The sequence below is a fragment of the Nocardia elegans NBRC 108235 genome (assembly GCF_001612845.1).
Taxonomy (GTDB): Bacteria; Actinomycetota; Actinomycetes; order Mycobacteriales; family Mycobacteriaceae; genus Nocardia; species Nocardia nova.
Window position 1 is genome coordinate 1 of sequence record NZ_BDBF01000052.1, and the last position, 56,835, is coordinate 56,835.

General features: G+C 67.9%; 51 protein-coding genes, 1 tRNA gene and 1 pseudogene (1 of these 53 only partly in view). 30 read left to right on the forward strand and 23 right to left on the reverse strand.

The window, feature by feature from the left end; all coding sequences use genetic code 11:
• The first annotated feature begins 23 nt into the window (after positions 1-23).
• Complete coding sequence (locus NE2_RS28860; protein ID WP_233429904.1) at positions 24-9,269, forward strand: type I polyketide synthase; 9,246 nt, start codon at positions 24-26, stop codon at positions 9,267-9,269.
• A 45-nt stretch (positions 9,270-9,314) separates the two neighbouring features.
• On the opposite strand, the gene NE2_RS28865 is transcribed toward NE2_RS28860, so the two are convergent.
• On the reverse strand, positions 9,315-10,070 hold the full coding sequence (locus NE2_RS28865) for a thioesterase II family protein (RefSeq protein WP_063909509.1): 756 nt from the start codon (positions 10,068-10,070) through the stop codon (positions 9,315-9,317).
• Positions 10,071-10,149: 79 nt separating this feature from the next.
• Positions 10,150-10,410: a metal-sensitive transcriptional regulator gene (locus NE2_RS28870; RefSeq protein WP_063031252.1), complete on the reverse strand. Its 261-nt coding sequence runs from the start codon at positions 10,408-10,410 to the stop codon at positions 10,150-10,152.
• Positions 10,411-10,573: 163 nt separating this feature from the next.
• On the opposite strand from NE2_RS28870, the gene NE2_RS28875 reads away from it, so the two are divergent.
• The 3 genes from NE2_RS28875 to NE2_RS28880 all read left to right on the forward strand — a co-directional run bounded on the left by NE2_RS28875 (position 10,574) and on the right by NE2_RS28880 (position 11,318).
• The gene (locus NE2_RS28875) at positions 10,574-10,963 is read left to right on the forward strand and encodes a carboxymuconolactone decarboxylase family protein (protein WP_030517992.1); all 390 of its coding nucleotides are present in this window, start codon (positions 10,574-10,576) and stop codon (positions 10,961-10,963) included.
• 24 nt (positions 10,964-10,987) lie between these two features.
• Entirely contained in the window at positions 10,988-11,161 is a 174-nt protein-coding gene (locus NE2_RS37820; RefSeq protein ID WP_501039980.1) for a DUF8730 family Cys-rich protein, read from the forward strand.
• Positions 11,162-11,244: 83 nt separating this feature from the next.
• A tRNA-Met gene (locus NE2_RS28880) sits at positions 11,245-11,318 on the forward strand.
• Positions 11,319-11,408: 90 nt separating this feature from the next.
• On the opposite strand, the gene NE2_RS28885 is transcribed toward NE2_RS28880, so the two are convergent.
• Complete coding sequence (locus NE2_RS28885) at positions 11,409-12,974, reverse strand: FAD-dependent monooxygenase (RefSeq protein ID WP_063031187.1); 1,566 nt, start codon at positions 12,972-12,974, stop codon at positions 11,409-11,411.
• A 268-nt stretch (positions 12,975-13,242) separates the two neighbouring features.
• Here NE2_RS28885 and NE2_RS28890 point away from each other — a divergent pair, with 268 nt between their 5' ends.
• The 3 genes from NE2_RS28890 (at position 13,243) to NE2_RS28900 (ending at position 14,574) form a co-directional block, all read left to right on the forward strand.
• On the forward strand, positions 13,243-13,821 hold the full coding sequence (locus tag NE2_RS28890) for a TetR/AcrR family transcriptional regulator (protein ID WP_063031189.1): 579 nt from the start codon (positions 13,243-13,245) through the stop codon (positions 13,819-13,821).
• A gap of 91 nt (positions 13,822-13,912) precedes the next feature.
• On the forward strand, positions 13,913-14,275 hold the full coding sequence (locus NE2_RS28895) for a DsrE family protein (RefSeq protein WP_174553994.1): 363 nt from the start codon (positions 13,913-13,915) through the stop codon (positions 14,273-14,275).
• A complete protein-coding gene (locus tag NE2_RS28900) occupies positions 14,230-14,574 on the forward strand; it encodes a tRNA-specific adenosine deaminase (protein WP_084494400.1) in 345 nt (114 codons plus the stop codon). Before NE2_RS28895 ends, NE2_RS28900 begins: the two co-directional genes overlap by 46 nt.
• On the opposite strand, the gene NE2_RS36035 is transcribed toward NE2_RS28900, so the two are convergent.
• Positions 14,534-14,701 (reverse strand): hypothetical protein, encoded by a 168-nt coding sequence (locus NE2_RS36035; RefSeq protein WP_157110976.1) that lies wholly within the window; start codon positions 14,699-14,701, stop codon positions 14,534-14,536. The genes NE2_RS28900 and NE2_RS36035 overlap by 41 nt on opposite strands.
• A 54-nt stretch (positions 14,702-14,755) precedes the next feature.
• On the opposite strand from NE2_RS36035, the gene NE2_RS28905 reads away from it, so the two are divergent.
• Complete coding sequence (locus NE2_RS28905; protein WP_063031193.1) at positions 14,756-15,601, forward strand: NAD(P)H-binding protein; 846 nt, start codon at positions 14,756-14,758, stop codon at positions 15,599-15,601.
• A gap of 35 nt (positions 15,602-15,636) precedes the next feature.
• On the opposite strand, the gene NE2_RS28910 is transcribed toward NE2_RS28905, so the two are convergent.
• On the reverse strand, positions 15,637-16,581 hold the full coding sequence (locus tag NE2_RS28910) for a LysR family transcriptional regulator (RefSeq protein ID WP_063031195.1): 945 nt from the start codon (positions 16,579-16,581) through the stop codon (positions 15,637-15,639).
• Positions 16,582-16,652: 71 nt separating this feature from the next.
• Here NE2_RS28910 and NE2_RS28915 point away from each other — a divergent pair, with 71 nt between their 5' ends.
• Positions 16,653-17,054, forward strand: coding sequence for a nuclear transport factor 2 family protein (locus tag NE2_RS28915; RefSeq protein ID WP_063031197.1), 402 nt, complete (start codon positions 16,653-16,655; stop codon positions 17,052-17,054).
• A 57-nt stretch (positions 17,055-17,111) separates the two neighbouring features.
• On the opposite strand, the gene NE2_RS37335 is transcribed toward NE2_RS28915, so the two are convergent.
• The 4 genes and pseudogenes from NE2_RS37335 to NE2_RS28930 form a co-directional block, all read right to left on the reverse strand.
• Positions 17,112-17,411: a cyclase family protein gene (locus NE2_RS37335; protein ID WP_233429905.1), complete on the reverse strand. Its 300-nt coding sequence runs from the start codon at positions 17,409-17,411 to the stop codon at positions 17,112-17,114.
• Positions 17,412-17,439: 28 nt separating this feature from the next.
• Positions 17,440-17,820, reverse strand: a pseudogene (locus tag NE2_RS37340) (cyclase family protein); the annotation flags it as partial.
• A gap of 103 nt (positions 17,821-17,923) precedes the next feature.
• The gene (locus NE2_RS28925; protein ID WP_063031198.1) at positions 17,924-19,141 is read right to left on the reverse strand and encodes a cytochrome P450 family protein; all 1,218 of its coding nucleotides are present in this window, start codon (positions 19,139-19,141) and stop codon (positions 17,924-17,926) included.
• A 10-nt stretch (positions 19,142-19,151) separates the two neighbouring features.
• Positions 19,152-20,360, reverse strand: coding sequence for a cytochrome P450 family protein (locus NE2_RS28930; protein ID WP_063031200.1), 1,209 nt, complete (start codon positions 20,358-20,360; stop codon positions 19,152-19,154).
• A gap of 387 nt (positions 20,361-20,747) precedes the next feature.
• Between NE2_RS28930 and NE2_RS28935 the strand changes: the two genes are divergently transcribed.
• The gene (locus NE2_RS28935; RefSeq protein ID WP_063031202.1) at positions 20,748-21,260 is read left to right on the forward strand and encodes a mycothiol transferase; all 513 of its coding nucleotides are present in this window, start codon (positions 20,748-20,750) and stop codon (positions 21,258-21,260) included.
• Here the strand turns inward: NE2_RS28935 and NE2_RS34570 are convergent.
• Positions 21,257-23,845, reverse strand: coding sequence for a cytochrome P450 (locus NE2_RS34570; RefSeq protein ID WP_233429906.1), 2,589 nt, complete (start codon positions 23,843-23,845; stop codon positions 21,257-21,259). The two genes, NE2_RS28935 and NE2_RS34570, sit on opposite strands and share 4 nt — an antisense overlap.
• An 89-nt stretch (positions 23,846-23,934) precedes the next feature.
• Here NE2_RS34570 and NE2_RS28945 point away from each other — a divergent pair, with 89 nt between their 5' ends.
• Both NE2_RS28945 and NE2_RS28950 read left to right on the forward strand, forming a co-directional pair.
• A complete protein-coding gene (locus tag NE2_RS28945) occupies positions 23,935-25,212 on the forward strand; it encodes a glycosyltransferase (RefSeq protein ID WP_063031204.1) in 1,278 nt (425 codons plus the stop codon).
• Positions 25,213-25,214: 2 nt separating this feature from the next.
• Positions 25,215-25,967 carry an ABC transporter permease gene (locus NE2_RS28950; RefSeq protein ID WP_063031206.1) on the forward strand — a complete coding sequence of 251 codons (753 nt, stop codon included), beginning with the start codon at positions 25,215-25,217 and terminating at the stop codon, positions 25,965-25,967.
• A gap of 81 nt (positions 25,968-26,048) precedes the next feature.
• Here NE2_RS28950 and NE2_RS28955 read toward each other — a convergent pair whose 3' ends face one another.
• Positions 26,049-26,603: a GNAT family N-acetyltransferase gene (locus NE2_RS28955; protein WP_063031208.1), complete on the reverse strand. Its 555-nt coding sequence runs from the start codon at positions 26,601-26,603 to the stop codon at positions 26,049-26,051.
• A 125-nt stretch (positions 26,604-26,728) separates the two neighbouring features.
• Positions 26,729-27,412: a hypothetical protein gene (locus tag NE2_RS28960; RefSeq protein WP_063031210.1), complete on the reverse strand. Its 684-nt coding sequence runs from the start codon at positions 27,410-27,412 to the stop codon at positions 26,729-26,731.
• Positions 27,413-27,651: 239 nt separating this feature from the next.
• On the opposite strand from NE2_RS28960, the gene NE2_RS28965 reads away from it, so the two are divergent.
• The 4 genes from NE2_RS28965 to NE2_RS28980 all read left to right on the forward strand — a co-directional run bounded on the left by NE2_RS28965 (position 27,652) and on the right by NE2_RS28980 (position 32,421).
• Positions 27,652-28,356 carry a response regulator transcription factor gene (locus NE2_RS28965; protein WP_106958563.1) on the forward strand — a complete coding sequence of 235 codons (705 nt, stop codon included), beginning with the start codon at positions 27,652-27,654 and terminating at the stop codon, positions 28,354-28,356.
• Complete coding sequence (locus tag NE2_RS28970) at positions 28,334-29,926, forward strand: sensor histidine kinase (RefSeq protein ID WP_063031214.1); 1,593 nt, start codon at positions 28,334-28,336, stop codon at positions 29,924-29,926. The genes NE2_RS28965 and NE2_RS28970 overlap by 23 nt, the downstream gene beginning before the upstream one ends.
• Before the next feature lie 10 nt (positions 29,927-29,936).
• The gene (locus tag NE2_RS28975; protein WP_063909510.1) at positions 29,937-31,949 is read left to right on the forward strand and encodes a mannosyltransferase YkcB-related protein; all 2,013 of its coding nucleotides are present in this window, start codon (positions 29,937-29,939) and stop codon (positions 31,947-31,949) included.
• Between the two features lie 166 nt (positions 31,950-32,115).
• The gene (locus NE2_RS28980; RefSeq protein WP_063031216.1) at positions 32,116-32,421 is read left to right on the forward strand and encodes a helix-turn-helix domain-containing protein; all 306 of its coding nucleotides are present in this window, start codon (positions 32,116-32,118) and stop codon (positions 32,419-32,421) included.
• Positions 32,422-32,572: 151 nt separating this feature from the next.
• Here NE2_RS28980 and NE2_RS28985 read toward each other — a convergent pair whose 3' ends face one another.
• Entirely contained in the window at positions 32,573-33,178 is a 606-nt protein-coding gene (locus NE2_RS28985) for an ESX secretion-associated protein EspG (protein WP_063031218.1), read from the reverse strand.
• Between the two features lie 415 nt (positions 33,179-33,593).
• On the opposite strand from NE2_RS28985, the gene NE2_RS28990 reads away from it, so the two are divergent.
• Positions 33,594-34,601 carry an Rpn family recombination-promoting nuclease/putative transposase gene (locus tag NE2_RS28990; protein WP_167356795.1) on the forward strand — a complete coding sequence of 336 codons (1,008 nt, stop codon included), beginning with the start codon at positions 33,594-33,596 and terminating at the stop codon, positions 34,599-34,601.
• Positions 34,602-34,748: 147 nt separating this feature from the next.
• On the opposite strand, the gene NE2_RS28995 is transcribed toward NE2_RS28990, so the two are convergent.
• From NE2_RS28995 to NE2_RS29010, 4 genes are all read right to left on the reverse strand, one after another.
• Positions 34,749-35,405, reverse strand: a complete 657-nt coding sequence (locus NE2_RS28995; RefSeq protein ID WP_063031222.1) for a uracil-DNA glycosylase family protein — start codon at positions 35,403-35,405, stop codon at positions 34,749-34,751.
• A gap of 266 nt (positions 35,406-35,671) precedes the next feature.
• Positions 35,672-35,884 carry a DUF6199 family natural product biosynthesis protein gene (locus NE2_RS29000; protein ID WP_063031224.1) on the reverse strand — a complete coding sequence of 71 codons (213 nt, stop codon included), beginning with the start codon at positions 35,882-35,884 and terminating at the stop codon, positions 35,672-35,674.
• Positions 35,885-35,888: 4 nt separating this feature from the next.
• Positions 35,889-36,350 carry a DUF4254 domain-containing protein gene (locus tag NE2_RS29005; RefSeq protein WP_063031226.1) on the reverse strand — a complete coding sequence of 154 codons (462 nt, stop codon included), beginning with the start codon at positions 36,348-36,350 and terminating at the stop codon, positions 35,889-35,891.
• Between the two features lie 115 nt (positions 36,351-36,465).
• The gene (locus tag NE2_RS29010) at positions 36,466-36,726 is read right to left on the reverse strand and encodes a hypothetical protein (RefSeq protein ID WP_233429907.1); all 261 of its coding nucleotides are present in this window, start codon (positions 36,724-36,726) and stop codon (positions 36,466-36,468) included.
• Positions 36,727-36,951: 225 nt separating this feature from the next.
• Between NE2_RS29010 and NE2_RS29015 the strand changes: the two genes are divergently transcribed.
• Positions 36,952-37,299 carry a type I restriction-modification enzyme R subunit C-terminal domain-containing protein gene (locus tag NE2_RS29015; RefSeq protein ID WP_063031228.1) on the forward strand — a complete coding sequence of 116 codons (348 nt, stop codon included), beginning with the start codon at positions 36,952-36,954 and terminating at the stop codon, positions 37,297-37,299.
• Between the two features lie 202 nt (positions 37,300-37,501).
• Positions 37,502-39,400, forward strand: a complete 1,899-nt coding sequence (locus NE2_RS29020; protein WP_063031230.1) for an ArnT family glycosyltransferase — start codon at positions 37,502-37,504, stop codon at positions 39,398-39,400.
• A gap of 91 nt (positions 39,401-39,491) precedes the next feature.
• Here the strand turns inward: NE2_RS29020 and NE2_RS29025 are convergent, their stop codons facing one another.
• The 3 genes from NE2_RS29025 to NE2_RS29035 all read right to left on the reverse strand — a co-directional run bounded on the left by NE2_RS29025 (position 39,492) and on the right by NE2_RS29035 (position 41,732).
• Complete coding sequence (locus NE2_RS29025) at positions 39,492-40,148, reverse strand: Uma2 family endonuclease (protein ID WP_063031260.1); 657 nt, start codon at positions 40,146-40,148, stop codon at positions 39,492-39,494.
• Positions 40,149-40,267: 119 nt separating this feature from the next.
• Positions 40,268-40,972: a DUF8020 domain-containing protein gene (locus NE2_RS29030; protein WP_063031232.1), complete on the reverse strand. Its 705-nt coding sequence runs from the start codon at positions 40,970-40,972 to the stop codon at positions 40,268-40,270.
• Positions 40,973-41,102: 130 nt separating this feature from the next.
• Complete coding sequence (locus NE2_RS29035) at positions 41,103-41,732, reverse strand: TetR/AcrR family transcriptional regulator (RefSeq protein ID WP_063031234.1); 630 nt, start codon at positions 41,730-41,732, stop codon at positions 41,103-41,105.
• Positions 41,733-41,882: 150 nt separating this feature from the next.
• Between NE2_RS29035 and NE2_RS29040 the strand changes: the two genes are divergently transcribed.
• The 3 genes from NE2_RS29040 to NE2_RS29050 are packed head-to-tail and all read left to right on the forward strand — an operon-like array spanning position 41,883 to position 44,997.
• A complete protein-coding gene (locus NE2_RS29040) occupies positions 41,883-43,259 on the forward strand; it encodes a flavin-containing monooxygenase (RefSeq protein ID WP_063031262.1) in 1,377 nt (458 codons plus the stop codon).
• The gene (locus NE2_RS29045; protein ID WP_063031236.1) at positions 43,256-44,197 is read left to right on the forward strand and encodes an alpha/beta hydrolase; all 942 of its coding nucleotides are present in this window, start codon (positions 43,256-43,258) and stop codon (positions 44,195-44,197) included. The genes NE2_RS29040 and NE2_RS29045 overlap by 4 nt, the downstream gene beginning before the upstream one ends.
• 56 nt (positions 44,198-44,253) lie before the next feature.
• Positions 44,254-44,997, forward strand: a complete 744-nt coding sequence (locus NE2_RS29050; protein WP_063031238.1) for an SDR family NAD(P)-dependent oxidoreductase — start codon at positions 44,254-44,256, stop codon at positions 44,995-44,997.
• Here NE2_RS29050 and NE2_RS29055 read toward each other — a convergent pair.
• The 3 genes from NE2_RS29055 to NE2_RS29065 all read right to left on the reverse strand — a co-directional run bounded on the left by NE2_RS29055 (position 44,994) and on the right by NE2_RS29065 (position 47,760).
• Complete coding sequence (locus NE2_RS29055) at positions 44,994-45,413, reverse strand: DUF6508 domain-containing protein (RefSeq protein WP_146165258.1); 420 nt, start codon at positions 45,411-45,413, stop codon at positions 44,994-44,996. The genes NE2_RS29050 and NE2_RS29055 overlap by 4 nt on opposite strands.
• An 83-nt stretch (positions 45,414-45,496) precedes the next feature.
• Positions 45,497-47,002 carry a bifunctional phosphatase PAP2/diacylglycerol kinase family protein gene (locus NE2_RS29060; protein ID WP_063031242.1) on the reverse strand — a complete coding sequence of 502 codons (1,506 nt, stop codon included), beginning with the start codon at positions 47,000-47,002 and terminating at the stop codon, positions 45,497-45,499.
• 50 nt (positions 47,003-47,052) lie between these two features.
• Positions 47,053-47,760 carry a MerR family transcriptional regulator gene (locus NE2_RS29065; RefSeq protein ID WP_030517942.1) on the reverse strand — a complete coding sequence of 236 codons (708 nt, stop codon included), beginning with the start codon at positions 47,758-47,760 and terminating at the stop codon, positions 47,053-47,055.
• Positions 47,761-48,042: 282 nt separating this feature from the next.
• On the opposite strand from NE2_RS29065, the gene NE2_RS29070 reads away from it, so the two are divergent.
• From NE2_RS29070 to NE2_RS29105, 8 genes are all read left to right on the forward strand, one after another.
• Positions 48,043-48,519: a hypothetical protein gene (locus NE2_RS29070; RefSeq protein ID WP_146100964.1), complete on the forward strand. Its 477-nt coding sequence runs from the start codon at positions 48,043-48,045 to the stop codon at positions 48,517-48,519.
• A 46-nt stretch (positions 48,520-48,565) separates the two neighbouring features.
• The gene (locus NE2_RS29075) at positions 48,566-49,459 is read left to right on the forward strand and encodes an ROK family protein (protein WP_063031244.1); all 894 of its coding nucleotides are present in this window, start codon (positions 48,566-48,568) and stop codon (positions 49,457-49,459) included.
• A 254-nt stretch (positions 49,460-49,713) separates the two neighbouring features.
• Positions 49,714-50,862, forward strand: coding sequence for a GAF domain-containing protein (locus NE2_RS29080; protein WP_084494402.1), 1,149 nt, complete (start codon positions 49,714-49,716; stop codon positions 50,860-50,862).
• Positions 50,863-50,981: 119 nt separating this feature from the next.
• Entirely contained in the window at positions 50,982-51,941 is a 960-nt protein-coding gene (locus NE2_RS29085) for a conjugal transfer protein (protein ID WP_063031246.1), read from the forward strand.
• A 17-nt stretch (positions 51,942-51,958) separates the two neighbouring features.
• The gene (locus NE2_RS29090; RefSeq protein ID WP_030517937.1) at positions 51,959-52,219 is read left to right on the forward strand and encodes a hypothetical protein; all 261 of its coding nucleotides are present in this window, start codon (positions 51,959-51,961) and stop codon (positions 52,217-52,219) included.
• On the forward strand, positions 52,216-52,734 hold the full coding sequence (locus NE2_RS29095; protein WP_106958561.1) for a hypothetical protein: 519 nt from the start codon (positions 52,216-52,218) through the stop codon (positions 52,732-52,734). The genes NE2_RS29090 and NE2_RS29095 overlap by 4 nt, the downstream gene beginning before the upstream one ends.
• On the forward strand, positions 52,735-55,257 hold the full coding sequence (locus tag NE2_RS29100; RefSeq protein ID WP_063010447.1) for an ATP-binding protein: 2,523 nt from the start codon (positions 52,735-52,737) through the stop codon (positions 55,255-55,257).
• Positions 55,254-56,835 carry the 5' portion of a hypothetical protein gene (locus NE2_RS29105; RefSeq protein WP_063031248.1) on the forward strand. 884 nt of this gene lie beyond the right edge of the window, so 1,582 of the gene's 2,466 nt are visible here — the first part of the coding sequence; the start codon lies at positions 55,254-55,256; its stop codon lies beyond the right edge, outside the window. Before NE2_RS29100 ends, NE2_RS29105 begins: the two co-directional genes overlap by 4 nt.

Below are 56,835 nucleotides of genomic sequence, written 5' to 3' on the forward strand. Positions count from 1 at the left end.
TCGGGCAATCGGTTTCGCTGTCGGTGGCGTTGGCGGACGAGGCGTTGGTCGATCGGACGGTGTTCGCGCAGGCGGGTTTGTTCGCGTTCGAGGTGGCGTTGTACAGGCTGCTGGAGTCGTGGGGGGTGCGGGCGGATGTGGTGGCGGGTCATTCGATCGGTGAGGTCGCTGCTGCGCATGTGGCGGGTGTGTTGTCGCTCGGGGATGCGTGTGTGTTGGTGGCGGCGCGTGGTCGTTTGATGCAGGCGTTGCCTGCGGGTGGGGCGATGGTCGCGGTGGGTGCGTCCGAAGCCGACGTGCTGGCCTTGCTCAGCGGTGAGGTCTCGATCGCGGCGGTGAACGGCCCGTCCTCGGTGGTGCTGTCCGGCGTGGAAGCCGCTGTGGTGGCTCTCGCGGGACGGTGTGCGGAAAAAGGTTGGCGCACACATCGTTTGCGGGTGTCGCATGCGTTCCATTCGGCGTTGATGGAGCCGATGCTGGACGAATTCGCGGCGGCGATAGCTGGTTTGGCGTTCGGTCGGCCGACTGTGCCGTTGGTGTCGACGGCGACCGGCGCGAAGGTGACCGATGAGATGTCGGTCCCGTCGTATTGGGTGCGCCAGGTTCGGGATTCGGTGCGGTTCGCCGATGCGGTGGCGGTGATGGCGGAGTTGGGGGTGTCTCGTTTCGCCGAGGTCGGACCGGATGCGGCGCTGGCCCCGATGGTCACCCAGACCCTCGACGCCGCGTCCCCGGTGGTGGTGGCGCCCGCCCGCCGGCGCCAAGCGGATGCGTCGACTCTGACGGCCGGACTGGCGACGCTGTTCGTCACAGGCGCCGACGTCGACTGGGGCGCTTTCTACGCGGGAACCGGCGCCCGGCGAATCGATCTGCCCACCTACGCTTTCCAGCGTCGACGGTATTGGATATCCGACGCGTCCACGACATCCGGCGGCGCGCGGGCGATGGGCTTGGTCGCCGCGGAACATCCGCTGATCTCGGCCGTGGTGTCCCAGCCGGACTCCGACGGTACGGATCTCACCGGCCGCCTCTCGCTGCGGACGCACCCGTGGCTGGCCGACCACGCGGTCATGGACACCGTCCTGTTCCCCGGCACGGGCCTGGTCGAACTCGCCCTCTACGCCGGCGAACAGGTCGGCTGTCATCACCTCGAGCAACTCGTCCTGCGAGCCCCGCTGACACTGCCGGAATCCTCCGGCACCGCGGTGCGCGTCGTGGTCGGCGCCGAGGACGAGGCCGGTCGTCGCCCGGTGCGGATCTACTCCCGCCTCGAGGACGAGGCCGATGCGCTGCCGTCCTGGACGGTCCACGCCGAAGGCGTTCTCGCGCCCGAAACCCCCGGCATCGCTGTCGAATTGCGGACCTGGCCGCCCACCGGCGCGGTCGCCGTGGATATCGACGGGGTGTACGACGCCCTCGACGCGCAGGGATACCACTACGGTCCCGCGTTCCAGGCGCTGCGCGCGGTCTGGCGAGCGAGCGGCGACGTCCTCTACGCCGAGGTGGAACTGCCCGAGACCGCCAGGCCCGACGCAAAGCGGTTCGCCGTCCATCCAGCGCTGCTGGACGCGGCGATGCATGCGCTGCGATTCGCCGACGCGCGGCCCGACGGACCGGCGTTGCCGTTCGAATGGTCCGGAGTCACCGTCTATGCGGCGGGGGCCGACGCGGTGCGGGTTCGGCTCACCCGCGTCGGGGAACGGGGCGTGGCGCTGGATCTGGCGGATAGCACCGGCGCTCCGGTGGCGACGGTCCGCCACCTCGCCTCCCGTCCCGTCGATCCCGCGCAGCTCGCCACCGGCGCGTCCGTGGGCGATGCCCTGTTCCGGATCGACTGGACCCCGATCGAGGTGGACGCGGCCGACATCGCCACGGCCGCATGGCCGGAACTCGGCGACGAGATACCGCCGGTTGTGGTGCTGGACTGCCCGGCGGGTAACGATCCCGCCGCGATCCGCGCCGCGACGCACCACGTTCTGGAGGTGTTGCAGTCCTGGACGGCGAGCCCGCGATTCACCGACTCGGTCCTCGTGGTCCGGACCGGTAATGCGGTGTCGGTGGCCGGAGAGGACATCACGAATCTGGCCGGCGCCGCCGTCGGCGGCCTGGTCCGCTCGGCACAAGCCGAGAACCCCGGCCGCTTCGTGCTGATCGACACCGATGCCGCGCTCGACGATCTGCTCGGCGGCATCCTGGCCGCGGCCGAACCGCAGGTGGCCGTGCGGGACGGGCGAGTGCACGCCGCACGCCTGGTCCGGACGGCTCCCGCCGCCCCCGAGGCGGTCGAGTTCGATCCGGACGAGACGGTGCTGATCACCGGTGCGAGCGGGTTGCTGGCCGGATTGTTCGCCCGGCACCTGGTCACCACCCGTGGCGTCCGCCGCCTGCTGATGCTGAGCCGACGCGGCGAATCCGCGTCCGGTGCAAACGAATTGCGAGACGAACTCGGCGGCCTCGGCGCCGAGGTGGAATTCGCCGCCTGCGATGTCGCCGACCGCGGCGCGCTGGCCGCGGTGCTGGCGGACATACCCGCCGCGCACCCGCTGACCGGCGTCTTCCACCTGGCCGGCGTGCTCGACGACGGTGCCGTGGCGTCGCTGACTCCGGCGCGGATGGATACGGTGATGGGGCCCAAGGTCGATGCCGCACTCCATCTGCACGAGCTGACCGCCGAACTGCCGTTGCGGACATTCGTGCTGTTCAGCTCGGTGGCCGGTGCGTTCGGCAACCCCGGACAGGGCAACTATGCCGCGGCCAACGCCTGCCTGGACGCGCTCGCCATCCACCGCGCCGCGACCGGCCGATGCGGTACGTCCCTGGTGTGGGGTCTGTGGGACGGAGGTATGGCCGGGCAGCTCAGCGACGTCGATCGGCACCGCATGTCCCGCTCGGGGCTGCTACCGCTCTCGGCCGATCAGGGACTGGCGTTGTTCGATGCCGCGACCGGTATCGACGTGCCGGCGCCGGTGCTCGCCCGGCTCGACACCGACAGCATCCGCCACGCCGGAACCGCCCCGCCCACACTGCTTTCCGACCTGGCGCCGACCCGCCGCAGCGCGGCCTCCGGCATGTTCACGGCGCTGCGCGCCCGGGTGGCGAGCACTCCCGACAGCGAACGCTTCGGCGTGCTGGTGGAGATCGTGCGCGGGCAGATCGCCGCGACTCTCGGCCACGAGAACGCGAATTCGATCGCCGCTGACCGCGCCTTCAACGAACTGGGCTTCGATTCGATCACCGCCATCGAATTCCGCAACGCCCTCAAAGCCGTCACGGGCCTGCCGCTGCCCGCCACCCTGGTGTTCGACTATCCGACACCCGAGGCACTGGCGAGACATCTCGCCGAGGAGTTCACCGGCACGGGCCGGGACACCGAGGTCACCGCGACCCGGGCCGTCGACGACGACCCGATCGCGGTGGTCGGAATGGCGTGCCGGTACCCCGGTGGTATCACCTCTCCCGAGGAACTCTGGGATCTGGTGCGCGACGGCGCCGATGCGATCACGACGCTGCCGGCCGACCGCGGCTGGGACATCGCCGGCATCTACGACCCGGAACCCGGTCGCGCGGGGAAGTCCTACACCCGGGAAGGCGGATTCCTGCACAGCGCCGCCGATTTCGACCCCGAGTTCTTCGGCATCGGCCCCAACGAGGCCACCATGATGGACCCCCAGCAGCGACAGTTGCTGGAGACGACATGGGAAGCGCTGGAGCGTGCCGGTGTCGACCCCACCGTGCTGCGGGGCAGCTCGACCGGTGTCTTCGCCGGCGTGATGTACCACGACTACGCCCAGGGCAGCGGCAACAGCGCGGGCGGCAGTCTGGTCTCCGGGCGTATCGCTTACACGTTGGGGTTGGAAGGTCCTGCGGTGTCGGTGGATACGGCGTGTTCGTCGTCGCTGGTGGCGATGCATCTGGCGGCGCAGTCGCTGCGGTCGGGGGAATGCGATCTGGCGCTGGCCGGTGGCGTGACGGTGATGGCGACACCGGAGACCTTCGTGGAATTCAGCCGCCAGCGCGGGCTGTCCCCCGACGGTCGATGCAAGTCGTTCGCCGATGCCGCCGACGGTGTGGGCTGGTCCGAGGGGGCGGGCATGCTGGTATTGGAGCGGCTTTCGGATGCGCGGCGCAATGGTCACGAGGTTCTTGCGGTGCTGGCGGGTTCGGCGGTGAATCAGGATGGTGCGTCGAATGGTCTGACGGCGCCGAATGGTCCGTCGCAGCGTCGGGTGATCCGGCAGGCGTTGGCCAATGCCGGTCTCTCGCCCGCGGATGTGGATGCGGTCGAGGCGCACGGTACGGGGACGACGTTGGGTGATCCGATCGAGGCCCAAGCGTTGCTTGCCACGTATGGGCAGGATCGTGCCCCGGATCGTCCGTTGTGGCTGGGGTCGTTGAAGTCGAATATCGGCCACGCCCAAGCCGCTGCGGGTGTGGGTGGTGTGATCAAGATGGTCATGGCCATGCGCCACGGGGAACTGCCACGGACACTGCACGTCGATGCGCCCAGTACCAAGGTCGACTGGTCCGAAGGTCAGGTGCGGTTGCTCACCGAGCCGGTGCCGTGGCCGGAGGTGGATCGTCCGCGCCGTGCGGGTGTGTCCTCGTTCGGTATCAGCGGCACCAACGCGCACGTCATCGTCGAGCAGGCCCCGGCAGCCGAAACCGCGCCGGCGGTGACAACCGTCCCGGCCGTCCTGCCGTGGACGCTGTCGGCGCGCGGCAACGACGCACTGACCGGACAAGCGGCCCGCCTGGCCTCGCATGTGGACGCCCACGATCCGGATGCCGTCGATGTCGGCTTCTCGCTGGCCTCCACGCGGGCGGTGTTCGAGCATCGGGCCGTGGTCGTGGGCCGGGATCGTGACGATCTGCTCGCGGGCGTCCGGGCGCTGGCAGCGGGCGACACCGTGCCCGGTGTCGTCTCCGGTCGGGTGCTACCCGGTTCGACGGGTGTGGTGTTCTCGGGGCAGGGCGCGCAGTGGGCCGGTATGGCGGCCGAACTCCGCACCGCGTATCCGGTGTTCGCCGAGCAATTCGATGCGATCGCCGGCAAGCTGAATCTGCTTCTGGCACAGCATGTTTCGCTGCACGACGCGTTGGCGGGCGATGACCTGGTCGATCGCACCGTGTTCGCGCAGGCGGGTTTGTTCGCGTTCGAGGTGGCGCTGTACAGGCTGCTCGAATCCTGGGGATTCGGCGCGGATGTGGTGGCCGGTCATTCGATCGGTGAGGTCGCCGCCGCACATGTGGCCGGGGTGTTGTCGCTCCAGGACGCGTGTGTGCTGGTGGCGGCGCGCGGGCGACTGATGCAGGCACTGCCCGCGGGTGGAGCGATGATCGCCGTCGAGGCATCCGAGGCCGACGTCTCGGCCCTGCTGACCGGCGACGTCGCGATCGCCGCGGTGAACGGCCCGTCCTCGGTGGTGCTGTCCGGTGTCGACGCCGATGTGACGGCTGTTGCCGGAAGGTGCACCGAAAGAGGCTGGCGCACACATCGTTTGCGGGTGTCGCATGCGTTCCACTCGGCGTCGATGGAGCCGATGCTGGCCGAATTCGCCTCGACGATCGAGGCTTTGACGTTCGGGCGTCCGAACGTGCCGTTGGTGTCCACCGCAACCGGCGCCAGGGTGACCGACGAGATGTCGGATCCGTCCTATTGGGTGCGGCAGGTTCGGGACGCGGTGCGATTCGCCGACGCGGTCCTCGCCATGGCGGAACTGGGCGTGACACGATTCGCCGAAGTCGGGCCCGATGCGGTGTTGACGCCCATGATCGCCCGAACCCACGACACGGCAACCGCGATCGCGCTCACCAAGCGCCACCACGCGGACCCCGCGACCGTGCTCACCGGGCTCGCCCGCCTGTACGTCGCGGGTGCGACGGTGGATTGGACCCGCTACTACGCCGGCACCGGGGGCAGGCGGATGGATCTGCCGACCTACCCCTTCCAGCACCGCCGCTTCTGGGCCACGGGCCGGCTGCATTCCGGAGAGCCGTCGGCGCTCGGCCTGCGGTCCACCGAACACCCCATGCTGGGCGCGCTGGTGGCGCAACCCGAAGGCGGCGGCGTCCGCCTCACCGGGCGACTGTCCACGGCCACGCATCCGTGGCTGGCCGATCACGACGTACTCGGCGTAGTCCTGCTGCCCGGAACCGGTTTCGTCGAGTTGGCCGTCCACGCCGGAGAGCAGGTCGGCTGTCCGGAACTCGCGGACCTCACACTGCGGGCACCGCTGACGTTCAGCGGACCCGGCGGCGTGCAGATCCAGGTGGTCGTGGGCGACGGCGACGAGGCCGGTCATCGGCCCGTCGACATCTACTCACGCCGGGACGAAGACGACCCGGCAGTCCCGTGGACCCATCACGCGCAGGGCCGGCTGAGCCCGAGCGGGGATACCGGCGAACCGGCGCACTGGGCCGATTTCGTGCAGTGGCCCCCGTCCGGCGCCACGGCGGTCGCGGTGGACGGCGCGTACGACGAACTCGCCGACCACGGCTACCACTACGGTCCGGCCTTCCGCGGTCTGCTGGCCGTGTGGCGGCGCGGTGACGAACTCTTCGCCGAGGTCGCGCTGCCGGAACAGACCACCGCACACGGTTACGGCATGCATCCGGCGCTGCTCGACGCGGCCCTGCACGCGCTCACCGTCGGTGCTCCGCGCGAGCGGGCCGAGCCGCAGACCCTGGTTCCGTTCACCTGGTCGTCGGTGCGTCTGTACGCCGACGGCGCCCGCCGGGTGCGGGTGCGGCTGACCGGACGGGACGAGGCGGTCACGGTGCAGATCGCCGATTCCGGTGGCGCGCCGCTGCTTTCGGTGCGATCGCTCGCCTTGCGGCCGATCTCACCCGACGTGCTCGCGGCCTCGTCTCGTCCCGCATACGACGCACTGTACGAACTCGCGTGGCGGCCCGGCCCGCAGCCGCCCCGCACGGCGGATATCTCCTGGGCCGAGTGGGGTACGGGGGAACCGGCTTCGGTCCTCGTCTACCGCCCTCCGGTCGAGGAGGTCGCGGTGCCGGCGCGGCTGCGCACGGCGCTGCACGCCACACTCGCCGTCGTTCAGCAGTTCCTGGCCGACGAACGCTGTGCCTCGAGCACTCTCGCGGTGATCACCGACTCGACCGGCGATCCGGCCGCTGCTGCCGTGTGGGGCCTGGTGCGCGCGGCGCAAGCGGAGAATCCTGGGCGAATCGTGCTCATCGAGGCCGACGAGGCCGTCGCGACGCACGACCTCGTGGCCGCCGCGGCGACGGGTGAGCCGGAACTGGCCGTCGACGGGGCCGGGACGCGGGTGCCGCGACTCGTCCGGGCCGCGTCTGCCGAGGCGACCCTGCCCACCGCGTGGGATCCCGAACGGACCGTCCTGATCACCGGAGGAACCGGTGGGATCGGCCGCCACCTCGCCCGGCATCTGGTGCGCGAGCACGGGGTGCGCCACCTGGTGCTGGCCGGTCGGCGCGGTCCGGACGCCGCCGCGGATCTGGTCGCCGAACTCGGCGCTCTCGGCGCTGGGGTCCGGGTCGCGGCCTGCGACGTCACCGACCGCGACGCGGTGCGGCAGCTGCTCGGATCGATCCCCGCCGAGCATCCGCTGGGCGCGATCGTGCACGCGGCCGGGGTCGCCGACAACGGCCTGGTCGATACCTTGACCCCGGATCGGATCGACCACTGCCTGAGCGCCAAGGCCGACGCCGCCTGGTATCTGCACGAGCTCACCCGCGAGGCCGGACTGTCCGCATTCGTCCTGATCTCCTCGGTGGCGGGGTCGATCCTGCCCGCCGGCCAGGCTGGGTACGCGGCGGCCAATCTGTTCCTCGACGCGCTCGCGACGCACCGCCACGCCGAAGGCTTGCCGGCGACGTCACTCGCCTACGGCATGTGGGATATCGACACCGGACTGTCGCAATGGCTCGGCGAGGCCGACCGGCAGCGGATGCGGCGCCAAGGCTTTTCACCGCTGCCCGCCGGCACCGCACTCGAATTGTTCGATGCGGCAGTGTCTTCCGGTCGTCCGGTGCAGGTGCCGGTCGCGATCGATCACGCCGTACTCCGTGCCCGCGAGTCGGTCCCGGCCCTCCTCGGTGATCTGGCCGCGACGACGGGACGCCGGCAGCGCGCCACGACGCCGGACGCCGCGGCACTGCGCAACCATCTGGCGCAACTGCCGGAGGCCGAACAGGAACGGTGGCTGCTGACGCACATCCTCGACCACGCTGCCCGGCTGCTCGGGCACGGCAGCACCGAGGCGCTCGACCCGGAGCGAGATTTCCTCGAATCGGGATTCGACTCGCTGGCCGCCATGGAGTTGCGCGGCGTCCTCAACGCATCCACCGGACTGACGCTGTCCACGGCGGCGATCTTCGACCACAAGACGCCCGCGGTACTGGCCCGGCATCTTCGCGAGGAACTCGGCGCCGCGCCACAACAGACCAACGGCCGAGCGGCCCAGGATGATTCGCTGTACGGGATGTTCCGCGTCGCGGTCACGAACGGTCAGGCCGGTAAGGGCTTCGCCCTGCTGCGAGCGGTGGCGGAACTGCGGGACCAGTTCACCGCGGACGAGCAACCGGAACGGTTGCCGGCGCCCGCGCGCCTGGCCGCGGGCTCGGCCCTGCCGCGGATCATCTGCCTCAATCCGCCGCTGGCCACCGGCGGTGCGCACCAGTACGCCCGGATCGCGTCGCAGCTGCGCACCGGCCGCGATGTCCTGGCACTGCCGCTGATCGGTTTCGGTGCGGGCGAGCCGCTACCGGCGACGCCGGCAGCCGCACTGGCGGCGCTGGCACGCGGCGTGCTCGAGGCCGCGCAGGGTGAGCCGTTCGTCCTGGTCGGGCACTCCTCGGGTGGTCTGCTGGCCTACCTCGTCACCGAGTATGTGGAGGCGACCGGCGGTCCGGCTCCCGCCGGCGTGGTCATGCTGGACACCTATCCGGCGCACGCGGGTGCGGAATGGCTGCTGCGAGAGATGGCCGAACACATGGTGTCCCACGAGGCCACGTTCGGTCGTTTCGATCAGGCTCGGCTCACCGGAATGGGCCGGTACGTGCAGTTGCTGCACGAGCTGGTGCCGGGTTCGGTCGACACACCGACGCTGTTCGTCCAGTGTGCGCGATCGTTCCTGGACGGCTCCTCGGAACGTGCGGACTGGCAGACCCGGCCGTGGGACGCGGCGCATTCCGTCGTGCCGGTGGCGGCCGATCACTTCACGATCCTCGAGGACGGCGCGGCGGAGGTCGCCGAGGCGATCGAGGACTGGCTCGCGCACTGAGGGCCGCGACCGGGTGGGCGGATACGCCCGCCCGGTCGTTCCCGGCTAACTCGACAGCGCCCGCGAACTGTGCTCGGAAATCAACCGCGCGACCGCATCGCCATTGGCGTCGAGAAAGAAATGGCCGCCGGGAAACGTTCGGGCGGAGAAACTTCCGGTGGTGTGCGAGCGCCAGACCTCGAGATCGGCGAGACTCGCATCGGCGTCGCGATCACCGGCCAGTGCGACGATGGGACATGCGACGGTCGCCCCCGGGGCGCAGGCGTAGGTTTCGATGGCCCGGTAGTCGTTTCTGGTGACGGTCAGGATCATGTCGCGCATTTCCGGATCCTCGAGCAGGGCCGCCGGGGTGCCGCCGTAGTTCAGGAGATGATCGGCCAGCTCACGATCGCTCAGCGTGTGCATCACCTCGGTGCCCTGTTGTGACGGAGCGCGGCGTCCCGAGGCGAACAGCACCGCCGGGCGCGCGTCGGTTTCGCGTTCGAGGCGCCGGCAGGTTTCGAATGCCACCGCGGATCCCATGCTGTGGCCGAACAGGGAAAAACTCGAGGCGTCGGCGAGTGTCTCGGTCAATTCGGTGAACAGCCCGTCGACGAGCCCGGAAATGGTGTCGACGAGCGGCTCGCGCCGTCGGTCCTGCCGCCCGGGGTACTGCACGGCGAGGACGTCGTATTCCGATCCCAGGCGTTTGGCCAGCGGCCCGTACGAGATGGCGGATCCGCCGGCATGAGGAAAGCAGACCACCGTATGCGATCCGTTCTCCGGAGCGGGGGACAGACGACGCAGCCAGCTATTACCCACGGGCCGAAAGCCTACACCGACTACTTCGCCCCCGAATTCACCGCGCTCGCAACGGATTCGCCGGGGAGGTGCCGTGACGTCACGCCAGCGAGAGGAACAGCTTCTCCATCTTCTTCAGGTCGGCGCCGTCCGGGCTGCCGTTGGTGAGGCAGTGCTGGAGACCGGTCGCCACCAAGGCGTAACCGCTGCGGCTCAGCGCCTTGTTGACCGCAGCGAGCTGAGTGAGCACATCCTCGCACTCCGCACCGTCTTCCATCATGCGGATGACGGTCGCCAGGTGGCCGTGTGCACGCTTCATGCGAGTGATCACGGCCTTCACCTCGTCCGGTTCGAATTGCATCTGTTCCTCCAGCGTCTCGTCCGGCCCGTCGCGGACCGTACCCATGAATCATATCCCCCCGGGGGGATGCTATTGTTGTCTCATATCCCCCCGGGGGGATAGCCCGTACGTGGTTCTCCCCGCACCACCCGCGACGGACCACAGCTGATGAAAGGAATGCCGGATGTCCGTACTCAGTGAGCGCCCGTCCCGCCACGGCGCCGCCGTGCTCCAAGAGCTCTCGCCGCAGCATCGCGCGTTACGTCACGCGATCCCCGAGGTGTACAAGGGTTTCGGCGAACTCAGCAAAGCCGCGTTCGCGCCGGGAGCCATCGATCGCAAGACGAAGGAACTCATCGCGCTCGCCATCGGCGTGGTCGAGGGCTGTGACGGTTGCATCGCCTCGCACGGGCAAGCGGCCGCGCGCGCCGGGGCCACGCGCCAGGAGGCCGCGGAGGCCATCGGCGTTACCTTCCTCATGCACGGCGGCCCGGCAACGATCTACGGTGCTCGCGCCTACGAAGCGTTCTGCGAGTTCGCCGATGCCGTCGATGCCGGCGACGGCCCGGCGTGATCACGAACGGAAAAGGTCCTCGGCATGTGTAGTCCCGTTCGATGCAGGGTGTGCGGCAAGACGACGTGGTCCGGTTGCGGTCGGCACGTCGCTCGGGTCCGGGCCGCCGTTCCGGCCGACCAATGGTGCGCCGGCCATCCGGCATCCGCCCAGGACGGCTCGTCGCGTCGGCTGTTTCGCAAGTGGGCAGGCCGCTGAAGTGGCTCACGCGTAGTTTCCGACCTCTGTCACCAGCCGTTTTGGTGTTTCCCGTGCGGTTGCGTAAGGTTGTCCCTACCCGACGCGGGGTGGAGCAGCTCGGTAGCTCGCTGGGCTCATAACCCAGAGGTCGCAGGTTCAAATCCTGTCCCCGCTACTAGGAAAAGCGGTCTCGGAACCTACTGGTTCCGGGGCCGCTTTTCGTCGATCCGGCGCCACATTCCGAGCGTTGTGGCCGCCGGCCGCACTAGCCGCCGACCGGAGTTTCCGACGGAACACCGGGCTGCACCGGTGCGCCGAACCAGAGCTGCAGCGCGGCGCGCAGGCCGGACTCCGCGGTGTCCGCGGGTTCGCCGACGGCCGCGGCCCAGGCTATGTGCGCATCCGGGCGGATGAGGAGGGCGTCGGCGGTCCGATCGGCGGTCTCGGCGGTGCGAATCTCGATGCGGTGTCCCCATTCTCGTGCCGCCGCGCGCAGCTCCGGCCGTCCGGCGAGATCGAGCAGGACGGGCCGCGCGTCGTGCAGCAGCGCCGCGACGTCGGTGCTGCCCTCGCTGGTGCGCAGGGCCAGGTTGGGTGCGAAGGTGCCGGTCGCGGCGTGGCCGTTCGGGTTCGGCAGCTCATAGCGGATATCGGCGCCGGCGATGAGGGCGCCCATGCGCCGCAGGGGCTGATCGTCGGTGAGGAGCTCCTGGAAGACCGCCCGCAGCGCCTCGGCCGCCGGGTCGTGCCCACGCCGCAGCGCCACCTGCGCACGGGTGTGCAGCATGGTGCGCGCCGCCGCGAAATACCGTTCGTCGTGGTAGCTGTCCAGCAGTCCGTCCGGCGCCCAGCCCTGGACTTCGGCGGCCAGCTTCCACGCCAGGTTGACCGCGTCCAGCATGCCGGCGTTGAGGGCCACGCCCGTGGCCGGGAACAGATGGGCCGCATCGCCGGCCAGCAGGATCCGGCCCTCGCGACAGCGTTCGGCCTGCCGGGCCTTGAAGGTGAAACGTGACAGCCGATGCGTCTGTGCCACAGGGAGTTCCGCGCCGAGCACGCGGCGGACGCTGTCCTGCAGTTCGGTGACGGTCAGCGGTACGTCGTCGTCGTATTCGACGGACTCGTCCTCGATCGTGTAGACCGACAACACCTCCGACGTGGGCGAGACGCCCATCCCGAACAGCCCGCGGTCGGTGCGCGTGAAACCCGCCCGGATGATTCCGAAACCGTCGACGTCGAGGTCGCCGTTGTCGAGCCGGGTCACCGAATCGGGCACCGTGATCTGGGCCAGCCGGTTGACCTCCGGATAGACGGTGCCGGGGAACGGAATTGCGGCCAGGTCGCGAATCCGGCTGCGGGCGCCGTCGCAGCCCACGAGGTAGCGGGCGGTGACCCGATAGGTGCCGTCCGGGCCCCGCACGTGGGCGGTGACCGCGTCGGTGTCCTGCATCACGTCCAGCACCTGATGTCCGCGCCGGATGTCGACGCCGAGTTCATCAGCGCGTTCGCCGAGCACCCGCTCGAGCTGCTGTTGCGGCAGCGGCAAGGCGTGCATCGGAGACTCGGCGAGCCCGGTGAGGTCCACATGGACACCGCCGAACGGGAACCGCGGAGCCGGTATCGGATCGGTGCAGGCCGCTTCGAACCGATCCAGCAGGCCCCGGTAGCGCAACAACTCGAGAATCTGCCCGCCGAGCCCGCCGGCCTTCGGAGTGTCACGGGGTCGCGGTTGCCGTTCCAGCACCAGCGGCCGGACTCCGGCCGCCTGCAGTTCGGCGGCCAGCATCAGGCCGGTCGGGCCCGCGCCCACGATGATCACGTCGGTATGCATTCCACTCCTGTTCCGGCCGTTTCCGGCCGGTCGAACGATTCGGACACCTGGCACGTCGTCCGTTACCGGGCCCCGTGCCTGCCGTGCCGGGGCCACCCGCCCTTGGAATTGGTGACTGTGCGCGGAGGCACGGGGCGTGTGACGAAGCGCCGCTGGTTGGCCTGGGCAGGGAAGGTGGTGTGGTGCTTTCGCATATCGTTACCGCCTCAGGTGTAGTACTCTGAACGAAGTGTTTTGAACCGTAGTACTACGAATGGAGTGGTGTCAAGTGGTGCGCACGAACCCGGAACGCCGGCAGGCTCTGCTGGACGCGTCCATCGAGGTCCTGGCCCGGGAGGGGGCGCGCGGGCTGACCTTTCGGGCGGTGGATCAGGAGGCGGGAGTGCCGTCGGGAACGGCGTCCAACTACTTTCCCAACCGGGATGCGCTGCTCGTTCAGGTCGGCCATCGCTATTACGAGCGGCTGATCCCGAGCGAGGAAGCGATGGCGAAATCGCGTGGACCGCAGACCCGCGAGACCATGACCGAACTCATGACCGAGGTGGTCGAGCGGGTCTTCCATTTCCGCACCGGCTATCTCGCGATTCTCGAACTCCGGTTGGAGGCCACCCGACGTCCCGAACTGCAGGCGCTGCTGACCGAGCGAGTGCGCGCGGATCTGGACTTCAACATCAGCAACTTCCGGGAGTCGCAGCTGCCCGGCGACGAGGACGCCGTGGTGCTGCTGTACCTCGCGCTGAACTGGCTCATCCTCGAAAGGCTCACGCTCCCGGGCATTTTCGACGAGAAGCGGGCCGCCGAACTGGTCCGCACGATCGTGGAGCGCGCCATCCCCGCCGCCGGTTGATCGGCGTTTGTCGGGTGAACACCCGACGACAGGGGCCCGCCTCGCGCCTAGCGTTCGAAGTACGAACCGATGCACGAATCGAGGTTTCGCGATGTCGAAAGCCGTGATCAGCCTGACTACGGGTCTGGAGGACCCGGAGAAGGTCACTGTTGCGTTCCTGGTGGCGGTCGGCGCCGCCGAAACCGGCCGGGAAACGCTGATGTTCCTGACCAAGGAAGCCGTCCGGCTCGCCCTCGCCGACACCGCGGTCGGCGTCGCCTGCGACGGGTGCCCGCCGCTACCGGAGCTGTGCAAGCGCTACGAGGCGGCCGGCGGCCGCTACTTCGTCTGCCCGATCTGCTTCGACGCCAAGCAGCTCGACAGCGCGGCCCTGGTCGGCAACGCCGAACTGCAGGGCACCATCCCGATGTGGCAGTGGATCGGCGACGACCCGGCCACCACCTTCAGCTACTGACGCGCACCGCGCCGCAGGGAGGCGCCGAATCCGGTGTGGTCACCGCGCATGCCGAACTCACCGCTCTCACGGCGGCGGGTCCGTCCGCCGATCTCGCCGGCGCGACCGTGTACGCCGGCGGCGAACCGTGCCCGATGTGCAGCGCGGCGCTCGTATGGGCCGGTGACGCGGAGATCGCCGTCTCGGGGCCGCATCTGGAGGAGGAGGCGCTGGTCCCGTTCCGGCGTTATGCCGAAACCGTCGGCGCGGCAACGTCGTTCACGTCACGGCCCATTCCACCCAGTGACGATCCGCGGTGAACACGACCGACGTCGAGTGGTGGTAGTTCCGGGCGTTGAGCTGGGCGTCGATATCGGCGCGGATGGCGTCGAAGGATTCGACGGTGCGCTCCGGAGTCCGGGGACCGAGGACGACCGGATTGACCACGTGTCGTTAGCCGCCTAATGTTTGTTGATAGGCGGCTAACGATTAGGGGTAGAAATGATACTGGTGACCGGCGCGACCGGACATATCGGCCGAGAGCTCGTGGCGCGGCTCGACAGCGCGGGTGCGGCGATGCGCCTGTTCGTACGCGATCCGGCTCGCGCCGCCGACCTCCCGGCCTCCGCCGAACGTGTGGCCGGCGACCTGGCGGATCCGGCGGCGTTGCGCGCGGCGTGCGAGGGGATCGACTCGCTGTTCCTGCTCGTTCCGGGGCTGGCGGTGGAGCCCGCGCGGCATGCGGTGGCGGCGGCGCGGCGAGCGGGGGTGCGACATCTGGTGCTGGTGTCGTCGTACAACGTGCTGGGCGATCCGATGCCGGCCATGGGACGCTGGCACCACGAACGCGAGGAAATCGTCGGTGGTTCGGGCATTTCCGCGACGATCCTGCGTCCCGGCGGATTCATGACCAATGCCCTCGAGTGGGCGCCGGATATCCGCGCCGGCCGGCCCGTGTTCGATCCGACCGGCCCCGGCCGTTATGCGCCGATCGACCCCGCCGATATCGCGGCGGTGGCGGCGATCGCGCTCACCGAGCCGGGGCACGACACCACCTACTGTCTCACCGGCGAGCAGACTTTCACCATCGGCGAGCAGGTCGAGGTGCTGGCCCGCGCGATCGGCCGGCCGATCCCGGTCCATACCGCCACGACGGCCGAGGAGGCCGTCCGGTCCCGCTATCCCCAGGGCGCGCCCCCCGCGCTCGCGGCAGCGATTCTGGAGGGATTCACGGTGATGCGCGCCGACACCGTCGGCCTGCGGACCGATACGGTGCGGCGGCTGCTCGGCCGCGCACCGCGCTCCTTCGCCGAATGGTGCGAGCGTCACCGCGACCAATTCCGCTGATACGCAGATATTTTCGTCGCGACGGCCCGCGAGCGCTATGACTGCGAGTTCGTTCGCGACCCGGCGGCGATCGGGCGCAGCCGTCCCCGCATCTCATTCGTGAGGACCGCCGCGGCATCGCGCAACGCCTCGATGAACGCCCGCGTCGCCGCCGAGGTCGCGGCGTTGCGCGCCGAGTTGTGGACGACGCGGGTGGGGCGCACCGCCGCCGGGTGGTCGATCCGGAGCAACGCGATATTCGCGGGTACCACCGGCACCGCGATACCGGGCACGACGGTGATGCCCGAACCCGCCGCGACCAGGCCCCATTTCGCGACCCAATCCCGCGCGACGAAGGCGATATCGGGTTCGTGCCGCGAATCGCGCCACGCGCCGAGCAGGGTGCTGCCGTGCTCGGCGCTGCCCGCGATCCAGCGCTCGCCGCGAAATTCCGCCGGCGCCGCACTGATCCGCCCGGCCAGCCGGTGGCTCGGCGCGACCGCGACCAGCAGCGGATCGTCGAGTAGCAATTCCCCCTCCACATCGTCGGGAAGCGGGCCGGTTTCGGTGACGACGGCCAGGTCCAGCCGGCCGCGCGCTATCGCGGTGAGCAGCCGAGGACTGGTGCCCTCTCGCAGCGGCACCCGCGCCGACGTCGCCGCCACCGCTCTCGGCACCAGTGCCGCCATCGCGGTCGAGAACGCGCCGACACGCACGGTCGCGGGCGGGCCCGCGGTCAGGCGATCCAGTTGCTCGCGGGTGCTGTCGAGTTCGGCCAGGACCGTTTCCGCCTGCCGGACCACGATCTGCCCGGCCGCGGTCGGCGCGGCGCCGCGCGCGTGCCGCTCGAACAGGGGATGTCCCGCCGCCTGCTCCATCAGCGAAATCTGCCGGGAGACCGCGGATTGGGTGTAGCCCAGCCGGTCCGCCGCGCCCGAGAACGAGCCGCAGCGGGCGGCTTCGCGGACGACACGCAAGCCGAGAACGGTGAACTCACCCATGCGAGATACTGATACCAGAGATGCGAGATCGTCGCTTGTCGCATAGGTCGGCCGTGTTTAGCGTCGGCTGAGTGAGTGTGAACGAGAACAGAGCGCTGCTGCAGAACATCTTCGAGCGGATGGCCGCCGGCGAGACCCGGGCGCTGAGCGATGCGATGGCCCCGGGGTTTCGCTGGACCTTTCCCGGGCACTGGTCGTGGTCGGGCAGTTGGGAACCGAAAACAACTGCGGTACAGGGTCTTCTGCGTCCCCTGATGGCGCAGTTCACCGATTACCGAATCAGCGCCGACGCCGTTCACGCCGACGGTGATCGCGTGGTCGTGCAGGCCCACAGTGCGGCCACGACGATCCGCGGCGAGGCCTACGACCAGTACTACTGCTTCGTATTCCGGGTCGAAGCCGGGCAGTTGCTCGAGGTGACCGAATACTGTGACACCGCATTGGTGGAGCGAGTTCTCGAACCGCTGCGGTGAGTACGGGACATCCGCCGAGAAGCCGAAAGACTCGGGGCCGCGAGCACCATCGGCTGTTCAGGATCCGATCAACGCGTATATCGACGCCGGTGATCCCGACCCGCCCTCGGTGACGAATCCGCCCACGACGACGGTGAAGTCCCGATCCGGCAGTTCCCCCAGGTGGGCGAGGATTTCGAGGCTGAGGCGGTGTTCGCGGTACAACAGCTTCGATACCTGATAGCTGTCGTCGGTGCCGATATCGGGGCTGAAGGCGTCGGTGCCGAGGGCGCCGCGCCGGCCGAGTACGCCGTGGTCGAGCAGCCAATGCACCGCCGCCACCGAAAAAACCGGGGTGATGCATGCGGCCCTGCGCATCGACCGACGCGAATTCGGCGGTACCCCAGTATCTTTCCCAGCCGGTGCGCAGGAGGACAGCGGCCTCGGCGGGGAAGGGGCCGTGCCGTTGCTGCCATTCGAGCAGATCGTCGACCGTCACCGCGTAATCGCGATCGCCTTCGGCCCGCGCGCTGATATCGATCCGGACGCCGGGCAGGACGAAATCCTCGGGGTCGAGCCGATCGGCCGTCGCCGCACCGGCGGTGAAGTGGGCCGGTGCGCCCCAATGGGTTCCGGTGTGTTCGCCGACGGTAACCGCTTGCAGGTGGAAGCCGTGGTCGTCGAGTGTGGCGACGGTGTCGATCCGCGGCGCGGGATCGCCGGGGAACACCGATACGACCGCGGCGGACAGTGGATGCGACAGGTTCCGCACGCCCGAATACGTCATCGGTTCGCCTCCCGGTGTGGCACTGCCCTGTCCTACGCCGCCCGCACGAGATCCCACAGTAGGCGGTTCCGCGCCGACAAGCGCCGACGCGGAACCGGCCGAACTATCGCAGGTATACCGGAACCGAGATGTGCCCGTTGGAGATGAAACTGCCCAGCGGCTTCAGTTCGGACGGATCGACCGCGAGCCGCAGATCCGGGAAGCGTTCGAAGAGCGCCGGCAGCGCGATCGAGGCCTCCATCCGGGCCAGGGGAGCACCCAGGCAGTGGTGCGCACCGTGGCCGAAGGCGAGGTGCTCCTTGTTCGCCCGATGGACGTCGAACTCGGCGGTCGTCTCGCCGTGCACCTTCGGATCGCGGCACGCCGCACCGTAGGAGGCGAGAATCGCCTCACCCTTCGGAATCCGGATCTCGCCGACCTCGATGTCCTCGACGGCATAGCGCAGCGGCAGATGCGCGACCGGCGCCTGGTAGCGCAGCGTCTCCTCCACCAGCTCCGCCCACGGCACCCCGCCCTCGACCACATCGGCGCGCTGCTCCGGGTGAGTGAGCAGTGCCACGATGGCCTGATCGATCAGGTTGAGCGTGGTCTCGTGACCGGCGTTGATCACCAGCATCAGGGTGTCGACGAGTTCGGTCTCCGAGAGCTGGGCGCCGTCCTCGTTGCGGGTCGCGATCAGCACACTGGTGATGTCGTCGCCCGGGTTCTCCCGGCGGAACGCCACCAATTCACCGATCAGCCGGCCCATTTCGATGAAGTTCGCCTGCGCCTGCTCCGGTGTGAACGAGGTGTCGAAGAAGCCGTCGACACAGGCGTGGATGGCCGAGTCCAGATGATCGGGCACCCCCAGCAGTTCGCTGATCACTCGGATCGGCACCGGATAGGCGTAGTTCGGGCGCAGGTCCACGACCTCCCCGGGCGCGGTCGCGCTCAACCGCTCGAGCAGATCCGCCACGATCGCCTCGATCCGCGGGCGCATCGCGGTGGTGCGGCGGTGCGTGAACGCCGGCGCGACCAGTTTGCGCAGTCGCCGATGCTCGGTGCCGTAGGCGGTGAACATGTTCTGCGCCGCCACCCACGGTTGCAGCGGCCACGACTCGTTGATGTCACCGTTGATATAGGCCGACCAGTGCCGGCGGGGATCCTTGGACACGCGCGGATCCGACAGCAGATTCTTCAAAACGACCGCATCGGTCACCGACCACGCCGGCACCCCGCCCGGCAACTCCACCAGCGCCACGGGACCACGTTCCCGGATGCGCTCGTTCTCGGCGTGGATATCGGCGCCGGTCAGATCGAGCACCAGTGGTTCCTGCTTCATCGGAAGCTCCTTACAGCAAATTCAACGGAGGAGATGCGGGGAAGGTGACCGGTAGCGCTGCCATCGCACGGTGGAACGGGCCGGGGCGCCAGGTGATTTCGCTCGGCTCGATGGCCAGGCGCATCTCCGGCAGCGCGTCGAGCAGCTGGTCGATCGCGTCCTGCACCACCAGGTAGGCCACCGAACGGGCCGGGCAGGCGTGCGGTCCGGCGCTCCAGGCCAGATGCGAGCGGTTGCCGGTGCGGTCGCCGCCGGCGATGACCGGATCGTTGTTGCACGCGGACAGGCTGATGACCACCGGCTGATGCGCGGGCAGCCAGGCGTTGTCGATCAGGATGGGCTGGCGCGGATAGCTGATCGAGAAGTTCGCCATCGGCGGATCCTTGAACAACACCTCGTCCAGCGCGTCGCGGGTGGAGAGGCTGCCGCCGAGCATGCCGCCGCCGAACCGGTCGTCGGTGATCATCAGCAGCAGGGTGTTGGCGATCAGGTTCTGCTGGGGCTCGATGCCGGCGCCGTAGAAGCTGATCAGGTTGTAGAGCATCTCCTCGTCGCTGAGGTTGGCCGGGTGGTGGGCCAGCCGCGAGGTGACGTCGTCGCCGGGTTCGGCGCGACGCAGGTGGATCAGCTCCATCAGCGCCTGGCTCAGATGTTCCATACCCCAGGCCGCGTTCACGGTGTCGAACAGCGCCGCCATACCGGTGGCCACTCGCTGACCCAGCTCGGCCGAACATCCCACCATGCGATTCAGCGATTCGAAGACCAGCGGGAAGGCATACTGCGACACCAGATCCGCCGATCCTGCCTCACAGAAGCTGTTGATCAGCGGGATCGCGATCTTCTCCACCGTGCTGTGCAGCGCGTGCAGGTCGATGCCGTCGACGGCCGCCGTATAGGCCTGCCGGTAGCGCAGGTGGACGTTGCCCGCGTTGCGCAGCGCGTTCGGATACCACTGCATCATCGGCCGCACCGGGCAGTCCTCGGGAATCGTGTCCTGCCACGCCCGCGGGTCGGCGGGGAAGTGCTCGGGATCGTTGAGGATCCGCAACGCGGTGTGGTAGCCGATCACCAGCGTGGCCGGGACGCCGGGGGACAGCTCGATCGGGACCAGCGAACCGTAGCGCCGGCGCATCTCCCGATACGTGCCGTGTGGATCGGCGGCGAATTCCGGTGTGTCCAGCAGGATCCGGGGGCCGTCGGTGTCGACCGGGGAGCCCATGTGCTGGACCGGGCAGGTGGCGGGACCGCCCGCGCCGGGCAGTGCGGACAGTGCAGAACGTGGTGTGGTCAAAAGATGTGACTCCAGAGAATGAACTGTCGAGCGCGACGAAGAATTCCGCTGTCGGTATGGTCCTACCTGTCGGTATGGTCCTACAGCGTCACCCCACATCTGTTGTAGGACAAGAGGCTTGGTTAGCCGCCCGGCCGGACATCCGTAACCGGACTGTCGACCAGGGTAGCAGGAACGTGCCGAACTCTCTGTCCGTCTTCCACTCTCGGTTCGCCGGGGCGGACCGGGCCGGTGAACCACGGTGAAACACCTTGTGAGCGGGCATATTCACACCGGTTCCTCCGAACTGTCGGTGCGATGTGCTTGCATACCAGCATGACGAGCACCGATCTGCTGGTAGACGCCTTCGGGCGGATCAAGGAGAACGTGCACGGCGCGGTCGCCGGGCTCACCCAGGAGGAACTGGCCGCGCGGCTGGATCCGGGGGCCAATTCCATCGCCTGGCTGATCTGGCATCTGACCCGCGTGCAGGACGACCATGTCGCCGACGTGGCCGGCGCCGAACAGGTGTGGACGGCGGCCGGCTGGGCTCGCCGCTTCGATCTGCCCTTCGACGAGTCCGCGACCGGATACGGCGATGGTCCGGACGCGGTGGCGGCCCTCGACGGGGTCCCGGCCGAGTCGCTGCTGGGCTATCACGACGCCGTCCACGACCGCACCGTCGAGTACGTCCGCACCCTCACCGACGCCGACCTGCCGCGGATCGTCGACACCCGCTGGGATCCGCCGGTGACCCTCGGCGTGCGGCTGATCAGCGTGGTCGACGACGATATCCAGCATTCCGGGCAGGCGGCGTTCATCCGCGGGGTGCTGCTGCGCCGTCGCTAACGCCGGTGCAGGGTCACCGGAATCGCGGAGGGTGAGAGGACGAAGTCGCGGTTCGAGGCCCGCACGATGTAGGCCGGATCCGGCTCGGGTCGCCACCGGGCCAGCAGCGCCGCCGAGGCGAGCGTGATCTCCAGCAGCGCGAAATGATCGCCCAGGCAGCGCCGGCGACCGACGCCGAAGGACAGGTTCGCCTGCTTGTCGATCTCGCCGGTGCGGTCCGGCGACCAGCGGTCGGGATCGAAGGCCTCGGGATTCGGGAAGTGGCGCGGGTCGTGCTGGACCAGATACGGGCTGAACATGATGGCGGTGCCGTCGGGAATGGTGAGTCCACCGACGGTCACCGGCCCCGACGCGTTACCGGCGCTGATCCACGGCCCCCAGAACCGAAGAGTTTCCGAGACAACCTGTTTCAGGTAGGTGAGCTCGGCGATATGCTCCGCACGCACCGGGCCGGCGCCCACCACTTCGTCGAGCTCGGCTCGTATCCGCTCGGCGATATCGGGGCGCCGCATCACCTCGTGCCACAGCCAGCCGGTGAGCGAGGCCATCGACCCGACCCCACCGGCCAGCATCAGGATGGCCTCGTCGATGATGTGCTCGTCCGACAGTCGCGCGCCGGTCTCGGGATCGGTATGGCGGATCAACGCCGACACCACGTCGTTGAAATCCTCGTCGCGGCGGCGGTACTCGGCGATCGCGGCGCCGATCGCGGCACGCAGATGGTGTGCCTTGCGCTGCCAGCGTCGATTCGCGATCACCCGGAGGCGGCGGATCTGCGGCGGCAGCGCGGTGCGCAGAATGACCTGGCTCAGCAGCCACGGCACGTTGTCGCGAATCCGGCGGCGGGCCGTCTCGCTGAATTCGGCGGTGAACAGCGTCGAGGACACCGTGTCGAGGATCAGTCCGTGCGCCTCGTCCATCAGGTCGACCCGGCCACCGGCGGGCAGTGCGGCCGACCAGGTATCGGCCAATCCGGCCGCGGTGACCGTATATTCGGCGAGCCGGCTCTGCCGTAGCGCGGGCGCGATCATGCGCCGGCGCAGTTTGTGTTCGGCGCCGCGCAGCACGTTCACCGAACCGCCCGCCACATCGGCGATCGCTTCCCGCAGGTCGTCGCGATTCAGTTCCGCGTCGCCGAGGCCGACCTCGCGCACCAGCTCCGGAGTGGTGAGCACATAGCCGGTCTTGCGGCCGAACCGGATGCGCACGATCGGGCCGAGGTCGGCGAGCGAGGTCACGAAACCCGGTGCGTCGCGCAGCGCGCGCAGGCTGTGGCCGATCAACGGCAGGGCGCCGGGCGCGGTGGGGACATCGGAGAGTCGTCGCGGCACCGGCGGCTGCGCGGCGGGCTCGGTATCGGCCCGTGCCTGCCGGTAGACCTCGACGATCGCGTCGATGCGGCCGGACTGTCGCACCGAATCCCGATACCCGGCCATCTCGGCACGCATCGCGAGCAGCTCGGCGCGATCTGTCGCCAGCCGGGCGATCACATCCGCCAGGGCCGCGGGAGAGGCGTCGTCGGCGCGCAGACCGCCGCCCGCCGGGATGGATTCGGCCAGGTCCGGATCGCAGTACAGCACGGGCAGCCCGGTGGCGATCGCCTCCAGAAGCACCATGCCTTGGGTGTCGAAACCCCACGACGGAAACAGCAGGGCGTCCGCGGCGGCCATGGCGTCGAGGCATTGCTCCTGAGAAACCCTGCCGTGCAGCGTGATTCGGTCCGCGAGGCCGTGTTCGGCGACAACCGCGGCGGCGCGATCGAACAGTTCACCCTCGCCGTACACGTCGAGGGTGCAGTCCGGGACGCGGCGCACCGCGTCGATCGATTCGAGCAGTCGCTTCTCCGCGGAGAGCCGGCCGCACCAGATCAACCGCAGCGGGCCGTCGGCGTCGCGCTCGACCGCGCACCGGATGTCGACGAGTGCGTCGTCGACGCCGTTGGACACGACCCGGATCGGCCGGGTGAGGCCGTGGTCGAGCAGCAGGTCGGCGAAATGGCGGGTCGGTGCGATGACCCGGTCGGCGGCCTGCCCCTGACCCACGATGGTGTGCCACGCATGGCGGGCGGCCCGGCTCTGCGCGCCACGCGGCATCCGTGCGGGGTGGTTGACGAAGCGGCCGTGCAGGATTCGCAGCGCCAGCGCGGAGAGGTAGGGCGCCGGTGCGGTGTGCTCGATGAAGGCGTCGTCGCGGCTCTGCGCGGTGTGCACGAGCGGAATCCGGTGCCGCCGTGCGGCTTTCATTCCCGAGATCGCGACCCCGTAGGTGGTGTGGGTGTGGACCAGATCGACCGGGCCGCGAGCGGCGAAGGCGGCATCGATCAGTGCGGCGTTGCGTGCGGTGGGCAGCACCATCGGGAAGCCGTTCACCACCGCGCCGGCCAGCGGAGCCAGTTCGATCACCCCGTCGTCGGCTTCCGTAGCCGGCGACGGGGTGCCCGACAGCGGCGCCACGAACAGTGTCACCCGGTGCCCGGCGCGTTCGAGGCCGCGGCGCAGTGCCGCCACCGCGGTCTGCACCCCGCCCAGCGTCGCCGGGTGATAGTCCATGAACATGGCGATGTGCACGCCCGGCACGTTACCCACGCGCCCGGTTGTTCGATATCCCATAGTGTCCCCATCGGGTTTCTCGGCCGAAAGTGTTGCGCTCTCGGGAAAAGGGGAGATAACTCGACATGAGAATCGCCATTCCGCTGACCGGCACTCGCGGCGACGTGCAACCGGTGCTGGCCCTGGGGCTGGAATTGCGGCGCCGCGGCCACGACGTGGTGCTGGGCGCGCCGCCGAATCTGGTCGATTTCGCCACCGCGGCCGGGCTCGCCGCGCGCGCCTGCGGGCCGGATGTGCAGCAGCTCTACAGCTCGGAGGCAGGGCAGCGCGCCCTCGCCGCGGGCAATACGCTGCGGCTGATGCAGCTGGTCGCCCGGCAGATGGCCGACTATGCCGATCGGATGAACCGCGAGGTGGTCGAGGTGTGCGCGGGCGCCGACCTGATCGTGGCCAGCACTGTCACCGAGGACCGCGCGTGCTCGGTCGCCGAGGCGATGGATGTGCCGCTGGTGAGCCTGCACTACTACCCGGCCCGGGCGAACGGGGCCTATCCGTTTCCGGGTGCGCTGCCGGCGAGTTGGGCGCCGCCCGCTCCGGTGAATCGCGTGACGTGGGCGGTGGCGGAGAACCTGCGGCGCATCGTGTTCATGCGCTATCTGAACGATCTGCGCGGCATGCTCGGGCTGCCGAAATCGCGGGCGAGTATCGCGGCGGTGCTGGCACGGCGGCGGGTCCCCGAGGTGCAGATCTACGATCCGGCGCTGGTGCCCGGGCTGCCGGCGCAGTGGGACGGCCGGCGCCCGTTCACCGGCTTCCTGACGCTGGATCAGCAGACCCGGCACGCGGTGGGCGAACTCGGCGACGACCACACCGACATCCTGTCCTGGGTGCGGGCAGGGGAGGCGCCGGTGTTCTTCGGATTCGGCAGTATGCCGATCAGCGATCCCGCCGCCGTCCTGGCCATGGTCGGTGAGGTGTCGCGGCGACTCGGGGTGCGAGCATTGGTGAGTGCGGGCTGGAGTGGTATGGAAACCGCTCGTACCCAGGGTGATTCGAGGGTGAAAGTGGTCGGCCCGTTCGCCTACGACCTCGTGTTCCCGCACTGCGCGGCCGCGGTGCATCACGGCGGGATAGGCACGTTGTTCGAAAGTCTGCGGGCCGGTCTGCCGACGCTGGTGTGTTCGGTGTCGTTCGAACAGCCGATGTGGGGCGGGCAGGTGGATCGGCTCGGGCTCGGCGCACACCTGCGTTTCACCGAACTCACCACCGAACGACTCGTTCGCGGCGTGACCACGCTGCTGGAACCCGAACGTCGCGCCCGCGCAAGGCAATTCGCGGCTACCCTGCGCACCGAGGGCGCCGCCGCCCATGCCGCCGATATCGTCGAGGCGGCAGCCCGGTGAGGATGATCGCCGCGGATTCGGCGGTGATGTTCCGCCGGTGCGCCCGGCATACCCTCCGCAGTCCGGACACGCTGATCATCTCGCTGCTCATGCCGATCCTGGTGATGCTGCTGTTCACCTACGTCTTCGGCGGCGCGATCGACGTCGGTGGTTCCTACCTCGACTACGTCGTGCCCGGAATCATGTTGTTGTGCACGGGATTCGGTGCGTCGATCACCGCGACCGCGGTCTCGGCGGATATGAGCCGGGGCAGTATCGACCGATTCCGGACGCTGCCGATGTTCCGGCAGGCGATCCTGGCCGGACACGTCGGTGAGGGGGTGGCGCGCAATCTTGCCGCCATCGCGATCGCGGTGACCGTGGCGGTCCTACTCGGCTATCGTCCGCGGGCGGACGTACTCGGCTGGCTGGGGGCGCTGGCCATGATCGTGCTGTTCGTGGTGGCGATCTGCTGGGTCGCGGTCGCGCTCGGGCTGGTGGCGAAGAATCCCGAGGCGGCCGGCGGGATGACCTACGCGATCATGTTCATCCCCTACATCAGCAGCGCGTTCGTGCAGACCTCCACTATGCCCGCCTGGCTGCGCGGCTTCGCCGCCTACCAGCCCGCCACTCCGGTGGTGGATACCGTGCGCGGTCTACTGAATTCGAGCGGAACCGGCGGAAGCGCGGCACTGGCCCTGGTCTGGTGTGCGGGGCTCGGGGTGCTCGGTTTCGGCGCGGCGAGCGCGGTGTTCGACCGGCTCTCCCGGCGATAGCGGACCACGGCGTCTCACCGCCGCGGCGGCGCGGTCTGCGGCGGGGACGGATCGGATAGCGTGCGGCGGCTCTCGCGCGGCTCAGTGCGTGCTGCGATTGTCGCCCGCGAGACGGCCTCGCCTGATCAACGCCCGTTTGGCGCCCGGCGCGATCGGCGGCAGCGGTGGTTCCGAATCCGATTCCGGCTCAGCGGTATTGGGCCGGACGAACAAGGTGACCGAGGCGGCCGGACTGAATCCACTGCGGGTCATCAGGGTGGCCGAGGCGGTATTGCTCTGCTCCACGTCGGTCACGATGCGGCGTGCTCCCCGCGCGAACAACGCCTCCGAACAGATGTCCACCAGTCGCCGCGCCAGCCCGCGCCCCTGCATATCCGGCGCCACCGCGACCCACTCCAGATATCCCCAGTCGTCCCGCAATTCGAATTCCATGGACCCCAGCACGAATCCCACCACCCGATCCGAATCCAATGCCACCCAGCAGGCGTTGTCCGCCGAATCCAAATGTTCGGCCACCGACGTCAACGACCACGAGGTGTAGGGCTTGACGCTGGTGTCGAACACTTCGTGACCCAGATCCAGCACCTGCCGCAAATGCCCCAGCCCCATGGGCACGATCACCGCATCGCCATCCATCCGCCCAGTTTGCCAGAGGTGTGCCGACCGTCGGACGTTGTGGATTCCGCCGGTGGGGCGCGTCGCGTCGCGCACGCGTGACGCGCCCCGAGTCGGCGGACATGGACCCGCCGACGTTCCTGCGATCAGCCGTTGGGCTGATTCGGAGCGCCGTCCATCGGCGGCGCCATCCCGGGTCCGCCGCCCTGTCCGGGAGCCGCGCCTCCCGGTCCGGGACCGTTCTGCCCCGGATCGCCGCCCTGCGCCATCCCGCCGAAGCGGCCGGACCGTCCGGTGCGGCCACCCATCTGCCCGGATTCGGTGCCGCTCGTGATCGCGGTCGCGGTGGCGCTCCCGTTCGCCTCCGTGCCCTGAATGCGCACGGTGTCACCGACTTTCACCTCCGAATGCTGGGTGCTGCCGGAAATCGTGTAGGTCTGGGTGAAGTTGTCGGCGCTCTTGGCGGTGATCGAGGTGTCCGATACCGCGGTCACCGTGCCCGTCTGGGTGATCTCGGTGGTGTAGCCGCCGTTGCCGTCGCTGATCACGAACTGGCCGTGCAGGCTCTGGCCGGTCATGCCCATACCGCCCGGGCTCGCGGTGTTGTGCCCGCCGCCCCAGCTGGTCCCGGGCCCGCCCGGACCACCGTGGGCGCTGCCGCCGGAATGTGTGGCCGCGTAGACGACGCCGCCCCCGGCCGCCGCGATCACCGCGGCGATGCCAACCGCGGCCAGCGACTTCTTCGTCGACCAGGTGGCGGCCGGCCGGGTCTGCGGCGCGCCCCAGGTGTGTTCCGGCTCGGCCGGAGGCTGTGGGGTGGGCTCGGTCATCGCGTACTCCTTGTCGTCGAATGCGATCGCGGGGCGTCGATGCCGCGATCGCGTTGCTCGGTCAACCCTGCGATGCGAAGCTGGGTCTGCGCTGTGGACTCGTTCGGTACCCGCTGTGGTGAGCGCGCCGCGACCGCCGCACTCACAGCCGACCCCCAGATACGGCACAGCGGACACCTAGCCGCCGTTCCCAGACTGGGGTCATGACCACCACGAACACCCCGGCCGAGCGCGTCGTGATGCGCCGCGCGGACGGCAGCCCCGTGACCGTCCTCGTCGTCGACGACGAACCGGTGCTCGCGGAAATGGTGTCGATGGCGTTGCGCTACGAAGGCTGGCAGGTCGTCACCGCCGCCGACGGCCGCACCGCGGTCACCGCGGCCCGCGAGAACCGCCCCGACGTGGTGGTTCTCGACGTGATGCTGCCGGATATGACCGGGCTCGAGGTGCTCGCGAAGCTGCGCCGCGATCTGCCGTATCTGCCGGTGCTGCTGCTGACCGCGAAGGATTCGGTCGAAGATCGCATCGCCGGGCTCACCGCCGGCGGCGACGACTACGTCACCAAACCGTTCAGCATCGAGGAGGTGGTCCTGCGCCTGCGCGCACTGCTGCGCCGCACCGGCATCACCACCGTCGACAACGACGCTCAGATCGTGGTGGGCGATCTGATGCTCGACGAGGACAGCCACGAGGTGACGCGCGCGGGCGAGCCGATCACGCTGACCTCCACGGAGTTCGAACTGCTGCGCTATTTCATGCGCAATCCCCGTCGCGTGCTGAGCAAAGCGCAGATTCTGGACCGGGTCTGGAGCTACGACTTCGGCGGCCGCTCCAATATCGTCGAGCTCTATGTCTCCTATCTGCGCAAGAAGATCGACAGTGGTCGCGAACCGATGATCCACACCCTGCGCGGCGCCGGATATGTCCTCAAACCCGCCGCCTGAGGCCCCGGCGAGCGAGCCGCGGTCTCGCCGTTGGTGGTCGGCGCGCGGTTGGTCGCTGCGCGCGCGACTGCTGGTCGGACAGTTGCTGTTGCTGGTGGTCGTGGTCGTAGGTATCGGCGCCGCAACGGAATTCGCACTGCAGCAGTTTCTCGTGCATCAGCTCGACACCGAGTTGGTCGATGTGCAGAAGCGTTCCCTCGGCGAGGCCGGCGGTGGGCCGAGTCTCGGGCCGCCACCCGGCGATCCGGACCACGGCTATCGGCCGCCGCCGAACCACGGCGGTCCCGGGCCGGATTTCCTGGACCGGCGCGGCATTCAAGCCGATACCGTCGGCGCCAGTATCGACGGCACCGACATCACCGCCGCCAAGATCGATGCCGACGGGACCCAGACCAGCTTGTCCGCGGCCGCCCGGCAGCAGTTGGCCCGGGTGGCGTCGGACGGCGATCCGGTGACCGTCGACCTCGACGGGCAGGGCTCCTATCGCGTGGTCGCGAATTCGACCTGGCTGGGCGCCACCGTGGTCACCGGTATGCCGTTGACCACGGTCCACGCCACGTTGATGCGGGTCCTGCTGATCCTGGTGGTGGTCACCGCGGTGGTGCTCGTCGTCGCGATCACCGTGGGCATCTGGGTGATCCGCCGCGCGCTGGCACCGCTGGACCGAGTGGCCGCCACGGCCTCCCGGGTGGCCGATCTGCAGCTCGATCGCGGCGAAGTGGCTTTGCCGGTGCGGGTTCCGGCCGAGGACGCCGATCCGCGTACCGAGGTCGGACAGCTCGGTTCCGCGGTCAACCGCATGCTCGATCACATCGACAGCGCGCTGTCGGCCCGCCATGCCAGTGAGACGCGGGTGCGGCAGTTCCTCGCCGACGCCAGTCACGAACTGCGCACCCCGCTGGCCGCGATTCGCGGCTATGCCGAACTGGCCCAACGGAAACGGGCCGAGGTGCCCGGCGACGTCGCCAACGCGATGAACCGAGTGGATTCGGAATCGCGACGGATGACGGCGCTGGTCGAGGACATGCTGTTGCTGGCCCGGCTCGATTCCGGGCGCGGTCTCGAACACGAGCCGGTGGACCTGACCCGGTTGACCGTCGACGCCGTCAGCGACGCCCACATCGCGGGCCCGGACCACCGGTGGAATCTGGATCTGCCCGGCGAACCGGTCGTCGTCACCGGTGATGCGGCGCGACTGCACCAGGTGCTGGCCAACCTGCTCGCCAACGCGCGGGTGCATACGGGCCCCGGCACCACCGTCACGGTCTCGCTGGAACACGACGGCGCCGGCGGCGCGATCTGGCGGGTCGCCGACAACGGTCCCGGTATTCCCGCCGCACTTCAGCCGGAAGTGTTCGAACGCTTCGCGCGCGGCGATTCCTCGCGCTCGCGGCGGGCCGGGAGCAGCGGTCTGGGGCTGGCGATCGTCGCGGCGGTGGTGAAATCGCACGGCGGCGCGATCAGCCTCGACAGTGCACCGGGACATACCGTTTTCACCGTCCGGCTGCCGGAGGAGACCTCACAGCGGGCACACAGCGAAGCCCAAGGCAGCAACCACCTCGGTCGATGACGATCGACATATGACGACGACTGTGCTGGAAACGCCCCCGGCCGCGGTGACCGAACCGCCGCCGACGCGGACCGCGAGCCCGTGGTGGCGGCAGCTGTCGCTGGTGGCGCTGCTGGCGGCCACCGCGCTGCTGTACGTGTGGGACCTGGGTGCCGGCGGCTGGGCCAACGAGTTCTACGCCGCCGCCGTGCAGGCCGGATCGCAGAGCTGGAAGGCGATGCTGTTCGGATCCAGCGACGCCGCCAACGCGATCACCGTGGACAAGACGCCCGGCGCGCTGTGGGTCATGGATATGTCCGCGCGGATCTTCGGCTTCAACTCGTGGAGTCTGCTGGTGCCGCAGGCGCTCGAGGGCGTCGCCGCCGTCGCCGTGCTGTACGCCGCGGTGCGCCGGGTCGCCGGGCACTGGCCGGGAGTTCTCGCCGGTGCCGTTCTGGCGCTCACACCGGCCGCGGCGCTGATGTTCCGCTTCGACAATCCGGATGCCCTGCTCGTGCTGTTGCTGACCGCCGCCGCCTACTGCGTGCTGCGATCCGTCGAAAAGGGCAGCGCCGCGTGGTGGCTGCCGCTGGCCGGGGTGGCCGTCGGATTCGGATTCCTGGCGAAGATGATGCAGGCGTTCATCGTGCTGCCGGTTTTCGCGGTGGTGTATCTGCTTGCGGCCCAAGTTACTCGGAAAACGAGGATTATCCGCGCGGTGGCGGCTGTGCTCGCGATGGTGGTGTCCGCGGGCTGGTATCTGGCCGTGGTCGCGCTCTGGCCGGCCTCGTCGCGGCCCTTCATCGGCGGCTCACAGCACAACAGCGTGCTCGAATTGGCGTTGGGCTACAACGGTTTCGGGCGGCTCACCGGTGAGGAGGTGGGCGGTCTGGGCAATATGAACTACGACGTCGGCTGGGCGCGGCTGTTCGGCTCCGAGATGGGTGGTCAGATCTCCTGGCTGATCCCGGCGGCGCTGATCCTCGGTGTGGCCGGTCTCTGGCTCACCCGTCGCGCGCCTCGCACCGATCCGGCGCGGGCAGCGCTGATGCTGTGGCTGGGCTGGCTGGTGCTCACCGGCGGGATCTTCAGCTTCGCGAGCGGCATCCTGCACCCCTACTACACGGTGGCGCTGGCTCCGGCCGTTGCGGGCAGTGTGGCGATCGGCGCCTGGCAACTGTGGTTGCGGCGCAACGACCTTCGGGCGACAGCCGTGCTATCGGGAACGCTGGTGGTGACCACCGTCCTGGCCTGCATCCTGCTGGCGCGCACCGGTGAGTGGAATCCGTGGCTTCGCCCCGTCATCGCGGTGGTCGGTGTGGGTGCGGCGGCGCTGCTGCTGGTCGTCTCCCGGTTGCCGCGGGCACTCGGTGCGGCGGTGGTGGCCGTCGCGCTGGCCGCCGGACTGGCAGGACCGACCGCCTACGCGGTGGCGACCGCGTCGACTCCGCACACCGGGGCGATCCCGTCCGCCGGGCCGTCCAGCGGGCGCTTCGGTGGGATGCCGCCGGGTGGTGCGCCCGGCGGCCAGGCCGGAAATGCCTCCGGCGGTGGGCAAACCGGCACCGGCAGCCAATCCGGCACGGGGAACAGCCAATTCGGTGCGGCGCCCGGTGGGCAATCCACGACCAGCGGTGCGACTGCGCATGCCGGTGGACCGATGGGCGGGCTCCTGGGCGGTATCACCGTCGGCTCGAATCTGTCTGCGGCACTGAGTGACAACGCCGGCGCCTATACCTGGGTAGCGGCCGCGGTCGGCTCCAACAGCGCCGCCGCCTACCAACTGGCGACCGGCGACCCGGTCATGGCCGTCGGCGGATTCAACGGCACCGACCCGTCCCCGACCCTGGCGCAGTTCCAGCAGTACGTGGCCCAGCACAAGATCCACTACTTCGTCGGCGGCGCCGGCATGGGCGGCATGCGCGGCGCCTCCAGCGGCGGCAGCCAGGCCGCCTCCGAGATCGCCGCCTGGGTAGCCGCCAACTTCACCGCCCGGACGATCGACGGAGTAACGGTCTACGACCTGACCGCACCCGCCGAGTAGGGATCGGACCCCGTATGGGCGGGAGTAGGGGTTTACCTGCCGGTATATCGGTGCAGGAATATTCCTGCACCGATATACATGCATCTATGTGGCGGATCGAGTCTCGCGAGGTGGCGCGCGCACGGCGTGCGCTGGAGCGCTACCGCGACAGCAAGGAGAGAGACCGATGAAGAATGTGAACTATCGGGACCTGGTCAACGACCGTCTCGAGGAGATGACTCCCGATCAGCGCGTCGAATACGACGCGGCTTACGAACGTGCCGGTCTAGCGCTGCGCTTGGCAGAACTGTTCTACGAGGCGCGTGCTGCGGCAGGTTTGACGCAGACGGAACTCGCGCGCCGGATGGGCACCACTCAACCGACCATCGCTCGGATCGAAGGTGGCGGCCGCATGCCCACTCTGGACATGCTCGAACGGCTGGCCATCGCTGTCGGCCAGCGCCTCGACATCTCGCTCGGGCCTGCGGCGTAACAGTCCACCCACCCGTCAGTCGAAGAATTCGGAGACGGTGGCGGCTGTCAGCAGTCGTTCGGTCCACGTCTCGACGTCGACTGTGTCACCACCGCGCACGCGGTCGATGACCGAGCCGTCTCGACAATCGCCCAGCAGAAGCGGTGCATCCTCATCGTCCGACGGCCGCTTGCCCGATGACCTTCGCTGATGCGGGCGTTATGACGGTGTCGTTGTCGTCGACGTCTTCGAGGTATCGGCCCGACGCTCGGCTGGTGTCGCTGACGTCGAGCCAGGTGACGAATACCTGTGGGTAGGGGAGGGAGTCGTGGAGATGTCGGTCGATCCGCAGGTAGCCTTGGGCGCTGCGTTCCAGACGCAACAGCATTCGTATTCGTTCCTCGGGTGGGCGTTTGCCGGCGTCGTCGCGAAGCCACGAACTCGGCGGTTCGTCGCCGCGGACCCGCGGGGTGTATCCAACCATCGGGCCTGCCGTGCCGGCACCGACGGTCGGCATGGTTGCAGCGATATGTCGGCCCAGCTGGTGTCTACTCGTGACGACAAGTTTGATGTCACCACCGAAATCGGCTGTCGGTCCCGGCTTTTGGAACACGACTACCCCGAGATCTCCGACCGCTGCGGCTTGGGATCGGACACGGCGATGAGAGTTGTGAAACCAGCCGTTGCAGACGATGCGCAGGTCGGGGTTGGCGAGGATGCGTAGCGGCCCGGTGAGGTCGGGATCGGCGCCGCGCGGGTAGCGAGAACTGATCTCCATTCGCCGAATCTCGTATTCGACTGCTGTAGCCGAGCTTTCGATGATATTGATGGATGCGGATAGTCACCGTCCAGACCGGTCTCCGATGCCCAGACATGAGAGAACTCGTCGGGGGTGAATTCCCAGGAAGTCTGTGTAATCACCGTTGCGGCCCTGCGTTGGGTTCGGCGTCCATGATCGGGCCGGTTCCGGAGAGGTCGATGTATTCGAGCTCGGTTTCCTTTGCGGGATTCTCGTGCGCGCCGGAAGCGGCGTACCTGCTGCTGACAGACGAATGAGTGGAAGTCAACAGTCTTGTTGCGCTGCAGGATGATTCGTCGATCCGGGTATGTCGACGCGCGGCGCTCGACCTGGCCTGAGGGCGCATCCTATGTCGCTTCGCGGCTTGGACAGTTATAGCGGAATGATTACGAATGTGTCGGTGCTCACCGCTACGGTGGTGCCCGTGCCTGCCGATCCCAGCAACTACCACGACGCCTTCTTCCGTGAGGTGATGTCGACTCCCGCAAACGCCGTTTCCGAGCTGCGCACGGTCTTGCCGGAGGCGGTGACGGCGTGCGTGGATTGGGGGTGTCTGGAACTGCAGTCGACCAGTTTCGTTACCAGCGAGTTGCGACCCCGCTACGGTGACCTGCTTTTCCGCACTCGCGTGAGGGATCGCCCCGCCTATATCTATGTACTGATCGAGCATCAGAGCCGCCCCGACCCGCTGATGGCTCTGCGGCTCCTTGAATACATGATCCAGGTGTGGAACCACCACATCGGCCACAACCCGGCCACCGGTACCTTGCCCGCAGTCATCCCCCTGGTCGTGTACCAGAGCCCGAGCGGACGGCGGTGGACAGCACCCCTGGATATCGCCGAACTCATCGATCTCGACGATGCCACCCGCGCGGCAGTCGGACCGTACATTCCTCGGATGCGCTACGCCTTGGACAACATCACCCGCATTGACCTGGGTGTCCTGGCGAAACGTGAGCTCACCTCTCACGCTCGAACCACACTCGCGCTGATGAAAACGGCCCCTGGAAACCCTGACCTCACGCCGGTACTGAAAATGCTGCGAGATGACTTCAGAGCGATGCTCGCAGGCCCCAACGGTGTGCGTGACTTGCGCCTGGCCTTCACTTACATTATGAGGGTGGGCGAGACCGACCCCGCTGAGATAGAAGAGTTTGCCGACGAGCTCGGCCCCGACGCCAAGGAGGCATTCATGACTACCGCCGAACGCCTCACTGCCCAAGCCGAAGCGCGAGGAGAAGCGCGAGGGCGCGTAGTAGCCCTACTTCAACTGCTCACGATGAAGTTTGGGCCACTTCCTCAACGCGTTGTCGACACGGTGGAGGCGGGGACTCTTGAACAATTGGAGTCCTGGACGGCCGGCATCCTCACCGCCGAACATATCGACCAGCTGATCTCGTGAGCACCGCCGCATCGGCTGGCAGGGTGTGGATGCGATGGCAGGCAAGCCCGCGAAGAAGTCCGCGCGGCTGCTCGGGAACTCCGGCGATCTATTCGCGGCCGATGAAGCCCTGAACTATATGGGACATCTTCGAAAGATCACCTCGCGTCATCCCTTCCCGATCGTCTTGCCGACCCTGAGCATCTCGTCGAATAGCTGACGCCGCCATACCTTCTGCTGTTCGGTTGTGCCGGCATAACCACGGGGCCCGGTGCTGCGGTGCCAGAAGTGTTTCAGGCTGCGCGCTGTTTTGGGATAGGACTGGCGGAAGAAATCCCATCCGCGCTCAGGACCATGACCGAACACGAAGACGGCCCGTAGATGGGGGAGTCGCGCGATAACCTGGATGAGGAGGTCCGCGCCTTCGCGCAGATAGGGATCGCGAACGCTTGCGTTCAGCTCACCCAGCCCCCTCTTGTACCAGGGATACATATTCCAGCCGACGTAATCCGCCCGAGCGATCGCCGCGTGATCGAGTGCTTCCGCGATCCGCTCAGCCGCCGGATCGCCGTTCTCGACCGAAAGCATGCCCGAGCCACCGGGCACGTCGAGCCTTGTCTGCTCTCCGGGGGACAGGGTCAGCAAGAGCAATCGCGCCGCAGATCCGCCGAACTCCGGGGAGATATGAGGGACGAACATGTCCGGCTTCCGAGCACGCAGCCGGTCGACGTACTCGTTGAGCTCTCGAATGTGCGGTTCGTAGACGCGCGCTCGGTAGTCATCGCGATACCCATTGATCCGCATCTGCTGGTACACCCGAGCCATCGCCCCTCCAAGTCAGCCACGTTGCGCTCGAATGTGGACGATGCCATAGCAGGCCGACACCATCGAGGAGTTTCGGCTGAAGGAGGTCGACCGGGCTGTATGTGGGCGGCTGGCCTCACACTCCCGCGCCCGTACCGTCGCAAAGGAACTTGTCAGGCTGTTCGAACAACTTCCGTAGCTCCGGCAGATGCGGCCGGGCCGGGATAGTTCCGGCGGCAACCGGCTGCTCCGCCAACGCGTCACTTCGATCAGCGTTCGCGTGAGCTCTATAGCAGCGTCAGCGCCACGACGATCACGACGACGCCGACGAAAAGCAGCCCGCCGGCGTTGCTCAGATATCCGGTCTCGCTGGGCTTGTTCGCCTCGGGGTTGTCGTACTTCCACCCTTCGGTCTTCCGCCAAATCTCCTCGGGGTAAAGCAAACTCGCGAAGCCGAACAGGACGACGCCAACGCCCGCGATGATCATGAACCACTTCATGCGCTCAGGCTATGGGGTGGGCGCCGGCGGCGTCCATCGGATACGTGAGGGCTGGGACGTTGCGGAGACCGGCGCTGATTTCGAACGCCAGATCCGTGTAGCCGACGGCGAGTTCGGCGAGACGTTGCCAGAGGAAGTGGCGGTCCGGTTCGGGCACAGCACTTTTCAGTGCCGTGTGCGCGTCGCCGCGGTATTGGGCGATGCGGTCGATGACCATGCCGACCGACTCGGTGTGGAGGTAGGACGCACTGCGGGCCTGGGGGAGATGTGTGGTTACCCAGCGGTCGATCGAGCGGACGAGTTCGGCTCGGGAGCGCTCCACGTCGCTGGTGTCCGCGGGTAATGCGGTACGGCGCGCGGAGTGGAGCTCTGCCAGTGCGCGGGCGGCGTGAAGCACGGGATGGTTCAACCGAACCGTTCCGTTGCATGCCTCCAGCAGTTCGTCTATCGGTGGCAGTTTGACCATCACCGGGGAGCCTCCAGTTGTGGATCGAGTCGGTCGGACGGAGAGTCGGGTGCTGCGCCGTGAAGGGCCCCTGAGACCCGAAATAGGCTGGTAACGAGGTGAATCATTCGTCGTCTCAGCTGTCTTCGATAAGCAATAGGTAGGCCGCTTCGAGATGGACGATGCATTCGTCCGGACAGTGGGCCCCGTGGATCGTTCGTAGTTCGCGGGCGCGCGCGGGGTTCAAGCCGAGCAGATGGACCTGGCACATGAACTCGGCGAGCTTGCCGTCGGCGTGGACGAATGCCCTCTGCCCCATCGGGTCGGAAGGATTCACGGCGTCTCGCTCGGTGGCGGTCCCGTGGTCGAGAGACGGTTTAAGGCGCGGCACAGGCAATCGGGCAGCATAAGGGTTCCTTCGGAGGGCGGTCGCTCAGGTTCGCCGAGCAGGTCTCACATCGGAAGTGGCGTAGCCGCGGCGGATTTCGGCCAACTATGCGGATACGTCTAGCGTCTTCCGGGGAGCCACAACGGCTTCCGTCGATGCCAGCCGGCGGAGCCGGGGGCACCCGAAACATCGGGGATCTCGTAGTCCACGCCGAGAAACCCTGCGAGGTCGCGAATGCTCAGGCCGAGTAGTCGGGCACCTTCGCCGATCTCCGTCCACTGTTGCTCGCCGGCCGCCGGCCTGGACACCACCGCAGCCACGGCGGCGTTCGAGGAATTCCACGCCGGCCGCACCCTCACCGCCAGCCAGCTGCACTTCCTGAAGCTGCTCACCACCTATATCGCCAAGAACGGAGTGATCGAGGTCGGCGCCCTCTACGAACCGCCGTTCAACACGGTGGCGCCGACCGGTCCCGAGGACATCTTCTCCGAGAACGATGTGGATCGAATTGTGGCGGTGGTGAAGAACATTCGCACGACGGCCGTGCCGGATGCGGCGGAGTCCGCGGCGGCGAGCGGATAAGCAGCCGGTGAACTCGTCAGAGCTCGCTTCGGCTTTCTGGCGACCGCGGCGTAACCGTTGGACGCGGGCTCGCTCATCTCTGCCCCCGTTTCTCCTCACAGTCGGCGCATAGGTTCGGCAAAGAGCCGACCCACCTCCGGGCGCGATCCTCGATGCAACGGCCGCGGCAGACAGCCCGGCGACCGAGGCGGAGGAGAACCGTATGACGATCACAGAGGCGGCGCGTCGGCAGGCCGAGCCGACCGGATCGCCGCCGCAGCCGGCGCGGTGGGGCGCGTTCCTCTCGGGACCGCCCGACCAGCCGCGATGGGCGCGGCACGGGCTGCTGGTGCTGCTGGTCGCGACCGCGTTCCTGTATCTGTGGGGACTGAGCGCCTCCGGGTGGGCCAACGACTTCTATGCCGCCGCGGTGCAGGCGGGCACGCAGAGCTGGAAGGCGCTGCTGTTCGGATCGCTCGACTCCGGTAATGCCATCACCGTCGACAAGCCGCCCGCCGCGCTGTGGGTGATGGGGCTGTCCGGGCGGCTGCTCGGATTCGGTTCGTTCTCGCTGCTGCTGCCGCAGGCATTGATGGGTGTGGCGTCGGTCGGGCTGCTGTACGGGGCGGTGCGGCGCTGGAGCGGTCCGGCGGCCGGACTGATCGCGGGTGCGGCGCTCGCGTCGACTCCGGTCGCGGCGCTGATGTTCCGGTTCGACAACCCGGACGCCCTGCTGGTGCTGCTGCTGGTCGCGGCGGCGTATTGCACGGTCCGGGCCACCGAGAGGGGGAGTGGCCGCTGGCTGGCGGCGGCCGGGGTCGCGGTCGGCTTCGGCTTCCTCACCAAGATGATGCAGGCGTTCCTGGTGCTGCCGGCACTCGGCCTGGTGTTTCTCGTCGCCGCGCCGATCGCATTGCGCGCCCGGATCCTGAAACTCCTGGGAGCCGTTGTCGCGCTGGTGATTTTCGGTGGCTGGTTCGTCGCGCTGGTGAGCCTGTGGCCCGCCGATTCGCGGCCGTACATCGGCGGCTCCACGGACAACAGCCTGCTCGAACTCGCCCTGGGCTACAACGGTCTCGGCCGTATGATGGGCGGCGAAGGCAACGGCGGTGGCGGCGGTGGTCCCGGTGGGGGCGGCAACACCGGCTTCGGCGGCAGCACCGGAATCACCCGCCTGTTCGGCGACTCGATGGGTACGGAAATCTCGTGGCTGCTCCCGGCGGCGCTGATCGGGCTGGTGGCCGGCCTGTGGTTCACCCGGCGCACACCCCGCACCGGACGCATCCGCGCGAGCCTGATCCTGTGGGGCGGCTGGCTTCTGGTCACCGGCGTGGTCTTCAGCTTCATGCAGGGCACGATTCACCCCTACTACACCGTGGCCTTGGCGCCGGCGATCGCCGCGCTGGTCGGCATCGCGGTGGTGGAACTGTGGCGCGGACGTGAATTCGCCTCTGCGCGTGCGGCATCGGGTCTCATGCTGGCGGCGACCGGAGTATGGAACTTCGTCCTGCTGGACCGCACACCCGACTGGTACCCGGCGCTGCGCTGGATCGTCCTGATCGGCTCGATCGTGATCGCGGCGGTCCTCGTCGTCGGCGCGCACGCCCTCGGCGGGATGACCGTGATCGTCGCTGCCGCCGCACTGCTGTTCGGTTTCGCCGGCACGAGCGCCTACGCCCTGGAGACAGCGGCGACCCCGCACAGCGGGTCGATTCCGACCTCCGGCCCCGACAGTGGCCACGGCATGGGCGGCTTCGGCGGCGGTCCCGGCGGAGGCAACTCCGGCAACACCGCCCTGCGGGAACTGCTGAAGAGTGCGAACAACCGCTGGGCGGCGGCCACGGTCGGCTCGCAATCCGCGGGCAGCCTCGAATTGTCCACGGGAACGTCGATCATGGCGATCGGCGGCTTCACCGGCAGCGACAACTCGCCTACCCTGGCCCAATTCCAGGACTACGTGAAGAACGGCGATATCCACTACTTCTTCGCGGGCGGCGGCCGCGGTGGGCCGGGCGGCGGCTCCGGCAGCGCCGGCGAGATCACCAGCTGGGTCGAATCCCACTACACCGCAATAACAGTGGGCGGAACGACGGTCTACGACCTTACTCGACCCATCGACTGACGACCGAATCGGGGCCCTGCGATAGATGGCAGGGCCCCGATTCGCGTGCGCGAGTTCACGGGGTCGTGGCTGCTACGAAAGGCCGCGCAGCTCAACCGAATTCGAGTTCCGTCCAGGGGATATCGATCGGAAACGGATGGTCGATGCGAACCGATTCCGAGGTGGTGGGCGACCACGCGCCCGCCAGGACGTAGTTCGCCTGGTGCAGCACCGACACTCCGGGCGGCAGCGGCCCCACCTGTGGCGCGAGGACGTATGCGTGCACGTGAGCGATGGCGCTGCGTTGCGTTGCGAGGGTGACCTCCCAATACCAGGGAATCCCCGCCTTGGCATAGCGTGCCTTCTTCAGTTCCATATCCGCATCCGAATTCGATGGCGACAGCACCTCGCCCACCAAGACGACATCGGAAGAGCGGACGTGCTGGTACGGCTGTTCGAGGCAGCGGTGAACCATGAAATCCGGTGTTACGAAGTCGGACTTGCCGGACTTGCCGAAGAACACGTTGGTTTCCGTGCGCACACTCCAGCACTGTTCGGGATCGTCGGACATCTGTTTCCGAGCGCAGTGTCGAAGGCCGCTCCACAAGAGGTTGGTGAACTCCTGGTGTTCACCGGGGCCGCGACGAAGCCACACCACCCGGCCCTCCCACAGCTCGATGCGAGCTGCGATGTCTTCGGGCAACTGCTCCAGCTCTTCCCAGGTCATGTACTCGGGAAGATCCGGTCGCGCGACATCCGGGCAGGACATGATGCCCATCGTAGCGGGCCGAACCGTGTAGTTGGGAGGCTCGACGTGCGGGGTTCGGAGGGCGGTCGTCCGGCGGGCAGGGGCGCGGGCGATGGTCCGCTCACGCCCGAGCTCCGTCCTCAGTTGCTCTCGCTGTCGTGGGTGTGCTGTTCGTAGGGCTGGTTCATGGTGTGCTGGAACTTGATTGCGGAGGCGATGCCGACGGGGATGCCGAGGAGCGCGGCGCCGAGGATGGCGCCCATACCGCCCAGGACGCCCGCTCCGGCCAGGCAGCCGGCGATGAGGGTGAGTCCGGCGGCGTCGAGGACGGGCGCGCCGAACACCGCGCCCGCTACGGCGCCGACTCCGCAGCCGACGGCGAGGCCGATGAGACCACCGGTCATTGTTCCGACGCTGGTAGCCAGGCCGAATTCGTTGATGGCGGCCTGGATCGCCGCATCGAATCGCTCGGTCTGCGGATCGCCGTCGATGTTCTCCAGGTGCAGTTCCGGCGTCGCCGCGCGTGCCGCCGCCCGTGCCTCGGGTGCGGCGTGGACGGCGGTCAGGGCCTTCGGCTCGGTCGGAAAGGCCGGGACACCGGCGACCGTTGCGCCGGAGGCGTCGCGCACCTGGAATTGCCCGCCCGCCGCGACCAGTGTGGCCGTCGCGGTCTCGATCACCACGGACTGATCCGCGGTGGAGCTCGTGTACTGCACGCCCGGCATGATCTCGGTGCTCAGGACGTGATCTGCCGCCGTGGGCGCGGCGGATGCGACAGCCGAACCGGCGCCCAACGCGCTCACCACCGTGATCGCCGTGACGGTCATGCGGGTGATCTTGTTCATCTGATCTCTGTTCCGTTCTGTGTTCTGCGCAGCGCTCGATGGAGCGGCATCAGACATTAACGGAAATGATTTCCATTTTCCATTCGGCCGTGAGCCGAGTGGCGTGAAGTGGGCGCGGCGACGTTCGTAATCAGCTGGAACGGCGGCCCCGCTCGGAAGCGCCGGTGGGCGCGTGCGTCAGTGCGGGCAGGAGGTATGTGCGCAGATGATGGGACACCGCGGCGGGATCGTCGGGGTCGAAGGTGTCGCCGGGGACGGTGCCGAGGCTGATGAGGATCCGGGCCACCCACTCGGCGACCTCGGCCAGATCGTGGCGGGGGTGCACTTCTCCGCGTGCGGCGGCGCGGTCGATATAGGGCCGCCAGAACGCCGCGAGCGCGGGGACCAGGGCGGTGACGCCGGCGCCGGCGCAGGCCGCGAACTCCTCGGGTTCGGACGAGCGCAGGCGCATGAGCAGCGCGCCCGGATCGTCGTAGGCGCCGCGACCGATGCGCACGCCGATGGTGAGCTGTTCGGCGAAGGTGTCGATGCGGTCGAGTTCGGCGCGGGCGTCGTTCCACCAGGTGTCGGTGAGCCGCACGATCGCGGCGCCGATCAGCGCGGGCTTGTCCGGGAAGTGCCGGTACAGCCAGGCGCGCGAGACCCCCGCCTCCTCGGCCACCTCCATCATCGTGGTGGCGCGAATTCCCTTAGCGGCCAGCAATTTCTGTGTCGCTTCCAACAGTCGGTCGACCACCGTCGTGGTCGTCGTGTCGCTCATCCGCCGCCCCTTTCGCCGCACACCCGCACCGGTTCGCTGTCGACCGGTTTCGGGAAAACCCTAGCAATGTGTGGACAGATCTGAGAATGTGTCTACTAGTAGACACTATCGAGAATCTGTCTACACGCCCATGGCGTGAAAGGAGTGGTGATGTATCAACCGCGTACCGCGGTCATCGGCGCCGGAATCAGCGGTCTGACCGCCGGCAAGATGCTCGGCGACTACGGGGTGCCGTATGTGTGCTTCGAATCCTCGGACCGTGTCGGCGGCAACTGGGCCTTCGGCAATCCGAACGGGCACAGCAGCGCGTATCGCTCCCTGCACATCGACACCTCCAAACATCAGCTGTCGTTCCGCGACTTCCCGATGCCGGAGGAATTCCCGGACTTCCCGCACCACACCCAGATCAAGCAGTATCTCGACGATTACTGCGCCGCCTTCGACCTCTACCGTTCCATCGAATTCGGCAACGGTGTCGAACACGCGCGGCGTCTGCCGGGCGGCGGCTGGGAACTGCGCACGCAGCGAAACGAGGTGCGCCACTTCGATTTCCTGGTCGTCGCCAACGGGCACCACTGGGACCCGCGCTATCCGGAATTCCCGGGCGAGTTCACCGGCCGTACCATGCACGCCCACCACTACATCGACCCGCGCACCCCGATGGATTTCTCCGATCAGCGCATTCTGGTGGTCGGACTGGGCAACAGCGCCGCCGATATCGCGGTCGAGCTGTCGTCGAAGGCGCTGGGCAACAAGCTGACGCTGTCCACTCGCTCCGGCGCCTGGATCGTGCCGAAGTACATCGCCGGTAAGCCGGCCGACAAGTACTACCGCACCAGCCCCTACATCCCGTTCTCCTGGCAGCGCAAAATCGCGCAGTGGGGACAACCGCTGACCGCTGGCCGTCCGGAGAACTACGGCCTGCCCACACCGAATCACAAATTCTTCGAAGCGCACCCGACCCAATCGGTGGAACTGCCGCTGCGGCTGGGTTCCGGCGATGTGATCCCGAAACCGAATATCGACCGATTCGACGGCGCCACCGTGCATTTCGCCGACGGCACCGCCGACGATTTCGACATCATCATCTACGCCACCGGCTACAACATCACCTTCCCGTTCTTCGATCCGGAGTTCATCAGCGCTCCGGACAACAAGATCGATCTGTACAAGCGGATGTTCCTGCCCGGTATCGAGGATCTGGCCTTCGCCGGATTCGCCCAGTCCACCCCGACCCTGTTCCCGTTCGTCGAATGCCAGGCGCGGTTGATCGGGGCCTATGCGGTGGGCCGCTACCGGCTGCCGTCGGCGGACGAGATGCGGCGGGTGATCGTCGCCGAACAGCAGCACTACACCGGCCATATGGTGCCCAGCGCCCGGCACACCCAGCAGGTGGACTACTTCCTCTACGAACACGATATGCGGGTGCGCGAGATTCCGGCCGGCGCCGAGCGGGCGCGGCTGTCGGGGCCGCCCCCGTGGGCGCGCGTGGCGGAGACGGATCGACCGGTGGGAGTGGCACAGTGACGACGTATCGGCAGGTCGAGTTCACCTCGGCCGGAACCACCTGTGACGCATGGTTTTTCGAGGGCGCGCCGGACGGGCAGTTCGACGGTCCCGGCGGCCGCCCGGTCGTGGTGATGGCGCACGGATTCGGCGGGACGAAGGATTCCGGACTGGAACCGTTCGCACAGCGCCTCGCCGCGGCCGGACTGGCCGTATTCGCCTTCGACTACCGGGGTTTCGGCGCCTCCGCCGGTGAACCCCGGCAGCGGGTCTCGATGGCCGCACAGGCCGAGGACTACCGCGCCGCACTGTCCGCGGCCGCACGGCAGCCCGGCGCGGATCCGAATCGACTGGTGGCATGGGGGATCTCACTGTCCGGCGGCCACGCCCTCACCGTCGCCGCGGACCGGACCGACATCTGCGCGGTCGTCGCGCTCGTGCCGCTGGTGAACGGATTGGCCGCGGGCCGAGTCGCTTTCGCGCAGGTCGGCGCCGCGGCGATCGCGAAATCCACGGTGTCGAGTGTGCGCAGCGCCCTGGCCGGGCGATTCGGCGGCAATCGGGTGATGATGCCGCTGGTCGGCAGGCCCGGCGAACATGCCGCCCTGACCGCCGACGGCTACTACGAGAGCTATACCGCACTCGCGGGCCCCACCTGGCGCAACGAGGTGGACGCGGCGATCGGTCTGGAACTGGGCAGCTATCGCGCCGACCGGCGGGCCGCGCGCATCACCGCGCCGGTGCTGATGCAGATCGCCGACTTCGACCGCGCCGCGCCCGCCCACGCCGCGGCCAAGGCCGCATTCGCCGCACGTGCCGAGGTTCGCCACTACCCGTGCGACCACTTCGACATCTTCGCCGGCAACGACTGGTTCGAGCCCGCCGTCGACCATCAGGTGCACTTCCTGACCCGCCATCTCGCCGCCGACCGCGCGATCGCCGACGGGGCACAGCGATGAGCGCGACCGGCGAAGCGGCGAACGCCCCCGAGGCAGCGCCTACAACGCGGGGCGCGATGGTGATCGGCGGTGGCTCGGGCATCGGCCGCGCCACCGGACATGCACTGGCGCGCGACGGTTTTCGCGTCGTGGTCGCCGATGTGAATCTCGAGGCGGCGCGGACGGTGGCGGCGGAGATCGGCGATCCGGCGAGCGCGGTGGTGCTCGACGTCACCGACGAGGCGTCGGTGGCAGCCGGTTTCGAAGCGAGCGGCGACCTCCACGCGGTGGTGAACTGCGCGGGGCTGTCGCTACCCGGTCCGATCACCGAACTCGAACTGACACACTGGAAAACGACGGTCGACGTCTGCCTCACCGGTTCGTTCCTGGCGATCAAATACGCGGGCCGCCACCTGGCCGACGGCGGATCCATCACCTGCATCGCCTCCCTCAACGGCCGCCAGCCCGGCACCGGCATGGCCGGCTACTGTTCGGCAAAGGCGGGTGTGCTGATGCTGGTGGAGGTCGCGGCGCTGGAGTTGGCCGAGCGCGGCATCCGCGTGAACGCGATCAGTCCGGGCCTGGTCGACACTCCGCTGGTCGCCGGTATCGCCTTCGTTCCGGGGCTGACCGAGGAGTACCTCGAGAACACCCCGCTCGGACGCAGCGGCCGTCCCGAGGAAATCGCCGAGATGGCGGCCTTCCTGGCCTCCGACCGGGCGGCGTGGATGACGGGTGCGGCCATCGATCTCAACGGCGGCGCACATCTGAAGCGCTATCCCGACGTCCTCGCCCGAGTACGGGCGCTGGCCGAGGGTTAACGCGCCGCGTGCGGGTAGGTGTGCTGATGCAGGCGGTGCAGGAGCGCCTGCATCAGCCCCGACTCGAAGGCCGACGCCAGTGTCCCCTCGGTGAAGCGATCCGCGCGCACCAGCAGGGTCAGGTATTGCAGGCACTGCTGTGCGGTGCAGGTCGCCAGCGCCGCGCGGTCCCGACGCTGGATCGCGTGCTGCCCCTCTTCCCAAGCGCCCCAATTGAAGTGGGTCAGCAGCAGATGCCGATCGACCAGGAAGCGCACCACCTCGTCGACGAGCGGCGCCTTTCGCGACCAGGCCGCGCCGGAGGCCGCTTTGTCGACCCGGCACACCAGATCGGTGAGCACGCCGCGATCGTGGGCGGTCAGCCGCGCCAAAGCGGCCTCGGCCGATTCGACCGTCATGGGGTTGGCCTGCGTCACGATCCGACACCTCCGTCATGTGAAAACTAGGGATTTCATACCATGAGGTGTGTAGTTCTTCTCGGCGCAGTCTCCGATGCCGGCTAGCGGCGGGGCTCCGCATCACCGTCGGCAACCAGGAACACCGGCAGTGTCGAAGGATCGCCGATGAACTCGAATTCCGCACCGCGCGTGTCGACTTCGCCGTCGGTGGCCAGTGAGATCGGCGGCCCGTCCACGCGTACCCGCAACTTGTCCGCATGCCGGTGGACGTAGGTGGGCGAATCGCCGAGGGTGCCGGTGAGCGACGCCCAGATCAGCCGCAACCGGGAGAACCGCCGGTCCGCGCGCAGATACCGGATGTCCAGACCGGCGCCGTGCAGATCTGTTCGGGCAGTGGGCACCTGATCGCCGGGGCGGTAGGTTCCGTTGCCCACGAACAACATCCACACCGAGGCCGGAACGCCGTCGATGGTGGTGCGCAGCGGCTGGGCGCGCACGAGCACGCACACCATCGCCACCGCCGCGGCCGGCCACTTGCCGATGCGATGTTCCCAGCGTTCACGCAACCGGACGAAATCGGGATAACCGCCCAGGCTCGCGGTGTTCACCAGGGTGCGTTCGCTGCCGTCGTCCAGGCGCACCCGCGCGGTGTCGGCCAACGCCAGCTGTCCGGAGGAGAGTGCGGTAAGTGTGGCCGCGATATCCTCGACACCTATATCCCGGGCGAAGTGGTTCAGGGTACCGCCCGGGAAGACGGCCAGCGGAAGTCCGTGCCGCACCGCCGCTTCCGCGACCGCCGAAACCGTGCCGTCCCCGCCCAGGACGCCGAGCGCGCGGATCGATCCGGATCTCACCTGAGCGTCGATCTCGGCGTCCAGGTCGATGTCGTCGCCGAGTTCGAGCAGCGTCGCGGCCGGAAGCTTGCGGATCAGATCGGCCAGCAGTCCGCCGCCGTCGCCGCTACCGGAGTTCGGATTGGCGACCAACAGCAGGCCGTCGCCGCCGATCAGGGGTTCGATCCGCTGTGCCGGGCCGACCGTCGCGGGTTCGTCGCGACGCACCGCCCACCACCGCCTGGTCCCGACCGCGATGGCGCCGCCGAGTGCCGCGCCGGCGAGCACGTCGGTCGGCCAGTGCACGCCCACGTGAACCCGCGAGTACGCGACCGCGGCTGCCACGGGCGCCACCGCGACAGCCAGTACTGGTGATTCCAGCGCCACGCCGGTGACGAAGGCCGCCGCCGAGGCGGCGTGGCCGGAGGGAAACGACGACGAGATCGGCGGCGAGATCAGGCGCCGCATCTGCGGCACCGCCTCGGCGGGGGGCCGGCGCCGCGGGAACAGCGGTTTGCCGACACCGTTGGCCAGCCCGCTCGCGATACCGACGGCGACGAGTCCGCGCGCCGCGGCACGGCGCTGAGCCCTGGTCCCGACGGCGATCGCACCGACACCGGCCGCGATCCACAGCCGATTGGCGTTGGCGGCGTGGCTCAGCGAACGCAGCACGGTGTCGGCGGTACTCGGCCGCAACCGTGCGCTCCGGTCGACCAGTCGCCGATCCAGAGTATTGATTCCGCGAACCCGCCGCGGGACGAGAGGCCTGCGCATTCACCCGAGCGTACCCGGCACGGCGCGCCGGGCACATCGAACAACCGGACTTATCGGGCAGCCTCGTTGGGGGCGGGTAGTTCGGCATGCCGGGCGAAAGCCTGGTCGATGAGCTCGGAGGCGGCCCGGGTGACGATCAGGCGGGCGATGGCCACCTCGGTTTCCAGCCGTGCGCGGTCCTTGCTGTCGCGCTGCGAGCGCTCGTAGGCCTGCCCGGCCAGGCAGTAGAACAATTCGGTGGCGTAGCGATCGGCGATCTGATTGCAGTCCGCGCGCAGCCGCTCCACGAGCTGGAAGGCGGTGGCGTCCGGCACCCCGCTGTCGATGAGGCGCGCGGCGAGATCGCCGCAGCGCGGATTGGCGACCCGGTAGGCCTCCAGCGGGTCGGAACTGCCGGCCAGCGCCTGTTTGACGTAGTCAGGCAGGTCGGCGAGCGGATCGTCGCCGACCGGTTTCTCCTGCGCCGCAACGGGTTCGCGCTCGCCCGGACTGTCACTGACCCCGAGGACGTCGGCGAGCCCGTCGCCACGATCCCATGCCTCGAGCAGTTCGCGGATCCCGTTGAGCTTCATACCTCGGCTGAGCAGCCGGCTGATCGTGTGCAGCCGCTCCAGATGATCGGATCCGTAGTAGCCGATGCGCCCCCGGACTTCCGGTGACGGCAACAGCCCTCGTTCGTGGTACACGCGGACACTGCGCACGGTGGTGTCTGCTGCCCGCGCCAGCTCGTCGATCGTGTACTCCGAGTGCACAGCCATACCTCTTAGGAAATCACAACTTACCCCGTAGAAAAACGGACCGTACAAAAACGTCCCGTTAAGTGACGATACATCCGTGCAACGACTTGGTCAATGTGCCGTTAAATAGCGGCGAAAGTGGTTGCTGACAGCCAAATCGTGGGTTAACGTGCCGAGTACAGCAGTTCGCTGCTGGTTGCCGGGGACTGTTGAGCAGCCCCGATGCCCGCCCGACCCATGGGCCACGTCTGCGAACCACACGGTGATTGCACACGTGTGTCCTCGGCATCCCCGGAGACGGAAATGAGCACAATTCACTCGCGTCGGCTACCCCTCGGATCCCCTGTGGCGCCGCCGCTTTCGACTGTTCCCACGCCCGCCGTCGCGACCGTCGCCGTCGCGGCCGCGCACCGCCCGCCGTGCGCCGACGGACCCGACGACTGGGACCTCGACGTCGGCACCCCCGACTCCTGGCGTGCCGCGGTCCGGATCTGCGCGAGCTGCCCGCTGCTGACCGAATGTTCCCAGCTCGCAGAGGCTTTGATCGCGCGTGGCGACGGTCCCCGGGCCATGATCTGGGCCGGAGTCGCCTACGACAGCGCCGGCAAGATCGTGGAAAACCTGGATCGGCATCGGACGGCCCCGCTGGATCACAAACGGCCGCTGCGGATCATCCGGACCGGTGCCCGGCCGGTCTGTGTGGAACCCGCGCCCGCGACGCCGCGTCGTCGTATCGTGCTGGGGCGCCGGTTGCGACCGGCAGCGACCGGTGGCTGCTGAGAGCCGTCACCATCGAGGCGAAAACTACTGTGACGGTGGGTAATTCATGACTGTGCTGGCGTTGGAAATCGGCCCGGCGGGCTTCGCGGCGACTCGCGTGGCAGACGATGTCGGTACGGACGATATTCGCCGGGCTCCGATCCCCGCCGCCGGCGCCTGGGAAGCCTGCCGGACACTGCTGCACGAGACCGCCGGCGGCGAAGATGTGGTGGCGATCGGGATCGGATCGTCAGGGCCGATCGACATGACCGCCGGCGTCGTCGCGCCGACCGCGGTCAAGGAGTGGCAGACCGGTTTCGAGCTGGTCGATTCCGTGAAGAAGGCGTTCCCGGGCGCCAGTGTGCAACTGGGGCTGGACGGTGTGTGCCTCGCGCTGGCCGAACAGAATTTCGGCGCCACCGGCCAGGTGATGGACGCGGTGTCGATCGCCGTATCGGATCGGATCAGTGCCGGGGTGATGGTCGGCGGCCTGGTGGTCGTGGGTCGTACCGGCAATGCCGGTCATCTGGGCCATCTGCTCGTTCCCGGTTACGACGAACCGTGTGAATGCGGTGGTCGAGGCTGTCTCGAAGCCGTCGCGGGTGGCCTCTCCGCGGTGCGTTGGGCTCGGGGCCGGGGCTGGCCGGGAGCCACGGTGGCGGAACTGGTTTCGGCGGCGCAGTCCGGCGACGAGGTTGCGGTCGCGGCGTTCGAACGGGTGGGTACCGCGTTGGGGCGGGCCATCGCTTCGATCGCGCCGCTGCTCGATGTCGGTCTCGTCGTCGTGGGCGGTTCGATGGCCACAGCCGGCCCAGCGCTGTGGAAGCCGCTGAACACGGCAGTGGCCACCCATGCCCGGGCCGGCTTCCTGGCCGCACTGCGAGTGGTCCCTTCGGAATTGGAGGATCTCGGCGTCCTGGCCGGGGCGGGGGTTCTCGCCCTGATCGCGGCCCAGGACTAGCGGCACCGTCGTCGATCACGGCCGAAGGCGCGCAGGATGCGGGCGTCGGCCGTGATTTCGCATGTTCAACGTCTGTTTACGAAATGGGCGTTCGTTCAGCATGGTTCACTTGCAGTGGTCGGTCTGCTGACCAGTGCAGTTGTTCTTCTCCTATTGATCGCACCGCTGGATAACGGTACATTGTCTAGGTCACGATGATCGTCTGAACCTGTCGGTCATGAGTGCGGAGGAACGGCTGGTGCAGGGCAAGTGCGATGAGTGACGCGGTGATCGGATGGACGACGATCGAAACATTGACGCCGGAGACGATGTCGGTCGCCTCGGTCGGGGAAACGCCCCGCGAGTTCGCGGCGTGGCAGCGTGTGCTGCAACGGCAGCTGGCGAAGATGCCCGCGATCTACGACGGCCTGACGACCGCGCGGATCGCCGAGGCCATGATCTCGGCCCGCGATCACGCGCAGGAGGTCGATCTGCGGATCGCGACCCGCTCGGGTCCGCATCGGCTGCTGATCAAACCCGTCTTCGGCCCTGCCGGTGACGTCCATGCCATCCGGCTGTGGCTCGGTCCGGCGACCGCGGAGGTGCCGGCGCTGCGTCCGGCGGTCGGAGCGATCTGGGATCTGTCGACACAGACTATCCAGCTGCCGGGCGGTATCGCGCGATTGTCGGGAATGTCCGCCGAGGAGTACGTGCCGCGGATATCGATCGCCGAACTGTTCCACCGGATGTCGGGATTCGACCGGCACACCGAGGTGCTCGATCTGCTGTACGAGCCGACGGCCGGCGCCAAGATGCAGTTCGACGTGACCGTCCGCGTCGACGGTGAACGTCCCGGCCGCTGGCGCATCACGATGCGCGCACGGGACGACGAACGATCCAGGGGCGCATGGCTGTTGATCGAGGAGATCGGCGCCGAGCGGGCGTCGATGTCGTGGTCGACGCTGGAGCAGGTCGGTCTGCGGGAAGCGCATCGCCGCGCCGGCACCCATCTGGCTGTGGTGCAACTCGAATACACGAGCATTTCGCACTGGCTGACCGATCCGGCGCCCTGGATCAGGTGGGACTATCTGTTCCGGCCGATCGACGTCTTCCATCCCGACGATCGCCATCGCCTGCTCGCCCTCGACGAGCGGTTGCGCGCGGGTGACACCGCCGGGGTGACCGTCCGGGCTTTGAATTACGGTGGCGGCTACACCCCGACCTCCCTGCTGCTGTACCCCTATCCGGGATATTCGGCGCGGCAATTGGCGATCGCCCAGATGGTCCGCGTCGCCGACGATCTCCCGGTGATGGAGCCGCAACGACAGTCCTCGGGGCTTCCGCATCTGCACACCCCCATCGGCTACGACGACCAGCTGCGGCATCGTCTGGCCGGCCGGATGAAGCGCAGCCCCGTGAACTGAGCGCCTTCCCACGGCAGGGAACAGTCCGAAAGGTGAATGCCGTTGCCCTCTCTACCATTCCGAGAGTGCGGGCAATTGCTGGTAGATCGGCGGATTCGGGCGAAGCACTGCTTCGCCGGATGGCCGCGCGACGCCGCCGCGACAACATCCTCGTCGCGGTACTGGCCGTACTAGCCGTCCTCGGCGGTGGACATGCCGTCCTGTCCTGGTTCTCGCAGCCGCCGCAGGGTCCGTCCGACGCGAACACGACGACCCTCATCGGCCATGCGCAACTGGCGGCATCGTTCGCCGAGGACTTCGTGGTGAGCTACCTCGGTGCGAGCGCGGGGCAGCAGGATCGGATCGCCGACTATGTCGATCCGGGCCAGCAGATGCGCTTGCCGGCCACCGCGCACCCGGTGAGCGATCCGATGGTCGTCCACGTCAGCCGCACCGAATCGACCGCGAGCGTGGAGATCTGGGCGGTCACGATATCGGTGCACCCCGGGCGGACCGGCAGCGTGACCGACGCTCGTCAGTACTACCAGGTCGCGGTATCGGTGACACCGGACGGCCGCAGGCGCGCGCTGTCGCTGCCGGCCGCGGTGGAGCCGCCGGGGCGTGGCCCGGATATCACCCTCGCCTACGGCACGCCCTGCCCCTCGGATACGCCGCTGGCCGATGTCGCCACAGGCTTTCTGACTGCCTATCTGACCGGATCGGGAGATGTCGCCCGCTATACGGCCGTCGGCGCCGGGATCACGGCATTGCGCCCGGCTCCGTTCACCGGCCTCGAGAGCGTCTCGGTCACGGCGGACGAATCCAGTTGCGGCAGTAGCGGAAACAGCGCGAAAGTGCTCGCCACGGTGGCGCCGAAGGGAAGTGGTGGCGCCTCGGTCTCGCTGTCGTATCCGCTCACCATGGTGCGCCCCTCCGGACAGTGGCAGATACAAGCCATCGATCGTGTTCCGGCGCTGACGAATCCGCTCACGGTCGTGAACGGCACCGGTCCCGGCGGCGCGGGCACACCGGCGCCGAGCAGTAGCCAACCCGCCGCACCGACGACGACCGTGCAGATCCCGCCGGCGACGCAGAACTGATCCGAGAAGGGACGCTCATGCACAATCTCAACGCGCTGCTGTATTACATCCTGCTGGTGGTCCGCGCGCTCGGCATCATCGTCATCACGATCCTCGCCATGGGCATCCTCATCTCCGAGGCGGCCAAGTCGAAGTTGTCGCCGACGAAGGTGCTCGGCGTCGTCGGCTCGGCGATCCTCGCGGCGGTGCTGTTCTGGATGCTGCCGACACTGGTCAACTACGCACGATCCGATGCCACCAGCGTCGTGCCCGATCAACCGGTCGGGCGATACCGATGACTCAGCTGATCAAGGTGTACACGCCGATCAAACGGGTGCCCACCATGATCGGCAAAGCACAGAACGGGCAGAAACTGCCATTCGGGCCGTACACACTTCCACAGGTGGCCGGCGGTATCGCGGTCATTCTGGTGACCTCGGTCCTCGCCATGATCTTGCCGGTGAATCCGGCGATCACTTTCGTGGTGGGGCTGATCCTGACGATCGTGGCGGTGTTCGGTCTGGGATTGCTGCCCTATACCGGGGTACGGATGATCTCGCGGGCCATGTGGTTCGGCCGTTTGGTCTTCGTCCGTAAACCTGTGTCGGCCTCGGGTTTTCCGGTCACCGCCGAATCCGCCCGGCACACCCTGTTCATCGAGGAATCCGTGGTCATCATCTTCCCGGACGGGCCGGCGCCCGAGGCCGCGTCGGTCGGCCGGCCGGGATCGGGAAATGTCGCCGAGTTGCTTGCTACCCAGTCCACTTCGCTTCGTGCCGAGGGTAGCCGCGCAGTGGCAGGAGGAGTGCACTGAATGGCGTTCGAGCGAGATATCCAGCCCACCGCGGCCATTCGGGGCAACCTGCAATTCACGCACGCCGGATTGGTCACCGCGACGTATTTCATCAATCCGCTCGGCTACGGATTGCGCAAGGCCGGTGACAAGTTCGACGTGAAGGCGGCCCACCACGCGCTGATCAACAACCTGCCCAACGGCTCGCTCCTGCTGGGAATTCAGGCGCGGCTCAACACCATCGACGTGCTGGGCAAGATGGTCGAGGGCGTCGATCTCGACGAATGCGAGGATTACGCGCTCGAGGTGGTCGCCGCCTACGAACGGGTGCGTGCCATCGTGCCGCAGACCCGGATCTTCCTGCTGTCCATACCCGTCGGATCCAGCGGCCCGGCACTGTCGGGACTGTCGCGGATCTGGCGGGGCAGCACCACCACGATCGATGCGACCGCGCTGTCACGCGCCGATCTGGAGGCCTACGACGACACCGCGAACGAGATCCTCTCGCGCATCGGTGGCGATTTCGAACCGGTGCCGGTGCCGGCGGCGTTGTTCCAGTGGCTGTGGGAGCACTATCTGTCCCGGGGCGCGGTCGGCGATCCGGTCGCCCCGACCCGCGCGGGCGTTCTCGACGATGCCACCGCCGCCGTCTTCCGGTCCGCGGCCCTGGACGAAGGCGCCCAGGCCGACAGCAACCGGCGCCTGCGTCCTTCGTTCGTGCCGGTGATCAAGGTGGTTCAGCCCGACTTCGAGTTCCGGCCGTCCTATCAGGCGATCCTGACGCCCCATTCTTTCCCGTACTCCGGGATGAATTTTCCCGGCGGCAGCGAATTCCTCAGCGTCCTCGACGGTATGGAGAACGTCACCATCGACTGGGCGATGCGAATTTCGACGCGCCCCGCGGACGCGGTGCTGAAGAACAACGAGCAGAATCTGCGCCGCCTCGGTGAGCAGATGGATCAGCGCGATCAGGAGGTGTCGTTCGCGCAGAACACCTTGATGTCGAAGGTGCAGATGCTCGGTGAATACAACAATCACTTCGAGGTCAACGGTGGCGAATCGGAGGTGTCGTTCACGACCGTGATCGCGGTCGGCAGCTCCTCGCACGACACCACCATGGATGCGGTCAATACCCTCAAACGCCGATACAAACGCTTCCAGGTGGAGATGACGGCACCCGTCGGCGCTCAGGTCGACCTGTGGTCCATGATGATTCCGGGCAGTCCGCCCCGGCGCGCCTACGACGACTTCGCCCATATCGTGCCGTCGGATATGTGGTCGGGTTTCGTTCCCTTCACGACCAGTCAGATCGGTGACGACAGCGGTCCGGTGATCGGCGTCAATTTGCTCTCCGGCCAATTCGAGCCGATTCACTTCGGCATCATGGAAGCGGCGCTGCACGACCTGTCGGCCTCGTTCGCGGTGACCGGCGAATTGGGTTCGGGTAAATCGTATTTCCTGAAACTGATGGCGGTGCTGGTCCACGATATGGGCGGGCAGTTCCTCGCCATCGACCGCAGTCAGGTCGGGGAGTGGGAACATTTCGCCTCCTCGATCGACAACGCGGTCGTCATCGACCTCAGCAATCCGACCGTGTCGCTGGATCCGTTGCGATTGTTCGATCCGCGTGTCGCCGGCGAACGCGCACTGGACTCGATCCTGCCGCTGCTGGACCTGTCGCCCACCAGCGGTGCCGGTGCGCTCATCGGCAGCATGCTCACTCCGAAAGGTATTGCCGAGCACGGTATTCGGAGCCTGCTCGATCTCTATCGCGTGGTGTGCCGGTTGCGGGACGAGCACGGCAGTGCCGAGGAGTACGCCGATCTCGCCGCCCGGCTGGGAGCCATCGTGGAGCGGGTGCCGGTCCTGTTCGATCCCGGCCTGCGACCGCTGCGACTCGACGCCGCGGCCACGGTCATCCGCAGCCACAACCTGGCGCTGCCGACGGCGGAAGAACTCGTCACCCCCCACCTGTACAACCGGTTGCCGCTCACCAAGCGTCTGGGCACCGCGCTGTACGAACTGGTGGGCGTCACCGCGCGAGAAGCGTTCCTCTCCGACAACGGCCGGTTCGGGCTGCTCGTCGGCGACGAGGCGCACCACTTCACCCAGACCCAGGTGGGATCGGCGGTAACCAGCGACTTCAGTCGCGACGGCCGAAAGCATCTGGCCGCGATCGGTTTGGCCTCACACGATCCGGCCACCGACTTCCAGGGCGCTGCACACAATCTGATCCCGAACCGGTTCGTCTTCCGGCAGCGCGACGAGACGCTGGCCCGCAACAGCCTGGAATGGCTGGGCGTGGACCTCGACGAGGCGCCCTTCCTGCTGCAGATTCTGCGCGAGGAGACGTCTCCGCCGATCGGCCCCGGACGGCAGGTGCCCGAGGAGCGTCGCGGCGAGATGTTCATGCGAGATGCGTTGAACCGCATCGGTCGCGGCAAGGTGCTCGGGCCGGCTCGCCCCGATCGCGCCGAGGCCATCAGCAGTACACCGAATGCCGCACCCAAGCGCGCGATATTGGAGAGACAGGCGGTGCCATGATCGGCGATACGGGCACCGTGCACGGCCGGTTCGGTCCGGACTGGGAATTCGAATTCTTCGACCCGGCTCGGTGGCAGCCGCGCGCGGTGGCCCGCCGATGCTGGAATTGGATGTCGGCCACCCGGCGGCGGCGTTGGAGTGTCTCGGCGCTGGCGGCGTTCGTCGTGATGGTCGTGCTGCCGGTGGTGCTCGGTGCGGTGGCCACGGCACAAACGGGGGAGGGGGATGCGGAGGGGTCCTCGGTCAACAGTGGACTGAGCTGGATGCATGTGCGTGACTCGTCCGGCGCGGAGTTGGCGAGTTACCTTTTCGCGACCAACCACGGCGGTCTGCTGCATCCGGGAAACACTGCCATATCCCTCGTGATCAGCCTCGAGTTCGCCGGCTGGATCGTCATCGTCACAACGGCGATCTGGCTCATCGGCTACGCCCTCAGTTTCGAGTGGCTCAACCTCTTCAGCCGGGCCCTCAACGGGGTTGCCCACAGTCTGAGCGGTCAGATCGCCACACCCATGATGCTGGCGGTCGCCGTCACGATCGGAGCGTTCTTCGTCGCTTGGTTCACCGTCCGGGGCTTCCACGCCAAGGCCACCATGCAGGTGGTGTCCATGCTGCTGATCGCCGTCATGGGTCCGATCTATCTGGCCGAGCCGCTCGCGGACGTACTGTCCTCCGACGGCTTGCTGGCCCAAGGACGGGATATCGGCATCTCGGTGGCCGCAGGTCTCAACGGCAACAGTCGCCCCGATGCCGCGGCCATGGTTCCGCACATGCAATCGGATCTGGCCGACAACTTCGCGCGACGGCCGCTGCAGGTCTGGAATTTCGGACGCGTCGTGGATACCAACCCGGCGTGCAAGTCGGTGTGGACCTCGGCCGTCATGTCCGGCAGCGACAAGAGGATGAAAGACGGTCTCGAGAACTGTGACAGCGCGGCTTTCAAAGCCACCCGGGAGCCGACCGTGGGGCAGATCGGAGCGGGCCTGATCCTCCTGCTCGCGGGCACCGTGCTGCTGCTGTTCGCCGTCTACCTGGCGCTGAAGATCATCAAAGCCGCGTTGGACACCATCTACCACGGCCTCATGTCGATATTCGGTTTCGCCGCAGGCGGATTCGTTTACGGTCCGACTCAGACCTTCCTGGTCCGCAATATCGTCGACGGTTTCATCGCGGGCGCACGCATGGCGTGCTACACGATTTTTCTCGGGGTCTACGTTCTCTTTCTGGGCAACCTGTTCAAGGAGGCGCAGAACGATGTGATGGCGATTTTCGTCGTCGGCGCCATCGTGGAAATTATCGCCATCTTCCAGCTCCAGCGGCTGAGCAATGGGCTCAGTAGCGGAAACGAATGGGTAGCCAATCGCTTCGCGCTCGCGATGCAGGGAGTGTCCCGTGGCGGGGGTGGCGGCGGCTCCGGTACGGCATTGGGTATGGGACAGGCCGGAGCCAAGCACAAGCTGGGTGGCGCGGCGATGCTGGCAACCTTGGCCGGTTTCAGCACCGTGAGCAATTCGCCGCTCACCGAATGGATGTGGGGACGCACGCGTAGCCCGTTGCGCCCGTTCTCGCGCACCGAGC

What these genes read in the sequence shown, in the direction of transcription:
- NE2_RS28870 (WP_063031252.1), bottom strand. Translation starts at nt 10,410, where the DNA reads ATGCAATTCGAACCGGACGAGGTGAAGGCCGTGATCACTCGCATGAAG.
- NE2_RS28875 (WP_030517992.1), top strand. Translation starts at nt 10,574, where the DNA reads ATGTCCGTACTCAGTGAGCGCCCGTCCCGCCACGGCGCCGCCGTGCTC.
- NE2_RS37820 (WP_501039980.1), top strand. Translation starts at nt 10,988, where the DNA reads ATGTGTAGTCCCGTTCGATGCAGGGTGTGCGGCAAGACGACGTGGTCC.
- NE2_RS28885 (WP_063031187.1), bottom strand. Translation starts at nt 12,974, where the DNA reads ATGCATACCGACGTGATCATCGTGGGCGCGGGCCCGACCGGCCTGATG.
- NE2_RS28895 (WP_174553994.1), top strand. Translation starts at nt 13,913, where the DNA reads ATGTCGAAAGCCGTGATCAGCCTGACTACGGGTCTGGAGGACCCGGAG.
- NE2_RS28905 (WP_063031193.1), top strand. Translation starts at nt 14,756, where the DNA reads ATGATACTGGTGACCGGCGCGACCGGACATATCGGCCGAGAGCTCGTG.
- NE2_RS28910 (WP_063031195.1), bottom strand. Translation starts at nt 16,581, where the DNA reads ATGGGTGAGTTCACCGTTCTCGGCTTGCGTGTCGTCCGCGAAGCCGCC.
- NE2_RS37335 (WP_233429905.1), bottom strand. Translation starts at nt 17,411, where the DNA reads ATGCGCAGGGCCGCATGCATCACCCCGGTTTTTTCGGTGGCGGCGGTG.
- NE2_RS28925 (WP_063031198.1), bottom strand. Translation starts at nt 19,141, where the DNA reads ATGAAGCAGGAACCACTGGTGCTCGATCTGACCGGCGCCGATATCCAC.
- NE2_RS28930 (WP_063031200.1), bottom strand. Translation starts at nt 20,360, where the DNA reads ATGGGCTCCCCGGTCGACACCGACGGCCCCCGGATCCTGCTGGACACA.
- NE2_RS28935 (WP_063031202.1), top strand. Translation starts at nt 20,748, where the DNA reads ATGACGAGCACCGATCTGCTGGTAGACGCCTTCGGGCGGATCAAGGAG.
- NE2_RS28945 (WP_063031204.1), top strand. Translation starts at nt 23,935, where the DNA reads ATGAGAATCGCCATTCCGCTGACCGGCACTCGCGGCGACGTGCAACCG.
- NE2_RS28950 (WP_063031206.1), top strand. Translation starts at nt 25,215, where the DNA reads ATGATCGCCGCGGATTCGGCGGTGATGTTCCGCCGGTGCGCCCGGCAT.
- NE2_RS28955 (WP_063031208.1), bottom strand. Translation starts at nt 26,603, where the DNA reads ATGGATGGCGATGCGGTGATCGTGCCCATGGGGCTGGGGCATTTGCGG.
- NE2_RS28960 (WP_063031210.1), bottom strand. Translation starts at nt 27,412, where the DNA reads ATGACCGAGCCCACCCCACAGCCTCCGGCCGAGCCGGAACACACCTGG.
- NE2_RS28965 (WP_106958563.1), top strand. Translation starts at nt 27,652, where the DNA reads ATGCGCCGCGCGGACGGCAGCCCCGTGACCGTCCTCGTCGTCGACGAC.
- NE2_RS28970 (WP_063031214.1), top strand. Translation starts at nt 28,334, where the DNA reads ATGTCCTCAAACCCGCCGCCTGAGGCCCCGGCGAGCGAGCCGCGGTCT.
- NE2_RS28975 (WP_063909510.1), top strand. Translation starts at nt 29,937, where the DNA reads ATGACGACGACTGTGCTGGAAACGCCCCCGGCCGCGGTGACCGAACCG.
- NE2_RS28980 (WP_063031216.1), top strand. Translation starts at nt 32,116, where the DNA reads ATGAAGAATGTGAACTATCGGGACCTGGTCAACGACCGTCTCGAGGAG.
- NE2_RS28985 (WP_063031218.1), bottom strand. Translation starts at nt 33,178, where the DNA reads ATGGAGATCAGTTCTCGCTACCCGCGCGGCGCCGATCCCGACCTCACC.
- NE2_RS28995 (WP_063031222.1), bottom strand. Translation starts at nt 35,405, where the DNA reads ATGGCTCGGGTGTACCAGCAGATGCGGATCAATGGGTATCGCGATGAC.
- NE2_RS29000 (WP_063031224.1), bottom strand. Translation starts at nt 35,884, where the DNA reads ATGAAGTGGTTCATGATCATCGCGGGCGTTGGCGTCGTCCTGTTCGGC.
- NE2_RS29005 (WP_063031226.1), bottom strand. Translation starts at nt 36,350, where the DNA reads ATGGTCAAACTGCCACCGATAGACGAACTGCTGGAGGCATGCAACGGA.
- NE2_RS29015 (WP_063031228.1), top strand. Translation starts at nt 36,952, where the DNA reads ATGCTCAGGCCGAGTAGTCGGGCACCTTCGCCGATCTCCGTCCACTGT.
- NE2_RS29020 (WP_063031230.1), top strand. Translation starts at nt 37,502, where the DNA reads ATGACGATCACAGAGGCGGCGCGTCGGCAGGCCGAGCCGACCGGATCG.
- NE2_RS29025 (WP_063031260.1), bottom strand. Translation starts at nt 40,148, where the DNA reads ATGTCCTGCCCGGATGTCGCGCGACCGGATCTTCCCGAGTACATGACC.
- NE2_RS29030 (WP_063031232.1), bottom strand. Translation starts at nt 40,972, where the DNA reads ATGAACAAGATCACCCGCATGACCGTCACGGCGATCACGGTGGTGAGC.
- NE2_RS29035 (WP_063031234.1), bottom strand. Translation starts at nt 41,732, where the DNA reads ATGAGCGACACGACGACCACGACGGTGGTCGACCGACTGTTGGAAGCG.
- NE2_RS29040 (WP_063031262.1), top strand. Translation starts at nt 41,883, where the DNA reads ATGTATCAACCGCGTACCGCGGTCATCGGCGCCGGAATCAGCGGTCTG.
- NE2_RS29050 (WP_063031238.1), top strand. Translation starts at nt 44,254, where the DNA reads ATGGTGATCGGCGGTGGCTCGGGCATCGGCCGCGCCACCGGACATGCA.
- NE2_RS29060 (WP_063031242.1), bottom strand. Translation starts at nt 47,002, where the DNA reads ATGCGCAGGCCTCTCGTCCCGCGGCGGGTTCGCGGAATCAATACTCTG.
- NE2_RS29065 (WP_030517942.1), bottom strand. Translation starts at nt 47,760, where the DNA reads ATGGCTGTGCACTCGGAGTACACGATCGACGAGCTGGCGCGGGCAGCA.
- NE2_RS29070 (WP_146100964.1), top strand. Translation starts at nt 48,043, where the DNA reads ATGAGCACAATTCACTCGCGTCGGCTACCCCTCGGATCCCCTGTGGCG.
- NE2_RS29075 (WP_063031244.1), top strand. Translation starts at nt 48,566, where the DNA reads ATGACTGTGCTGGCGTTGGAAATCGGCCCGGCGGGCTTCGCGGCGACT.
- NE2_RS29080 (WP_084494402.1), top strand. Translation starts at nt 49,714, where the DNA reads ATGAGTGACGCGGTGATCGGATGGACGACGATCGAAACATTGACGCCG.
- NE2_RS29085 (WP_063031246.1), top strand. Translation starts at nt 50,982, where the DNA reads ATGGCCGCGCGACGCCGCCGCGACAACATCCTCGTCGCGGTACTGGCC.
- NE2_RS29090 (WP_030517937.1), top strand. Translation starts at nt 51,959, where the DNA reads ATGCACAATCTCAACGCGCTGCTGTATTACATCCTGCTGGTGGTCCGC.
- NE2_RS29095 (WP_106958561.1), top strand. Translation starts at nt 52,216, where the DNA reads ATGACTCAGCTGATCAAGGTGTACACGCCGATCAAACGGGTGCCCACC.
- NE2_RS29100 (WP_063010447.1), top strand. Translation starts at nt 52,735, where the DNA reads ATGGCGTTCGAGCGAGATATCCAGCCCACCGCGGCCATTCGGGGCAAC.